General features: G+C 60.9%; 45 protein-coding genes. 31 read left to right on the top strand and 14 right to left on the bottom strand.

Annotation, left to right across the window (positions count from 1 at the left end; all coding sequences use genetic code 11):
• The 10 genes from ACIP8I_RS23645 to ACIP8I_RS23600 form a co-directional block, all read left to right on the top strand.
• The coding region (locus tag ACIP8I_RS23645) for an electron transfer flavoprotein subunit beta/FixA family protein (protein ID WP_400764347.1) at positions 1-524 on the top strand (524 nt) is incomplete at its 5' end.
• Positions 525-526: 2 nt separating this feature from the next.
• Complete coding sequence (locus tag ACIP8I_RS23640) at positions 527-1,456, top strand: FAD-binding protein (RefSeq protein WP_329696169.1); 930 nt, start codon at positions 527-529, stop codon at positions 1,454-1,456.
• An 80-nt stretch (positions 1,457-1,536) separates the two neighbouring features.
• On the top strand, positions 1,537-2,358 hold the full coding sequence (locus tag ACIP8I_RS23635) for a substrate-binding periplasmic protein (RefSeq protein ID WP_400764346.1): 822 nt from the start codon (positions 1,537-1,539) through the stop codon (positions 2,356-2,358).
• Positions 2,359-2,367: 9 nt separating this feature from the next.
• Positions 2,368-2,724: a DUF4398 domain-containing protein gene (locus ACIP8I_RS23630; protein ID WP_177325746.1), complete on the top strand. Its 357-nt coding sequence runs from the start codon at positions 2,368-2,370 to the stop codon at positions 2,722-2,724.
• Entirely contained in the window at positions 2,721-3,533 is an 813-nt protein-coding gene (locus tag ACIP8I_RS23625; protein WP_400764344.1) for an OmpA family protein, read from the top strand. The genes ACIP8I_RS23630 and ACIP8I_RS23625 overlap by 4 nt, the downstream gene beginning before the upstream one ends.
• Positions 3,534-3,734: 201 nt before the next feature.
• A complete protein-coding gene (locus ACIP8I_RS23620) occupies positions 3,735-5,174 on the top strand; it encodes a PLP-dependent aminotransferase family protein (protein ID WP_400764343.1) in 1,440 nt (479 codons plus the stop codon).
• Between the two features lie 78 nt (positions 5,175-5,252).
• Positions 5,253-5,744, top strand: coding sequence for a translation initiation factor 2 (locus ACIP8I_RS23615; RefSeq protein WP_400764342.1), 492 nt, complete (start codon positions 5,253-5,255; stop codon positions 5,742-5,744).
• A gap of 165 nt (positions 5,745-5,909) precedes the next feature.
• Positions 5,910-6,164: a YkgJ family cysteine cluster protein gene (locus tag ACIP8I_RS23610; protein ID WP_007965643.1), complete on the top strand. Its 255-nt coding sequence runs from the start codon at positions 5,910-5,912 to the stop codon at positions 6,162-6,164.
• 41 nt (positions 6,165-6,205) lie between these two features.
• Positions 6,206-6,811, top strand: coding sequence for an START domain-containing protein (locus tag ACIP8I_RS23605; RefSeq protein WP_367085336.1), 606 nt, complete (start codon positions 6,206-6,208; stop codon positions 6,809-6,811).
• Positions 6,812-7,122: 311 nt separating this feature from the next.
• On the top strand, positions 7,123-9,216 hold the full coding sequence (locus ACIP8I_RS23600) for an LTA synthase family protein (RefSeq protein ID WP_400764338.1): 2,094 nt from the start codon (positions 7,123-7,125) through the stop codon (positions 9,214-9,216).
• A 57-nt stretch (positions 9,217-9,273) separates the two neighbouring features.
• On the opposite strand, the gene ACIP8I_RS23595 is transcribed toward ACIP8I_RS23600, so the two are convergent.
• On the bottom strand, positions 9,274-9,432 hold the full coding sequence (locus ACIP8I_RS23595; protein ID WP_169432680.1) for a DUF3309 family protein: 159 nt from the start codon (positions 9,430-9,432) through the stop codon (positions 9,274-9,276).
• A 321-nt stretch (positions 9,433-9,753) separates the two neighbouring features.
• On the opposite strand from ACIP8I_RS23595, the gene ACIP8I_RS23590 reads away from it, so the two are divergent.
• From ACIP8I_RS23590 to csrA, 3 genes are all read left to right on the top strand, one after another.
• Entirely contained in the window at positions 9,754-10,569 is an 816-nt protein-coding gene (locus ACIP8I_RS23590; protein ID WP_007965649.1) for an SDR family oxidoreductase, read from the top strand.
• Between the two features lie 63 nt (positions 10,570-10,632).
• Positions 10,633-10,965 carry a YnfA family protein gene (locus ACIP8I_RS23585; RefSeq protein WP_007965651.1) on the top strand — a complete coding sequence of 111 codons (333 nt, stop codon included), beginning with the start codon at positions 10,633-10,635 and terminating at the stop codon, positions 10,963-10,965.
• 146 nt (positions 10,966-11,111) lie between these two features.
• A complete protein-coding gene (gene csrA, locus ACIP8I_RS23580) occupies positions 11,112-11,297 on the top strand; it encodes a carbon storage regulator CsrA (protein ID WP_258675603.1) in 186 nt (61 codons plus the stop codon).
• 4 nt (positions 11,298-11,301) lie between these two features.
• Here the strand turns inward: csrA and ACIP8I_RS23575 are convergent, their stop codons facing one another.
• The 5 genes from ACIP8I_RS23575 to mnmC all read right to left on the bottom strand — a co-directional run bounded on the left by ACIP8I_RS23575 (position 11,302) and on the right by mnmC (position 18,741).
• The gene (locus ACIP8I_RS23575; RefSeq protein WP_007965656.1) at positions 11,302-11,529 is read right to left on the bottom strand and encodes a YheU family protein; all 228 of its coding nucleotides are present in this window, start codon (positions 11,527-11,529) and stop codon (positions 11,302-11,304) included.
• Between the two features lie 202 nt (positions 11,530-11,731).
• On the bottom strand, positions 11,732-12,922 hold the full coding sequence (locus ACIP8I_RS23570; protein ID WP_400764333.1) for an osmoprotectant NAGGN system M42 family peptidase: 1,191 nt from the start codon (positions 12,920-12,922) through the stop codon (positions 11,732-11,734).
• Positions 12,923-13,087: 165 nt separating this feature from the next.
• On the bottom strand, positions 13,088-14,836 hold the full coding sequence (gene ngg, locus ACIP8I_RS23565; RefSeq protein WP_400764331.1) for an N-acetylglutaminylglutamine synthetase: 1,749 nt from the start codon (positions 14,834-14,836) through the stop codon (positions 13,088-13,090).
• 3 nt (positions 14,837-14,839) lie between these two features.
• On the bottom strand, positions 14,840-16,612 hold the full coding sequence (locus ACIP8I_RS23560; RefSeq protein WP_166496874.1) for an N-acetylglutaminylglutamine amidotransferase: 1,773 nt from the start codon (positions 16,610-16,612) through the stop codon (positions 14,840-14,842).
• Positions 16,613-16,761: 149 nt separating this feature from the next.
• The gene (gene mnmC / locus ACIP8I_RS23555; protein WP_400764328.1) at positions 16,762-18,741 is read right to left on the bottom strand and encodes a bifunctional tRNA (5-methylaminomethyl-2-thiouridine)(34)-methyltransferase MnmD/FAD-dependent 5-carboxymethylaminomethyl-2-thiouridine(34) oxidoreductase MnmC; all 1,980 of its coding nucleotides are present in this window, start codon (positions 18,739-18,741) and stop codon (positions 16,762-16,764) included.
• 355 nt (positions 18,742-19,096) lie between these two features.
• Here mnmC and pap point away from each other — a divergent pair, with 355 nt between their 5' ends.
• Positions 19,097-20,611 carry a polyphosphate:AMP phosphotransferase gene (gene pap / locus ACIP8I_RS23550; RefSeq protein WP_400764326.1) on the top strand — a complete coding sequence of 505 codons (1,515 nt, stop codon included), beginning with the start codon at positions 19,097-19,099 and terminating at the stop codon, positions 20,609-20,611.
• A gap of 102 nt (positions 20,612-20,713) precedes the next feature.
• Positions 20,714-21,898, top strand: coding sequence for a thiolase family protein (locus ACIP8I_RS23545; RefSeq protein WP_400764324.1), 1,185 nt, complete (start codon positions 20,714-20,716; stop codon positions 21,896-21,898).
• 132 nt (positions 21,899-22,030) lie between these two features.
• Here ACIP8I_RS23545 and ACIP8I_RS23540 read toward each other — a convergent pair whose 3' ends face one another.
• A complete protein-coding gene (locus ACIP8I_RS23540; RefSeq protein WP_007963596.1) occupies positions 22,031-22,219 on the bottom strand; it encodes a DUF6316 family protein in 189 nt (62 codons plus the stop codon).
• A 208-nt stretch (positions 22,220-22,427) separates the two neighbouring features.
• Between ACIP8I_RS23540 and ACIP8I_RS23535 the strand changes: the two genes are divergently transcribed.
• Positions 22,428-23,387, top strand: a complete 960-nt coding sequence (locus ACIP8I_RS23535) for a DMT family transporter (RefSeq protein WP_400764321.1) — start codon at positions 22,428-22,430, stop codon at positions 23,385-23,387.
• A gap of 113 nt (positions 23,388-23,500) precedes the next feature.
• On the opposite strand, the gene ACIP8I_RS23530 is transcribed toward ACIP8I_RS23535, so the two are convergent.
• Complete coding sequence (locus ACIP8I_RS23530; protein WP_139054911.1) at positions 23,501-24,895, bottom strand: class II fumarate hydratase; 1,395 nt, start codon at positions 24,893-24,895, stop codon at positions 23,501-23,503.
• Positions 24,896-25,088: 193 nt separating this feature from the next.
• Between ACIP8I_RS23530 and ACIP8I_RS23525 the strand changes: the two genes are divergently transcribed.
• The 5 genes from ACIP8I_RS23525 (at position 25,089) to ACIP8I_RS23505 (ending at position 29,548) form a co-directional block, all read left to right on the top strand.
• Positions 25,089-25,607: a DUF2059 domain-containing protein gene (locus tag ACIP8I_RS23525; protein ID WP_003226938.1), complete on the top strand. Its 519-nt coding sequence runs from the start codon at positions 25,089-25,091 to the stop codon at positions 25,605-25,607.
• 12 nt (positions 25,608-25,619) lie between these two features.
• Positions 25,620-25,919 carry a BolA family transcriptional regulator gene (locus ACIP8I_RS23520; RefSeq protein ID WP_007963599.1) on the top strand — a complete coding sequence of 100 codons (300 nt, stop codon included), beginning with the start codon at positions 25,620-25,622 and terminating at the stop codon, positions 25,917-25,919.
• Between the two features lie 239 nt (positions 25,920-26,158).
• Positions 26,159-27,100 carry a rhodanese-related sulfurtransferase gene (locus tag ACIP8I_RS23515; RefSeq protein WP_338802662.1) on the top strand — a complete coding sequence of 314 codons (942 nt, stop codon included), beginning with the start codon at positions 26,159-26,161 and terminating at the stop codon, positions 27,098-27,100.
• A 35-nt stretch (positions 27,101-27,135) separates the two neighbouring features.
• A complete protein-coding gene (locus ACIP8I_RS23510) occupies positions 27,136-27,738 on the top strand; it encodes a DsbA family protein (protein WP_174823774.1) in 603 nt (200 codons plus the stop codon).
• The gene (locus ACIP8I_RS23505; protein WP_367085325.1) at positions 27,731-29,548 is read left to right on the top strand and encodes an ABC transporter ATP-binding protein; all 1,818 of its coding nucleotides are present in this window, start codon (positions 27,731-27,733) and stop codon (positions 29,546-29,548) included. Before ACIP8I_RS23510 ends, ACIP8I_RS23505 begins: the two co-directional genes overlap by 8 nt.
• Here ACIP8I_RS23505 and ACIP8I_RS23500 read toward each other — a convergent pair whose 3' ends face one another.
• Positions 29,549-34,174 carry a deaminase domain-containing protein gene (locus tag ACIP8I_RS23500; RefSeq protein ID WP_400764315.1) on the bottom strand — a complete coding sequence of 1,542 codons (4,626 nt, stop codon included), beginning with the start codon at positions 34,172-34,174 and terminating at the stop codon, positions 29,549-29,551.
• A gap of 173 nt (positions 34,175-34,347) precedes the next feature.
• Here ACIP8I_RS23500 and ACIP8I_RS23495 point away from each other — a divergent pair, with 173 nt between their 5' ends.
• Both ACIP8I_RS23495 and ACIP8I_RS23490 read left to right on the top strand, forming a co-directional pair.
• A complete protein-coding gene (locus tag ACIP8I_RS23495; protein ID WP_400764313.1) occupies positions 34,348-36,807 on the top strand; it encodes an EAL domain-containing protein in 2,460 nt (819 codons plus the stop codon).
• 79 nt (positions 36,808-36,886) lie between these two features.
• Positions 36,887-37,675: a TenA family transcriptional regulator gene (locus tag ACIP8I_RS23490; protein ID WP_400764311.1), complete on the top strand. Its 789-nt coding sequence runs from the start codon at positions 36,887-36,889 to the stop codon at positions 37,673-37,675.
• Positions 37,676-37,785: 110 nt separating this feature from the next.
• On the opposite strand, the gene ACIP8I_RS23485 is transcribed toward ACIP8I_RS23490, so the two are convergent.
• From ACIP8I_RS23485 to ACIP8I_RS23465, 5 genes are all read right to left on the bottom strand, one after another.
• Positions 37,786-38,712, bottom strand: a complete 927-nt coding sequence (locus ACIP8I_RS23485) for a GGDEF domain-containing protein (protein ID WP_367085322.1) — start codon at positions 38,710-38,712, stop codon at positions 37,786-37,788.
• A gap of 362 nt (positions 38,713-39,074) precedes the next feature.
• Entirely contained in the window at positions 39,075-39,815 is a 741-nt protein-coding gene (locus ACIP8I_RS23480; protein ID WP_003226924.1) for a YciK family oxidoreductase, read from the bottom strand.
• Between the two features lie 180 nt (positions 39,816-39,995).
• Positions 39,996-40,667: an N-acetylmuramic acid 6-phosphate phosphatase MupP gene (gene mupP / locus ACIP8I_RS23475; RefSeq protein WP_108592505.1), complete on the bottom strand. Its 672-nt coding sequence runs from the start codon at positions 40,665-40,667 to the stop codon at positions 39,996-39,998.
• A 4-nt stretch (positions 40,668-40,671) separates the two neighbouring features.
• The gene (ubiG, locus tag ACIP8I_RS23470; protein WP_007963616.1) at positions 40,672-41,370 is read right to left on the bottom strand and encodes a bifunctional 2-polyprenyl-6-hydroxyphenol methylase/3-demethylubiquinol 3-O-methyltransferase UbiG; all 699 of its coding nucleotides are present in this window, start codon (positions 41,368-41,370) and stop codon (positions 40,672-40,674) included.
• A gap of 57 nt (positions 41,371-41,427) precedes the next feature.
• Positions 41,428-42,762 (bottom strand): TRZ/ATZ family hydrolase, encoded by a 1,335-nt coding sequence (locus ACIP8I_RS23465; RefSeq protein WP_400764306.1) that lies wholly within the window; start codon positions 42,760-42,762, stop codon positions 41,428-41,430.
• A gap of 108 nt (positions 42,763-42,870) precedes the next feature.
• Between ACIP8I_RS23465 and mtnA the strand changes: the two genes are divergently transcribed.
• The 8 genes from mtnA to ACIP8I_RS23425 all read left to right on the top strand — a co-directional run.
• Positions 42,871-43,947, top strand: a complete 1,077-nt coding sequence (gene mtnA, locus ACIP8I_RS23460; protein WP_400764304.1) for an S-methyl-5-thioribose-1-phosphate isomerase — start codon at positions 42,871-42,873, stop codon at positions 43,945-43,947.
• Positions 43,948-44,371: 424 nt separating this feature from the next.
• Complete coding sequence (gene gyrA, locus ACIP8I_RS23455) at positions 44,372-47,026, top strand: DNA gyrase subunit A (protein WP_400764303.1); 2,655 nt, start codon at positions 44,372-44,374, stop codon at positions 47,024-47,026.
• 234 nt (positions 47,027-47,260) lie between these two features.
• Positions 47,261-48,346 (top strand): 3-phosphoserine/phosphohydroxythreonine transaminase, encoded by a 1,086-nt coding sequence (gene serC, locus ACIP8I_RS23450; RefSeq protein WP_400764301.1) that lies wholly within the window; start codon positions 47,261-47,263, stop codon positions 48,344-48,346.
• Positions 48,346-49,440, top strand: a complete 1,095-nt coding sequence (gene pheA / locus ACIP8I_RS23445; protein WP_086794155.1) for a prephenate dehydratase — start codon at positions 48,346-48,348, stop codon at positions 49,438-49,440. The genes serC and pheA overlap by 1 nt, the downstream gene beginning before the upstream one ends.
• A gap of 13 nt (positions 49,441-49,453) precedes the next feature.
• On the top strand, positions 49,454-50,566 hold the full coding sequence (gene hisC / locus ACIP8I_RS23440; RefSeq protein ID WP_095137263.1) for a histidinol-phosphate transaminase: 1,113 nt from the start codon (positions 49,454-49,456) through the stop codon (positions 50,564-50,566).
• Between the two features lie 28 nt (positions 50,567-50,594).
• The gene (locus tag ACIP8I_RS23435; RefSeq protein ID WP_400764298.1) at positions 50,595-52,802 is read left to right on the top strand and encodes a bifunctional prephenate dehydrogenase/3-phosphoshikimate 1-carboxyvinyltransferase; all 2,208 of its coding nucleotides are present in this window, start codon (positions 50,595-50,597) and stop codon (positions 52,800-52,802) included.
• Positions 52,799-53,488 (top strand): (d)CMP kinase, encoded by a 690-nt coding sequence (gene cmk, locus ACIP8I_RS23430; protein WP_400764297.1) that lies wholly within the window; start codon positions 52,799-52,801, stop codon positions 53,486-53,488. Before ACIP8I_RS23435 ends, cmk begins: the two co-directional genes overlap by 4 nt.
• Positions 53,489-53,607: 119 nt before the next feature.
• A partial coding sequence (locus ACIP8I_RS23425) for a S1 RNA-binding domain-containing protein (protein WP_400764295.1) occupies positions 53,608-54,019 on the top strand: 412 nt, incomplete at its 3' end.

The following is a 54,019-nucleotide window of genomic DNA, read 5'->3' as shown; positions in this document are numbered from 1 at the left end:
TGGCTCTGGGTGCCGACCGCGCCATCCTCGTCGAAGCCGCTGAAGACCTGCCTTCGCGGGCCGTGGCCAAGCTGCTCAAGGCTGTGGTCGACAAGGAACAGCCTCAGCTGGTGATCCTGGGCAAACAGGCGATCGACAGCGACAACAACCAGACCGGCCAGATGCTCGCTGCACTGAGCGGATACGCTCAGGGCACTTTCGCCTCGAAAGTCGAAGTCTCCGGCGACAGCGTTGCCGTGACCCGCGAAATCGACGGCGGCGCGCAGACCGTTTCGCTGAAACTGCCGGCCATCGTCACCACCGACCTGCGTTTGAACGAGCCGCGCTACGCGTCCCTGCCAAACATCATGAAAGCCAAGAAGAAGCCTCTTGAAGTGCTGACTCCGGACGCTTTGGGCGTTTCCACCGCCTCCACCAACAAGACCCTGAAAGTCGAAGCGCCAGCTGCACGCAGCGCGGGTATCAAGGTCAAGTCGGTGGCTGAACTGGTCGAGAAACTGAAAAACGAAGCGAAGGTAATCTAAAAATGACTATCTTGGTAATCGCTGAACACGACAACAAAGTGCTGGCCCCGGCCACACTGAATACCGTGGCTGCTGCTGCCAAAATCGGCGGCGACATCCACGTTCTGGTTGCAGGCCAAGGCGCTGGCGCCGTGGCTGAAGCCGCTGCGAAAATCGCTGGCGTGAGCAAAGTCCTGAACGCTGACAATGCCGCTTACGCGCATCAGCTGCCGGAAAACGTTGCGCCGCTGGTTGCAGAGCTGGGCAAGGGCTACAGCCACATCCTGGCTGCCGCCACGTCCAACGGCAAAAATATCCTGCCGCGCGTTGCCGCTGCACTGGACGTTGACCAGATCTCCGAGATCATCTCGGTAGAAAGCGCCGACACCTTCAAGCGCCCGATCTACGCCGGTAACGCCATCGCTACCGTGCAGTCGACCGCCCCGGTCAAAGTGATCACCGTGCGCGCCACCGGTTTCGACCCGGTTGCCGCTGAAGGTGGTTCGGCGGCTGTTGAAGCGGTTGCTGCTGCGCACGACGCCGGCACTTCCAGCTTCGTCAGCGAAGAACTGGCCAAGTCCGATCGTCCTGAGCTGACCGCTGCCAAGATCGTCGTTTCCGGCGGCCGCGGCATGCAGAACGGTGACAACTTCAAACACCTGTACGCTCTGGCCGACAAGCTGGGCGCCGCCGTCGGTGCTTCGCGCGCCGCGGTCGACGCAGGTTTCGTCCCGAACGACATGCAGGTCGGTCAGACCGGCAAGATCGTTGCGCCACAGCTGTACATTGCCGTCGGTATCTCCGGCGCGATCCAGCACCTGGCCGGCATGAAAGACTCCAAAGTGATCGTTGCGATCAACAAGGACGAAGAAGCGCCGATCTTCCAGGTGGCCGATTACGGACTGGTGGCGGATCTGTTCGAAGCGGTACCTGAGCTGGAGAAGCTGGTCTAATCCGGCGGCTTCACTTATAAAGAGCCCGGCCTTGTGGTCGGGCTTTTTTTTGTCTCGAATTTGAGTGGGAGTGTTTTGCCATGGATCTGCGCCGCTGGCTGTTATCGGGATTGATCTTCTTGTCGGGCATGGCTGCGGCCGCCGGCAAATGCGAGCGCCTCGTCGTCACCGGCAGCCCGGATGCGCCGCCGTACCTGTGGCAGGATCCGCAGAATCCCAAGCAGTTGATCGGCGCCAGTGCCGACCTGTTGCAGCAAGTGGCCAAGGATCTGGGGATCAAGGTCGAGCTGCTCTACGCCGGCAAACGCTCGCAGGCCCTCGATGAAGTGCGCAGCGGGCGCATGGACATGCTGGCTGACACGCCGCTGATGTTCAATGAACTGGAAAACCTCGACTACATTTATCCGCCGTTGCTGGAAAACGACTATCTGGTGTGGACGCGCAAAGGCTCGGCGCTGGTCTACAGCGAAGCCAAAGACCTGCACGGGCACACCGGCGGGATGTCGGAAAAGTCTCGAATGACCCAGGCATTCGGCACTTTCGCCGAGCAGAATCTGACCCTGACGCGGACGGCAAACATCACCCAGGCCTTTCAGAAATTGCTGCTGGGTGAGGTGGAATATGTACTCGCCGGTCGCTACTCGGGCATGGCGGCTGCGCAGGCATTGGGCATGGCCAATGACCTGCTGGCCTTCGAGCAACCGATCGACCGCCCGGGTCTGTTCCTCGCGGTTTCGCACAACTCGGCCTGCAACGATCCGTGGTTGCGCGGACAGCTCGCTAAAAAGATGACAGAATTGCCCGCGTCCGGACTGACCGAAGCCGCGCTGCAACGCAACATCGAGCGCTGGAAGGTTCAGCAGCAACAGCCGCAGCCACCTGTCAGTGCCCCAAAACAGTAGGGATTCTTAGTGAGTATTCGACCTCTTTTCGCGGCCATGGCCGTTCTGGCCCTGGCCGGCTGCGCCAACGATCCTGCGCCCATTGAGCAAATGCGCCTGACCGAGCAGGCCATCACCCAGGCCAAGGCTGTCGGTGCGACCGCCGATGAAATGCCGGAAATGAAACTGGCCGAAGACAAGTTCAACCGGGCCAAGGGCAACATGACCGACGAGTCTTACAAGAACGCGCGCATGCGTTCCGAACAGGCCGAGCTGGATGCACGTCTGGCCGAAGCCAAGGTGCTGACGCAAAAGAGCGAAGAGCAACTGAACGTGCTCAACACCCGCATCATCCGTCTGCGCAAGCAACTGGGAGATGCCCAATGAGCCTCAAGTCCAAAGCCCTCGGCGGGTTGATTCTGGCCGGTTGCGCAAGCCTCTACGGTTGCGCCGGTCAACACAGCGAAGCCGCCTTGCAACAGGCCAGCAGCGACTTCCAGAAGGTCAAGGAAGATTCCAACGTGCTGCGTATCGCGCCCAAGGACGTGATCCGCGCCGGTGAATCGCTGGCCCGTGCCGATCGCCTGTCGACCTATTGGGGCAGCGGTTGGGACGTCGCGCATTACGCCTACCTGAGTCAGCGTTACAGCGAAATCGCCCGCGAACACACCAATCTGGTGCTCAACGAAGAGCGCGCGGCGAAGCTGGAGCTGGAGCGCCAGCGCCTGCAACTGGCCCTGCGCGAGTCCAAACTGCTGAGCGTGCAGCAGCAGGGCAAGTGGCTCGAAGAACAGATCGTTGCGCTGGCCACCACGCAAACCGATCGCGGCCTGGTCATGACCTTGGGTGACGTGCTGTTCGACACCGGCGAAGCGGAGCTGAAGAACTCGGCCAATCGCGTGGTGTTGAAGATCGTGCAGTTCCTGCAGCTCAACCCGAAACGCGTGGTGCGCATCGAGGGCTACACCGACAGCACCGGCGGTAAACAGGACAACCTCAAGCTGTCGCGTGATCGCGCCCAGGCCGTGGCCGATGTGCTGATGGACCTCGGGATTGAGGACAAGCGGATTCACGTCGAAGGTTACGGCGACGAGTACCCGGTGGACGCCAATGCTTCCGAGCGCGGGCGGGCACAGAATCGTCGGGTGGAAATTGTGTTCTCCGACGAAAAAGGCCAGCTCGGCGCCGCCCGCTGAGGGCTGCGTCTCTGGAAAGCCCGGCCTGTCATGCAGAGCCGGGCTTTTTTACGTCTGTCGATTGGCACGCAAATCCGTAGAGTTGTAGCTGACACTGCACTGTATGGTCGACTATGGTGGCAACTGTCCCAGTACACTTCTAAACTGTTCCGGTATTGTTTCACACAAGAATAAAATGCCCGTGAAATCGAGTGCTGCGTCATGACCAACCTCTTGCTCTATCAACGTATTGCTCAACAACTGGCGGAAGACATCCGGCGCGGTGTCTATCAGCCCGGGGAACGCGTGCCGTCGGTGCGCAAGATGAGTTCGCAGCTCAATGTCAGCCATGCAACGGTGCTGCAGGCCTACGCCAATCTCGAAGATCAGGGTTTGATCCGGGCGCGGCCGCAGTCCGGTTACTACGTGCACCAGACCCCGGCGCTGACAGCCCCGACCCCGGACATCGCCCGGGTCGAACGCCCAGGCCTGGTCACCCGCGCCAGTATCATTCAGCAAGTGTTGGTCGAATCCCGGCGCGAGGGGGTTTTCCCGTTGGGCGCCGCTGTACCTAGCGTTGACTATTTGCCGGTGCGCGCATTGCATCAGCAACTGGCCAAGGTCACTCGTTTCCATAGTCCTCGGGCATTCAGCTACATGTTCAGCCCCGGTTTCGAACCGCTGCGCCGGCAAGTGGCGATCCGCATGCGCGATGCTGGTGTGGTGGTCGATCCATCGGAAGTGGTGATTACCCACGGGTGTGTCGATGCCTTGCAGATGTCATTGCGCGTGCTGACCCGTCCGGGTGATCTGATCGCGGCCGAATCGCCAACCTATTACGGCTTGCTGCAACTGGCCGATCTGCTGGGCCTGAAAGTGATCGAAATCCCCAGCGATCCGGCCACCGGCATGAGCCTCGAAGCCCTGCAACTGGCGGCCAACCAATGGTCGATCAAGGCGCTGGTGCTGACCACCCGACTAAGCAATCCACTGGGCGGCACCATGCCCGAAGAGCGGCAGAAGCAACTGCTGCGCCTGGTCTCGGATTTTGATATCCAGATCGTCGAAGACGACATCTATGGCGAGTTGATGTTCGAACAGGGCCGCACCAAAGCCCTCAAGGCCTACGATCGACTGGATCGGGTGATCTACTGCTCGAGCTTTTCCAAGACGTTGTCGCCGGGCGTGCGTGTCGGCTGGATGATTGCCGGCAAGTATCAGCAGGAAATCCAGCGCCTGCAGACCTTCACCACGCATTCGGCGTGTAGCGTCACGCAGATGGCGATTGCCGCTTATCTGGAAAATGGCGGTTATGACCGGCATTTACGGTACATCCGCCAGGAATACCGAAAAAACCTCAGTGCGTTCCAGCTGGCGGTGCAGCAGTACTTCCCCGAAGGCACGCAAATGACCCGGCCTACGGGCGGTTTCATCCTCTGGGTGAGTCTGCCGGGCAGGGTCAATACCCAGGAATTGCACGTCCGCGCATTGCAGCAGGGCATCAGCATTGCGCCGGGGCTGATCTTCAGTAATACCGAGCAGTTCAATCACTGCATTCGCCTGAACTGCGGTACGCCGTGGAATCGCGAGGCGGAAAGGGCGCTGATGACCCTCGGTTTGCTGGCGACCCAACTGTGTCAGGAAACCGCTGGCGGTTTCTGAACGAGCGGCGCGTCGTGCTTGTCTTGTGACGCTCAACAAGCGAGCATATGGCCCTCTGCCGTTAGTGTTGTGGGGCTCATGAAAGCGATTTTGCCTGCTGCCTGGATTTTGCTTGGTGTGTTGACGATGGGCGATGCGCCCGGTGTCATGGCAGCCGCCGTTCAGGAAAAGCCTGCGGTGTCAGCTCCGGCGAGTAAAACCGCCAGCAGCAAAGCCGTTGCGGACAAGAAAGCTCAGGTTAAAAAAGCCCCGCAAAAGAAAGTCGCCCCGCTGAAGAAGCGGCCCCCGATTGCCTCCAAGTCGAAACCGGCCAGTGAAGTGGTGAAAACCAAACTGCCGCCGGCCAAGCTCGATCTGAGCCTGCCCAAGGACATGGTTCAGCAACTCAAACCCGCCGGCACCGTGTCGCTGCCCAAGCACGAGGCGATCCTGCCGCAGATGTTTGGCGAGAAGAACAGCGGCTTCCAGCTCAATGGCCGCCTGCTTAGCAACGAAATGCAGTTGCAGCTGCGCAACGAAGAGCGCCGCGAAGTCGAAGGCGCTGCGCTGGATTTCGAGTTCAAGCAATAAATTCAATCGATCCGTGACCCGCGAACCAGACGCTTTGTCGGAGACTGGTCAGTCACATTCAGTTATCGGTAAAAACCCCGGTTCAGGGAATTTGAAACAACCGTTTTAGCGGTTACTCTGTCCGTGTCTCTTTAACACATTGCCCGTCGCGAGGACTTGCTCGTCATGAAATGCCGTGAAGGCTGTGGCGCTTGCTGTATTGCCCCGTCCATCAGTTCTGCCATTCCGGGCATGCCCGACGGCAAACCTGCCGGCGAACGTTGCGTGCAGCTGTCGGTCGAAAACCTGTGCAACATTTTCGGCCAGCCGGAGCGCCCGGCGGTCTGTTCAGGATTTGCCGCCGATGTCGAAGTCTGTGGCAGCAGCTCGGAAGAGGCGATCAAACTGATCGGCTGGTGGGAGCAGATGACGGCGGCGTGATGTGTCAAACGAACGGAACTTCAACAATAAGGAATAAGACTATGGGTTCGCTGCATCGTATCGCTGTGTTGTGTGGTTTGACGGCTGTGCTGGTTACTTCGGTTGCTCAGGCTGAGGACTGGAAAGTCGCCAAGGAGCAGGACGGGATCAAGGTCTCGCTGGCCGAAGTGCCGGGTTCCGATTACAAGTCCTATCAGGGTGTTGCCTTGATGAAGACCACCGTTGCCAAACTGCGTGCCTTGCAGGAAGACGTGTCCGGAGCCTGCGCCTGGATTCACGAGTGCAAAACCCAGAAACTGCTCAAACACGAAGGCGATCAGAGCTGGACCTACACCCAGTTCAATACGCCGTGGCCAGTCACCCCACGCGATTCGGTGCTGCACGTCACCACCGTTGAAGGTGCCGATGGCAGCCTGACCCGCAACCTCGAAGGCGTGCCGAAGTACATTCCCGAAGAGAAAGGCTTTGTCCGTGTCGCTCAGGTCAAAGGCTTCTGGAAGTTCGTGCCCAAAGGTGATCAGGTTGAAGTGACCTATCAGGTGCACACTGAACCAGGCGGCAGCGTGCCAAGCATGATTGCCAACAAGTTCGTGGTCGATGCTCCCTTCAACACCCTTAAAGCCCTGAAAGAACGCGCTGAGAAGTAATCTTCGCGCTCACAGCAAAACGCCCCGACCGATTCGGGGCGTTTTTGTTTTGTCGTTATATTGTGTTTCCAGATATGCGTTGGACGAAATTTTCACAAAGTGTTCCAGACAATTCGCCCGCGCAGCCCCGCTTGTCCGTATCCGAATGCTTGCATGAAAGAGTCGGGCAGGGCGGCAGTAATCAATGGCAATGCTGCCGTTGATCGTGCAACATTTGCGCACCGCGCACGCCCCGGGGCCTGGAATGGCCAATAGAGGGCATGGCGCCGCTGTATTTTGCAACTTCAACTTCCAATGGGTCCTAAAACGACATGGCAAACCCGGACGCCCTGAATCAGCAGCGATCTTCCACTCGCCTGCTGCAACCGACCGTCAAATCGCATCTGGCCTACACACTGTTGTGTGCCCTGGTCATGATGGTGATGTTTTCCGTGCTGCGCCTCGCGCTGCTGGTCTACAACCGCGAGATGATCCTCGATACCCCGGCTTCGACCTTCCTCGAAGCCTTCGCCAACGGCCTGCGTTTCGACCTGCGCCTGGTGGGCTACGTCTGCGTTCCGCTGCTGCTGGCACTGTTCAGTGCGCGGGCGATGGCTGCGCGGGGCTTCTTCCGTCTGTGGCTGACCGTGGCGTCCAGCATCGCGCTGTTCCTCGGTCTGATGGAAATGGACTTCTACCGTGAGTTCCACCAGCGCCTCAATGGCCTGGTGTTCCAGTACGTAAAAGAAGACCCGAAAACCGTGATGAGCATGCTCTGGTACGGTTTCCCGGTGGTGCGCTACCTGCTGGCGTGGGTCATCGGCACCGTGATCCTGACCCTGGCGTTCAAGGGCGCCGACCGCGCGACCCGGCCACGTGGCCCGTTCAGCGGCGGCAACGTCGGCACCCGTCAGGTGGCGCCGTGGTACACCCGCCTGGCGGTGTTCGTGGTCTGCCTAATGATCTGCGTCGTGGCCGCTCGTGGCACCCTGCGCCAGGGCCCGCCGCTGCGCTGGGGTGACGTGTACACCACCGAATCGAACTTCGCCAACCAGCTCGGCCTCAACGGTACGCTGTCGCTGATCGCCGCTGCCAAAGACCGCATGGGCGAGGATCGCAACAACATCTGGAAAGCCACCCTGCCGCAGGAACAGGCGCAGAAAGTGGTGCGCGAGATGCTGGTGATGCCGGACGACAAACTGGTCGACGCCGACATCGCCGCCGTGCGTCGTGACTACACGCCACCGGCCGACAAGACCCTGCCGATCAAGAACGTAGTCGTGATCCTGATGGAAAGCATGGCCGGGCACTCGGTCGGCGCTTTGGGCGCACCGGGCAACATCACGCCGTACCTCGACAAACTGTCGAAGGAAGGCCTGCTGTTCGACCGCTTCTTCTCCAACGGTACGCACACCCATCAGGGCATGTTTGCGACCATGGCGTGCTTCCCGAACCTGCCGGGCTTCGAATACCTGATGCAGACTCCGGAAGGCAGCCACAAGCTCTCCGGCCTGCCGCAACTGCTCAGTGCGCGCAAGTATGACGACGTGTATGTCTACAACGGCGACTTTGCCTGGGATAACCAGTCGGGCTTCTTCAGCAACCAAGGCATGACCAACTTCGTGGGTCGTAATGACTTCGTCAACCCGGTGTTCTCCGATCCGACCTGGGGCGTGTCCGACCAGGACATGTTCGACCGTGGTCTGGTGGAATTGAAGGCGCGGGAAAACGGCAAGCCGTTCTATGCGCTGCTGCAGACCCTGTCCAACCACACGCCGTATGCGTTGCCGACACCTTTGCCGGTGGAGCGCGTGACTGATCGCGGCAGCCTCAACGAACACCTGACCGCCATGCGTTACGCCGACTGGGCACTGGGTCAGTTCTTCGAGAAGGCGCGCAAAGAGCCGTACTTCAAGGAAACCCTGTTCGTGATCGTCGGTGACCACGGTTTCGGCAACGAGCGCCAGATCACTGAAATGGACCTGGGCCGCTTCAACGTGCCGATGCTGATGATCGCCCCGGGCATTCAGGAGAAGTTCGGTACCCGTGACCACACCGTGGGTACGCAGATCGACATCGTGCCGACCATCATGGGCCGTCTGGGCGGCGAAGTGCGTCACCAGTGCTGGGGCCGCGACCTGCTGAACCTGCCGGAAGGCGATACCGGTTTCGGTGTGATCAAGCCGTCGGGCAGCGAGCAGACCACCGCCATCGTCACCGCCGACCAGATCCTGGTGCTGCCGAAAGAGAAGGAAATGGCGCCGAAGATCTACCAGTACCAACTGGGCGCGAACCCTTCTGCCGAGATCATTCCGGACGCACCGCGTACCGCCGAACTGAAGCTCAAGCTTGAAGCGTTCCTGCAAACGGCGACCAAGAGTCTGATGGACAACACCGCCGGTGTGATCAACGGCAAGCCAGACTGATAAAACCGCTGCATAAAAAAAGAGGCCCCTGAAGGCCTCTTTTTTTGTCTTGGGGTTTTATATCCTGCCAAGTAACAGCAAGACCAACAGCACCACCAACACCACGCCGATAATGCCCGAAGGACCGTAACCCCAACTTCTGGAGTGCGGGAAGACCGGCAGACCACCGATCAGCAACAGGATCAGGATGATGATAAGAATTGTGCCCATGTCGATTTCCTTGTTGATAGTGTTCGAGAAGTCTTGGTGTTCAAGGGCGACTGGAGGCTAACTAATTCCAGACGGCTTACAAATTCCGACCGGTGCGCGTGAAAGAAAATTCAATGTTTTTTTAATGTATTTGGTCCGCAGGCTTATTTCCTTTAAGCGCAAGATCAAAAGATCGCAGCCTTCGGCAGCTCCTACAGGAATCGGTGTAGGATCTGCCGAAGGCTGCGATCTTTTGATCCTCCATTCAGCAACTTGATGGAGAGTGGGCGCACGCACAACCTTCGCTACACTTCGCGCAACTCCTACAGAACAACAAGGCTGTCTGCTATGCAAAATCGCATGATGATCACCGGTGCGGGCTCAGGTCTAGGTCGCGAAATCGCGCTGCGCTGGGCGCGTGAAGGCTGGCAGCTGGCCTTGTCCGACGTCAGCGAAGCCGGCCTGCAGGAAACCCTGAAACTGGTGCGCGAGGCTGGTGGCGACGGTTTCACCCAACGTTGCGACGTGCGTGATTACAGCCAGCTCACCGCGTTTGCTCAGGCTTGCGAAGTGAAGCTCGGCGGCATCGATGTCATCGTCAACAACGCCGGTGTGGCGTCCGGCGGATTCTTCAGCGAACTGTCGCTGGAGGATTGGGACTGGCAGATCGCGATCAACCTGATGGGCGTGGTCAAGGGCTGCAAAGCGTTTCTGCCGCTGCTCGAACAGAGCAAAGGCAAGATCATCAACATCGCCTCGATGGCGGCGTTGATGCAAGGCCCGGCCATGAGCAACTACAACGTGGCCAAGGCCGGTGTAGTGGCGTTGTCGGAAAGTTTGCTGATCGAACTGGCGCAGCAGGAAGTCAGCGTACATGTGGTCTGCCCGTCGTTCTTCCAGACCAACTTGCTCGACTCGTTCCGTGGCCCGACGCCGGCCATGAAAGCCCAGGTCGGCAAGTTGCTGGAAAGTTCGCCGATCACGGCTGCCGACATTGCTGACTATATCTACCAGCAAGTGGCCGCCGGCGAGTTCATGATCCTGCCGCACGAGCAGGGGCGCATGGCATGGGCGATCAAACAGAAGAACCCGCAACTGATCTACAACGAAATGACCACCATGGCCGATAAAATGCGCGCCAAGGCCAGACAAACCAACGGCTGAACTTGCCCGAAGGGTGTCGCGTCGTTAGGGTGGCCGCAATGGTCACCCTGTCGAGACACATCAATGCTCAATTATCTGTGGTTCTTCCTTGCGGCGCTGTTTGAAATCGCCGGTTGTTTCGCCTTTTTCATGTGGCTGCGTCAGGGCAAGAGTGCCTTGTGGGTGATCCCGGCGCTGCTCAGCCTGACCCTGTTCGCCCTGTTGCTGACTCGCGTGGAAGCGGCTTACGCCGGGCGCGCCTATGCCGCGTATGGCGGGATCTACATCGTCGCGTCGATCGGCTGGCTGGCGGTGGTCGAGCGGGTGCGCCCGCTGGGTTCGGACTGGATCGGCGTGGCGCTGTGCGTGATCGGCGCCAGCGTGATCCTGTTCGGACCGCGATTTACTGCCGCTTGAGGCGAGACTGTTTAGCCATTTGCAGGAAATGTCTGAAGGGCGTAGCGACTCAGGATGTAGGGCAAGACTGAATTGCGCGCGACCCATTGTAGAGCGCGTGCCCACCGCGCATCTTCAGGGCTGGCTAACCCTGAAGGACGAACTCCATGCTTGTACTCAGCCGTGTTGTGGGCGAGTTGATTTCCATCGGTGACGACATTTCCGTACGGGTGTTGTCAGTCAACGGTTCCAGTGTGCGCTTTGGTGTCGAGGCGCCACAGAAGGTCAATGTGCACCGCTCTGAAGTCTACGAGCGGATCCAGCGCAAACAGATCAGGGAAAAGGTTCGCTGAGGTTTCACTCGAACAGGTGCTTGGGCACGTCGTGCTTGAGCATCAGTTGGCATTGTTCGCTTTCCGGGTCGAACACGATCAGTGCCTGACCTTTGGTCAGCGCCTGGCGTACGCGCAGCACGCGGGTTTCCAGTGGGGTGTCATCACCGTTGTCGGTACCGTCGCGGGTGACGAAATCCTCGATCAGACGGGTGAGGGTGTCGACTTCAAGAGCGTCGTAGGGAATCAGCATGGGCACCTCGGCTAAATCAATGACGGGATGCTACGGCGATTGGTGGCTGGCTGCCAGTTTTGTGTGGGCAGTATCGGCCCTATCGCTGGCAAGCCAGCTCCCACAGGGTTTGATGGTGTACACAGACAAGTGATCCACCCCGAAAACTGTGGGAGCTGGCTTGCCAGCGATGGGGCCAGGCCAGCCACCACAGAACCCCGGATTAACTGTCGGAACGCTGCCCCACCAGACTGTCCACCGACGGCACCCGCGTATCGCTCTCCATCTGCGTGTCATGCTCGATCTGATGACTGAAGCGATCCAGCGAAGCATTGGCCGGCGCCGCATCGCTGGCGAACACCGGCGGACTCAGAATATACGCCCCGAGCAAGCGACTGAGCGCCGCCAGACTGTCGATGTGCGTACGTTCATAACCATGCGTCGCATCGCAGCCGAAGGCCAGCAGGGCAGTACGGATGTCGTGCCCGGCAGTGACTGCCGAATGCGCATCGCTGAAGTAATAGCGAAACAGGTCACGGCGCACCGGCAGATCGTTTTCACCGGCCAGACGCAGCAAATGCCGCGACAGGTGGTAGTCGTAAGGCCCGCCGGAATCCTGCATCGCCACGCTCACCGCGTGTTCGCTGGAATGCTGGCCGGGCGCGACCGGCGCGATGTCGATGCCGACGAATTCGCTGACATCCCACGGCAATGCCGCCGCCGCACCGCTGCCGGTTTCTTCGGTGATGGTGAACAGCGGGTGACAGTCGATCATCAACTCCTGACCGCTGTCGACGATGGCTTTGAGCGAGGCCAGCAACGCGGCGACGCCAGCCTTGTCATCGAGGTGTCGGGCGCTGATGTGGCCGCTCTCGGTGAATTCCGGCAGCGGGTCGAACGCCACCACGTCGCCGACGCTGATGCCCAGCGAGTCGCAATCGGCCTTGGTCGCGCAGTAGGCATCCAGACGCAATTCGACGTGATCCCAGCTGATCGGCATCTCGTCAACGGCAGTGTTAAACGCGTGCCCGGAGGCCATCAGCGGCAACACGCTGCCGCGAATCACGCCGTTGTCGGTGAACAGGCTGACCCGGCTGCCCTCGGCAAACCGGCTCGACCAGCAACCGACCGGGGCCAGGGTCAGGCGGCCGTTGTCTTTCACCGCACGCACGGCGGCGCCGATGGTGTCGAGGTGCGCGGAGACGGCGCGGTCGGGGCTGTTTTTCTTGCCCTTGAGCGTGGCGCGAATGGTGCCGCGACGGGTCATTTCGAAAGGGATGCCAAGTTCTTCCAGACGCTCGGCGACGTAACGCACGATGGTGTCGGTGAACCCGGTAGGGCTGGGAATGGCGAGCATTTCCAGCAGGACTTTCTGCAGGTAGTTCAGATCCGGTTCGGGGATGTGTGTGGTCATGGAAACTCCTGATGAGTAAAGGCGCATCGATGGTTTCGATGAGGGAATTTGTGTTGCCTGTCAGGGCCTCATCGCTTGCAAGCCAGCTCCCACAGTGATTGGGTACACCGGTAAACCTGTGGGAGCTGGCTTGCCAGCGATGGGGCCGGTTCAGGCTCTACATGATCAAGAAACAGCCGGCTGACTGTGCGGAAACAACAAATCGACAAACCGCTCTGCCGTCGGCTGCGGCTCGTGATTGGCCAGTCCGGCGCGTTCGTTGGCTTCGATAAACACGTACTCCGGCTGATCCGCCGCCGGCACCATCAGGTCGAGGCCAACCATCGGAATGTCCAGCGCCCGCGCCGCGCGCACCGCTGCATCAACCAGCGTCGGGTGCAGAATCGCCGTGACATCCTCCAGCGTGCCACCGGTGTGCAGATTGGCCGTGCGGCGCACGAACAGATGCTCGCCGGCCGGCAGAATGCTGCTGTAGTCATAACCGGCGGCGTGCAAGGTGCGCTGGGTTTCGTGATCCAGCGGGATCTTGCTCTCGCCGCTGGTGGCCGCTTGCCGCCGGCGACTTTGAGCTTCGATCAACGCACCGACCGAATGGTGCCCGTCGCCGACTACTTCGGCGGGACGACGAATCGCTGCCGCCACCACCTCAAAACCGATCACCAGAATCCGCAGGTCGAGGCCTTCGTGGAAGCTTTCCAGCAGCACGCGGCTGTCGAAACGCTTGGCGGCTTCGATGGCCTGCTGCACCTCTTCGATGCTCTGCAGATCCACCGCCACCCCTTGGCCCTGTTCACCGTCTAGTGGCTTGACCACCACGCGCTGGTGTTCATCGAGAAACGCCAGATTGTCGTCGGCATTACCCGCCAGTTGCTGCGAGGGCAGCTTCAGGCCGGCGCCTTTCAACACTTTGTGGGTCAGGCTTTTGTCCTGACACAGACTCATGCTGATCGCGCTGGTCAGGTCGCTCAGCGATTCGCGGCAACGCACCCGACGGCCGCCGTGGCTGAGGGTGAACAGCCCGGCTTCGGCATCGTCCACTTGCACATCGATGCCACGGCGATGCGCTTCCTCGACAATGATCCGCGCATACGGGTTGAAGTTGGCTTCCGGCCCGGGCCCGAGGAACAACGTCTGATTGATGCCGTTCTTGCGCTTGATGGCGAAGGTCGAGAGATTGCGAAAACCGAGCTTGGCGTAAAGATTCTTGGCCTGACGGTTGTCATGCAGCACCGACAAATCCAGATAACTCAAGCCGCGACTCATGAAGTGCTCGACCAAGTGCCGCACCAGCACTTCACCGACACCAGGCCGCGAGCACTGCGGATCCACCGCCAGGCACCACAGGCTGCTGCCATGTTCCGGATCGTTGAAGGCTTTCTGGTGATTGAGGCCCATGACGCTGCCGATCACCGCGCCGCTGTCTTCATCTTCGGCGAGCCAATACACCGGGCCGCCCTGATGATGCGGGGTCAGGCGCGTGGCATCGATCGGCAACATGCCGCGTGCTTGATACAGCAGGTTGATCGCCTGCCAGTCCGCTTCGCTTTGCGCACGGCGAATGCGGAAGCCGCGAAACACCCGCGTGGCCTGGCGGTAATCGCTGAACCACAGGCGCAAAGTATCGGACGGATCGAGAAACAGTTGCGTCGGTTCCAGTCCGAGAATCTGCTGCGGTGCGGCGACGTACAGGGCGATATCGCGCTCGCCGGGCTGCTCGTTGAGCAGTTCCTGCGCCAGCGTCGCCGGGTCAGGAAAGGTGTGGCCGATCAGCAACCGGCCCCAGCCGCAATGCACGGCAATGGGGTCGGCACCGAGTTCGCTGCCGTCTTCGGCCAGACGCGCCTGCAAGCGTTCATACGACGGTGTCTGACCGCGTAACAGGCGTTGGTTGATCGCCGTGGCGTGAGGTTTCATCAATCAGATTCCTTGTTCACTGAGCCACAGGTTCAGGGCCGCCAGTTGCCACAGTTTCGAGCCGCGCAATGGCGTCAGTTGGCCTTGCGGATCAGTCAGCAGTTTGTCGAGCATGGCCGGGTTGAACAGGCCGCGATCCTGACTCGGATCCAGCAGCAGTTCACGCACCCAGTTCAGGGTGTCGCCTTGCAAGTGCTTGAGGCCCGGCACCGGGAAATAGCCTTTCTTGCGGTCAATCACTTCACTCGGGATCACCAGCCGCGCCGCTTCTTTCAACACCTGTTTGCCGCCATCGGGCAGCTTGAACTGGCCGGGAATTCGCGCCGACAGTTCAACCAGTCGATAGTCGAGGAACGGCGTGCGCGCCTCCAGGCCCCAGGCCATGGTCATGTTGTCGACACGCTTGACCGGGTCATCCACCAGCATCACCGTGCTGTCCAGACGCAGCGCTTTATCGACCGCAGCCTCGGCGCCGGGTTGGGCGAAATGTTCCTTGACGAAGTCGCCAGCGGCGTCATTCGCGGTCAGCCATTTCGGTTGCACGGTGGCCGCGTAGTCGTCGTAGCTGCGGTCGAAAAACGCTGCGCGATAGGCCGCGTATGGATCCGCTGCGCCATCAACTTGCGGATACCAGTGATACCCGGCGAACAACTCGTCCGCGCCCTGGCCGCTTTGCACCACTTTGCAGTGCTTGGCCACTTCGCGGGACAGCAGGTAGAAGGCGATGCAGTCGTGGCTGACCATCGGCTCGCTCATCGCGCGGAACGCGGCGGGCAGTTGCTCGATGATCTCTTTTTCGTCGATGCGCAATTGATGGTGTTGCGTGCCGTAGTGTTTGGCGATCAGATCGGAATACTGAAATTCATCACCGCGCTCGCCGCCGGCATCCTGGAAACCGATGGAAAAGGTCGACAGGTTCTCAACGCCGACTTCACGCAACAGGCCGACGAGCATGCTCGAATCGACACCGCCGGAGAGCAGCACGCCGACATCCACGGCCGCACGCTGACGGATTGCCACCGCTTCACGGGTGCTGTCGAGCACGCGGTCGCGCCAGTCTTCGAGGGTCAGGTTTTTTTCGTCGTCGTGTGGGCCGTAGGGCAGGGTCCACCAGGTTTTCTGCTCGGTGCGGCCATCGGCTTCGACGCGCATCCAGGTCGCTGGCGGCAGCTTTTCGATGCCGGCGAGCAAGGTGCGTGGAGCGGGCACCACCGCGTGGAAATTCAGATAATGATTGAGCGCCACCGGATCGAGGATCGGGTTGATGTCGCCGCCCTTGAGCAGCGCCGGCAGGGCCGAGGCAAAGCGCAAACGCTGACCGGTACGCGACAGGTACAGCGGCTTGACGCCGAGACGGTCACGGGCGATGAACAGACGCTGGGCATCGCGCTCCCAGATGGCGAACGCGAACATGCCATTGAGTTTTGGCAGCAGCGCTTCACCCCAGGCGTGGTAGCCCTTGAGCAGCACTTCGGTGTCGCCACCGGAATAGAAGGCGTAGCCGAGCGCTTCGAGCTCGGCGCGCAGTTCCGGAAAGTTGTAGATCGCGCCGTTGAAGGCCAGAGACAAGCCCAATTGGCTGTCGATCATCGGCTGCGCCGAGCCGTCCGACAGGTCCATGATTTTCAGGCGACGATGGCCCAGGGCAATCGGCCCTTGGGCATGGAAGCCCCACGCGTCGGGGCCGCGAGGGGCCAGGTGATGGGTGATTCGCTCTACCGCTGCAAGGTCTGCAGGTTGATGATCAAAACGTAACTCGCCAGCTAATCCGCACATAAAGTCCTTACCGGTTTTTCCGTTGGGGAGGGGTCATTCAAGTCTGGCCAAAATGGCCGGTACTCAGAAACTGACCCGCTGCAGATGTGGGAGTTTTAGAACGATGAGTTATAAGAGGGGGCGACTGACCAGCGGCCAATCGCGAATTCTCATTTGCCGCGAATCAACGTACGCAAGGCGAAACGATTGGGATGGCAGGCCTCGGCAACGCTTCGGGGTAGCGGCAGCGGCTCGTTGTCCAGCCACGCCGCAAGCAGTTCGCCAGACAGCGGCGCGGTGATCAACCCGCGCGAGCCGTGGCCACTGTTGACGTACAGGCCGTCGAGCCATGGGCAGGCGATGTCCGGCACTTGTCGCGCATCCTTGCTCAACACGGCGTAGGCCTGAGCGAAGGCTTCGCGGTCGGCCAGCGGGCCGACGATCGGCAGATAATCGGGACTGGTGCAGCGGAATGCGGCGCGTCCCTCCAGAGTTTCCGTGGGCAGTTGATTGATGTGTAGGCGCGTCACCAGATCGCTGGAGATCTCTTCGAGCATGGCCAGATTGCCCAGGTGTTCGGCGGTGGTCGGGGTCAGGTCGTCGCTGTTGAAGTCGAAGCTGGCGCCGAGAGTGTGTTCGCCCAGGCGCGCCGGGGCGACATATCCTTCGGCGCAGACCACGCTGCGCAGCGCTTGGCTCTCGGCGGTTTGTGGCAGGCGGGTGATCTGTCCGCGAATGCGTTTGAGCGGCAGCTCGGCACTTTGCGCGAAGCGTTTGATCTCCGCCGCGCCGGCCAACACCACCACCGGTGCGCTGGCGAGCACGCGGTCACCGTCGAGGGCTTGCCATTGCCCGTCGACCTTGCGCAGCTCCAGCGCGTGGTGATGCTTGAGCAGTTCGATGTTCGCTTGCTCGGCTTGCGCCTGACACAGCGCAGGCGGATGCACCCAGCCCCCTTCGGGGTAGAACAGCCCGCCATGAGCCACCGCAATCCCGGCCTGAGTTACGGCTTGCGGCTGATCGAGCCAGTGCACCAGATCTTCCGGAAACGCCGCGGCCAGTTGCGCCTGACGCTCGGCCTCCTTGGCATTGAACGCCAGTTGCAGCACGCCGCAATCGTCCCAGTCGGTGCCGCGTTGCAGGGTTTCCAGCAGACGACGGGTGTAGCCGAAGCCGCTGACGATCAGTTGCGACAACGCAGTGCCGTGGGCCGACAACTTCAGGTACAGCACGCCCTGTGGATTGCCCGACGCTTCCTGCGCCACCGCCTCGTGACGCTCCAGCAGACTGACTTGCCAACCGCGCGCGGCGAGACTGGCTGCAGTGGCGCAACCGGCCAGCCCGGCGCCGATCACCAGCGCCCGACGCTCGCCGGTCAGCGGGGCAGGGCGGGCGAACCACGGTTTGTCCGGCAGCGGTGGCGCGACATCCTGCGGCCAGCCGAGAAACTCGCCGCGCAGGATCTCCCACTTGTGGCCGATGCCCGGGGTGCGTTTCATCTTGAACCCGGCCGCGTTGAGCAGACGCCGCACCCAACCGGTGCTGGTGAAGGTGCTGATGGTCGAGCCCGGCGCCGCCAGTCGCGCCAGTTCGACGAACAGTTCAGCGGTCCACATGTCGGGGTTTTTCGCCGGGGCGAAACCGTCGAGAAACCATGCATCAATCCGCGCATCGAGTTGCGGCAGTTGCTCCAGCGCATCGCCGATCAGCAGCGTCAGCGTCACGCGGCCATTGCCGAGAATGATCCGCTGAAAGCCCTGATGGATCGCCACGTAATGCGTCAGCAGTTGATCGGCCAGTGGCTTGAGCTCCGGCCACAAGGCCAGCGCCCGTTGCAGATCGGCCGGGCTCAACGGGTATTTTTCGACGCTGACGAAATGCAGCCGCGCACCGGCCACCGCGTGCTGTTCGAACAACTGCCAGGCGCAAAGGAAATTCAGCCCGGTGCCGAAGCCGGTTTCGCCGATCACCAGCCGCCCGTGCGCCGGCAACGCAGCAAAACGCTCGGCCAGACGGTTCTGTTCGAGGAACACGTAACGGGTTTCATCCAGCCCCGACTGGTCGGAAAAATACACGTCATCGAACACCCGCGAGCGCGGACGTCCGAGGTCATCCCAGTCGAGTTGGGCGTGGGGCAATACAGGTTTCATGGCAGGCTCGGCAACGACAAGGCGGCCATTCTAGCCGATCGGGCGCGGGGTGCTTGATCCATGGCAAGGCCTGGCTGTGCAGCCTCGAAGACAATCTATGATTTGAGACGAAAGGCGGGTTTCTTTGTGGCGAGGGAGCTTGCTCCCGCTGGGTTGCGAAGCAGCCCCAAAACCCGCGACCGCTAATTGTCTGGAGGACCGAGGTTGCAGGTCTTGCGACTGCTGCGCAGCCGGACGGGAGCAAGCTCCCTCGCCACAGGTTTTCATTCATTTAACTTAATTTTGTGGGGGAATTTCTCCTCCATCGCCATGCCCAATCCGCTAGTCTTGCTGAATCCTGGAAGGAGCCGTTCCCATGTTTGAATCCGCCGAAATCGGCCATGCCATCGACAAAGAGACTTACGACGCCGCAGTGCCCGCACTGCGTGAAGCGCTGCTCGAGGCGCAGTTCGAGTTGCAGCAGCAGAAGCGTTTTCCGGTGATCGTCCTGATCAACGGCATCGAAGGCGCGGGCAAGGGCGAGACCGTTAAGTTGCTCAATGAGTGGATGGATCCGCGCCTGATCGAGGTGCGCACCTTCGATCAGCAGACCGATGAAGAACTGGCGCGGCCACCGGCCTGGCGTTACTGGCGGATGCTCCCGGCCAAGGGGCGGATGGGGATTTTCTTTGGCAACTGGTACAGCCAGATGCTCCAGGGGCGAGTTCACGGGCTATTCAAGGATCCACGGCTGGATCAGGCAATCAACGCCGCCGAGCGTCTGGAAAAGATGCTCTGCGATGAAGGCGCGCTGATCTTCAAGTTCTGGTTCCACCTGTCCAAGAAACAGATGAAAGCACGGCTCAAGGCGCTGGCCGACGACCCGCTGCACAGCTGGCGCATCAGCCCGCTGGACTGGCAGCAATCGCAGACCTACGACAAGTTCGTCAAATACGGCGAACGTGTGTTGCGCCGCACCAGCCGCGACTATGCGCCGTGGCACATCATCGAAGGCATGGACGCCAACTACCGCAGTCTGGCGGTCGGCAAGATCCTGCTGGAGGGCCTGCAGAATGCGCTCAAGCGTACGCAGGTAGAGACAGCCGAGGTCAACGCCGCACCGCTGGGCACGGCGGTCGATCAGCTAAATCTGCTCGACAGCCTCGACCTCAATCAGCGGCTGGAAAAGAAAGACTACGAAGAACAGTTGATTACCGAGCAGGCACGGTTGTCCGGGCTGATGCGCGATAAACGCATGCGCCGCCACGCCCTGGTGGCGGTGTTCGAAGGCAACGATGCGGCGGGCAAGGGCGGGGCGATTCGCCGGGTGGCGGCGGCGCTCGATCCACGTCAATACAATATAGTGCCGATTGCTGCGCCGACCGAGGAAGAACGTGCGCAACCGTATCTGTGGCGCTTCTGGCGACACCTGCCGGCGCGGGGCAAGTTCACCGTGTTCGACCGCTCCTGGTATGGCCGGGTACTGGTGGAGCGGGTCGAGGGCTTTTGCAGCCCGGCCGACTGGCTGCGGGCCTACAGCGAGATCAACGACTTCGAAGAGCAGATCGCCGACGCCGGGGTGATCGTCGTCAAGTTCTGGCTGGCCATCGACAAGGACACGCAGATGGAGCGTTTCCAGGCCCGCGAAGAGATCCCGTTCAAACGCTTCAAGATCACCGAGGACGACTGGCGCAACCGCGACAAGTGGGACGCCTATCGCACGGCGGTCGGCGACATGGTCGACCGCACCAGCACCGAGATTTCGCCCTGGACGCTGGTCGAGGCCAATGACAAGCGCTGGGCGCGGGTCAAGGTGCTGCGCACGATCAACCGCGCGCTCGAAGAAGCCTTCGAGAAATCCGACAAGCACGCGAAAAAACACAAGCACTGAGCCATGGACACGCATACGCGGGGTGAATGATTGTCGCGGTCGGCGGCGGGCTGGACTTATCCTCGGTTCACTCCCCTCCGACAACAACAATTGAGGTATGCCATGCGTGAAGTGGTGATCGTCGACAGCGTGCGGACCGGCCTGGCCAAGTCCTTTCGCGGCAAGTTCAATCAGACCCGTCCCGACGACATGGCGGCCCATTGCGTCAACGCGCTGCTATCGCGTAACGACATCGACCCGGCCAGCGTCGAAGACTGCATTGTCGGCGCCGGCTCCAACGAGGGCGCGCAGGGTTACAACATCGGTCGCAATGTGGCGGTGCTCTCGCGGCTGGGCACCAACGTGGCCGGCATGACTCTGAATCGCTTTTGCTCCTCGGGTTTGCAGGCGATTGCGATTGCCGCCAACCAGATCGCTTCCGGTTGCAGCGACATCATTGTTGCCGGTGGCGTCGAGTCGATCAGCCTGACCCTGAAAAGCGTCAACACCGATCACCTGATCAACCCGCTGCTCAAGCAGCAGGTGCCGGGCATCTACTACACCATGGGGCAGACTGCTGAAGTCGTGGCGCGTCGTTATGACGTGAGTCGCGAGGCGCAGGATCGTTACGCGCTGCAAAGTCAGCAGCGTACCGCCCAGGCGCAGGCAGCCGGGCTGTTCAATGATGAAATTGTGCCGATGGCGGTCAAGTACCGGGTCGAGGACAAAAACAGCGGTGCAGTGCAGATCCTCGACGGCATCGTCGATCACGACGACTGCAACCGCCCGGACACCACTTACGAAAGTCTCGCCGGACTGAAACCGGTGTTTGCCGAGGACGGTTCGGTGACCGCCGGCAACTCGTCGCAGCTGTCCGACGGTGCGTCGATGACGCTGGTGATGAGCCTGGAAAAAGCCCTGCAACTGGGGCTCAAGCCCAAAGCGTTTTTCCGTGGTTTCACCGTGGCCGGGTGCGAGCCGGATGAAATGGGCATCGGCCCGGTGTTCTCGGTGCCGAAACTGCTCAAGGCCAAGGGCCTGCAAGTGGCCGATATCGACCTGTGGGAGCTCAACGAGGCGTTTGCTTCGCAGTGCCTGTATGCCCGCGATCGGCTGGAGATCGACAACGAAAAATACAACGTCAACGGCGGCTCGATCTCCATCGGCCACCCGTTCGGCATGACCGGGTCGCGGCAGGTCGGGCATCTGGTGCGTGAGTTGCAGCGGCGCAATCTGCGTTACGGCATCGTGACCATGTGCGTGGGTGGCGGGATGGGGGCGACGGGGTTGTTTGAGGCTGTTCGCTGACGGGCCAACACAATCCTTGTGGTGAGGGAGCTTGCTCCCGCTGGGCTGCGGAGCAGACCTGAAATTTCCCGGTAAAGCCTGAAACGAGGGCCGCTGCGCGCCCCAGCGGGAGCAAGCTCCCTCGCCACAGGTCTACGCTGTCTGCGCCTGCATCCGCGCGATATACGCCTGAATTTCCTGCTCAGCCTTCTCCGGGGACTCAAACGGCCCTTCGAGGGTGTTCTCCCGCGTGCAGAAAAACAGTTCGCCATTGACCCGGCACAACCGGTCGCTGCGAAAGTGCGTGGCGGGGGCGGTGTCGTGGGCGCGCATTCCGTACATGATTGGCTCCTTGTGTGATCCATTGAAAGGATCCAATCAGCTTATGCCTGAAGCACTTGGCACGCCCGGTGAGCCGATCAACGGCAAAGCGTCAATTTAATACTGCGACCTGCACAGTTTCATTCGCGGCCTGGCCCGAACTGTCCCTGTGTTACGTCTGACGGCGCGCCTAGAATGACCGCTCTTGTCAGCAGGCATTGGGGTTCGCATGCACATTTCATCCGGTCGCTGGGTTTACGGTCTGTTCCTGGCGCTGCTGACGGCATTTTTGTGGGGCATCCTGCCGATCAAGCTCAAACAGGTGTTGCAGGTGATGGACCCGATCACCGTGACCTGGTTTCGCCTGTTGGTCTCCGGGGGATGCCTGTTCATTTATCTGGCTTCGGTCAGGCGCTTGCCCAGTCGCAAGGTGCTGGGGCCAAAGGGCGGCTGGCTGGTGTTGATGGCGGTACTCGGGCTGGTGGGCAACTACGTCTTGTACCTGATGGGCCTCAACCTGCTGAGCCCCGGCACTGCGCAACTGGTGGTGCAGATGGGGCCGATCATGTTGCTGATCGCCAGCCTGTTTGTGTTCAAGGAGCGCTTCAGCATCGGTCAGGGCATTGGTCTGGCGGTGCTGTTGATCGGCTTCGTGCTGTTCTTCAATCAGCGTCTGGCTGAACTGCTCACCTCATTGTCGGACTACACCGCCGGCGTGCTGCTGGTGCTGTTGGCCTCGACGGTCTGGACCTTCTATGCGCTGGGTCAGAAGCAGTTGCTCACGGTGTGGAATTCGCTGCAGGTGATGATGGTGATCTACCTGTTCTGCGCGCTGTTGCTGACGCCGTGGGTGCATCCGCTCGAAGCGCTGGAATTGAGTCCGTTGCAGGGCTGGCTGTTGCTGGCGTGCTGCATGAATACGCTGATTGCCTACGGCGCCTTTGCCGAGGCGCTGGCGCACTGGGAGGCCTCGCGGGTCAGTGCGACGCTGGCGATCACGCCGTTGGTGACCTTTGGCGCGGTGGCGATTGCCGCCGGGGTGTGGCCGGACTATGTGCACGCCGAGCAGATCAACGGGCTGGGTTATGGCGGGGCGGTGCTGGTGGTGCTGGGGTCGGCGCTGGTGGCGTTGGGGCCATCGTTGATTGCCGGGCTGAAGGCGCGGCGGATGAAGATGGCCGCCAGTTGAATCGCGTCAACCTCATTCGCGAGCAAGCTCGCTCCCACATTGTCACGGCGTACACCGATCAAAATGTGGGAGCGAGCTTGCTCGCGAAGGCTTACTTTCAGGCGCTGCACAAGCTAGCCCTTGGCGCCAGCCTCGATCATATTCTCCGGACGCACCCAGGCATCGAACTCTTCATCGGTCAGATACCCCAGCTGCAGCGCCGCCTCACGCAAGGTCAGGCCTTCGCCGTAAGCCTTCTTGGCGATTTCCGCTGATTTGTCGTAACCGATGTGCGGGTTCAGTGCGGTCACCAGCATCAGGCCACGTTCCAGGTGCTGGGCCATGACCTGCGCATCCGGCTCGAGCCCTGCAATGCAATGCTGCTGGAAGTTGCTGCACCCGTCAGCGAGCAGGCGAATCGATTGCAGCACATTGTGGATAATCACCGGTTTGTAGACGTTCAGTTGCAGGTGACCCTGACTCGCCGCGATGCCGATGGTGACGTCGTTGCCCAACACCTGGCAGGCCAGCATCGACAGCGCTTCGCACTGGGTCGGGTTGACCTTGCCGGGCATGATCGAGCTGCCCGGCTCGTTCGCCGGCAGCTTGACTTCGGCAAAGCCTGCGCGAGGGCCGGAGCCGAGCAGGCGCAGGTCGTTGGCGATTTTCATCAGCGCCACGGCCAGGGTCTTCAGAGCGCCGGACAGGCTGGTCAGCGGCTCATGCCCGGCCAGGGCAGCAAACTTGTTCGGCGCGGTAACGAACGGCAGGCCGGAGAGGGCGGCGAGTTCGGCGGCAATCGCTTCGCCAAAACCGTGCGGCGAATTCAGGCCGGTGCCGACCGCGGTACCACCCTGCGCCAGTTCACAAACCGCCGGTAGCGCGGCGCGGATCGCCCGTTCGGCGTAATCCAGCTGCGCTATAAAGCCCGATAGCTCCTGACCAAAGGTGATCGGCGTCGCGTCCATCATGTGCGTGCGGCCGGTCTTCACCAGTTTCATGTGCCGTGCGGCCAGTTCGGCCAGGCCGCCGGACAGCTCGGCGATCGCCGGCAGCAATTGCTCCTGCACGGCTTTGGCAGTGGCGATGCTCATGGCGGTAGGGAAGCAATCGTTGGAGCTTTGCGAGCGGTTGACGTGATCGTTGGGGTGCACCGGCGTCTTGCCGCCGCGCGGGTTGCCGGCCAGCTCGTTGGCGCGACCGGCGATCACTTCGTTGACGTTCATGTTGCTCTGGGTGCCGCTGCCGGTCTGCCAGACCACCAGCGGGAACTGGTCGTCGTGCTGGCCGTCGAGGACTTCGTCGGCGGCCTGTTCGATCAGGCGGGCGATGTCGGCGGGCAGGTCGCCGTTGCGGTCGTTGACCCGGGCGGCGGCTTTCTTGATCAGGGCCAGGGCGTGCAGTACCGGCAGCGGCATGCGTTCCTGACCAATGGCGAAGTTGATCAGCGAGCGTTGCGTCTGAGCACCCCAGTAGGCGTCGTCCGGGACTTCGATCTGGCCCAGGCTGTCGGTTTCGATACGGCTCATCGTGCACACTCCTGTTGGTCTGTTTGCGCAGTTTAGGCCCGGTCAGGCCCAGGTGGTTCCCTCGAACCGATTGTTGACCGGTAAAACCCGGCCAATCAAGCGCGGCAAGGCTCGGGGGTTGAGCCACGAGGTTTTTTAGGCGCAGAATGGTCGCCCTTGGGGTTTGACCTCGCCTAGCTGAAAAGGAAACTCGATGACTCGTCTTCGTGCCATCTGCACCGCGGTTGCACTGGTTTGCGCCAGCGGCCAGGTGCTTGCCGATACCGCCAGCCACAACGCCAGTGCTGAAGCTTTCCTGACCCTGGCGCACGCTGACAAGCTGGGCACTCCGGTGTACATGCAAGTGCAGCAAATGTTCGCTCAGCGTTTTGAACAGACCAAAGCGCCGGAATCCAAGAAAGCCGTACTGGAAACCTACCAGGCCAAGGCCAACGCCGCCCTGGACCAGGCCATCGGCTGGAACAAGCTCAAGCCTGACATGGTCAAGCTCTACACCAGCAACTTCAGCGAATCCGAGTTGAAAGACCTGGTCGCGTTCTACCAGTCGCCACTGGGCAAGAAAGTCCTGGAAAAAATGCCGCAGCTGACCCAGCAATCGGCCCAGATGACCCAGGCCAAGCTGGAAAGCGCCGTGCCTGTCGTCAACAAGTTGCTCGACGACATGACCAACGAGCTGGCACCGAAAGGCGCTGCGCCGGCCAAGAAGAAGTAAGCGGAGTTCGTGATGAGCATGCAACAACGCATCGAATCGACGCTGGGCCTGCTGCAGCCTGAGCATCTGCAAGTGCTGGACGAAAGCCACATGCACAGTCGCGGGTTACAGACGCACTTCAAGGCAGTGGTGGTCAGCGCGCAGTTCGAAGGCCTGAACCGGGTCAAGCGCCACCAGAAAGTCTACGGCACGCTCGGCGAGCTGATGGGCGAATTCCATGCGTTGGCGCTGCACACCTACACCCCGCAGGAATGGGCAGAAGTGGGCGCCGCCCCGGCGTCGCCGACCTGTGCCGGCGGTAGCAAACACTGAGGATTGCGAGGGCTGTTGTGGCGAGGGAGCTTGCTCCCGCTGGAGTGCGCAGCACTCCCAAGATCCGAGTTTTGCGACTGCTTCGCAGCCGAGCGGGAGCAAGCTCCCTCGCCACAGAGTTTTGACAGATCCTAAATCCACCGTGTTTTTGCTAGAATCCGCAACGCGCCGCTCACCCGGCGCGTTTTTTTTTGAATCCGGTTCACCCTTTGCGAGGGTAGCCACCTGGAGAAATACCCATGACACAACCGATTGTCGTGGCGGCACTGTATAAGTTCGTCACCCTCGAAGATTACGTTGACCTGCGCGAGCCCCTGCTGCAAGCGATGGTCGACAATGGCATCAAAGGCACCCTGCTGATCGCCGAAGAAGGCATCAACGGCACCGTGTCCGGCAGCCGCGAAGGCATCGACGGCCTGCTCGCCTGGCTGAAGAACGACCCGCGCATGATCGACATCGACCACAAAGAGTCGTACTGCGACGAGCAGCCGTTCTACCGCACCAAGGTCAAGCTGAAGAAAGAGATCGTCACCCTCGGCGTCGAAGGCGTGGACCCGAACAAAAAGGTCGGCACCTACGTCGAACCGCAGGACTGGAACGCGCTGATCAGCGACCCGGAAGTGCTGCTGATCGACACCCGCAACGATTACGAAGTGTCGATCGGCACCTTCGAAGGCGCCATCGATCCGAAAACCACCAGTTTTCGCGAATTCCCCGACTACATCAAAGAACACTTCGACCCGGCCGTGCACAAGAAAGTCGCGATGTTCTGCACCGGCGGCATTCGCTGCGAGAAAGCTTCCAGCTACATGCTGGGTGAGGGTTTCGAAGAGGTTTACCACCTCAAGGGCGGCATCCTGAAGTACCTCGAAGAGGTGCCGCAGGAAGAGACCAAGTGGCAGGGCGACTGCTTTGTGTTCGACAACCGCGTGACCGTGCGTCACGACCTCAGCGAAGGCGACTACGATCAATGTCATGCCTGCCGCACACCGGTCAGCGTTGAAGATCGCGCCTCCGAGCACTACGTGGCCGGCATCAGCTGCCCGCATTGCTGGGACAAGCTGAGTGAGAAAACCCGCCGCAGCGCCATCGATCGGCAGAAGCAGATCGAACTGGCCAAGGCGCGCAACATGCCGCACCCGATCGGCTACAACTATAAACAAGCATCCACCGAGGCCTGATCATGACTGCGCGCCTGCTCTATGTGATGGATCCGATGTGTTCCTGGTGCTGGGGGTTCGCTCCGGTCGCCAAGGCCTTGGTCGAGCAGGCGCAGGCAGCCGGAGTGGAGCTGCACCTGGTGGTCGGCGGCTTGCGCACCGGCAGCGGTGCGGCGCTGGAGCCGACCACCCGACGCTATATCCTTGAGCATTGGCAGGCGGTCACCGAGGCTACCGGTCAGCCGTTCAAGTTCGACGGTGCGCTGCCTGACGGTTTCGTCTACGACACCGAGCCGGCCTGCCGCGCGATCGTCACCGCGCGCAGTCTGGCTCCGGATTGCGCATGGAAACTGGTCGGCCTGATCCAGCAGGCGTTTTACGCTGAAGGCCGCGATGTCACCCAGGCCAGTGTGTTGGTCGAGCTGGCCGAGCAGGCCGGCGTGCCGCGTATCGAGTTTGCCGCGCTATTCGATCATGCCGATCAGCACAAGGCGACTCAGGCTGATTTCAGCTGGGTGCAGGATCTGGGCATCGCCGGATTCCCGACCCTGCTCGCCGAGCGCAACGGCCAATTGGCGCTGTTGACCAACGGCTATCAACCGCTCAGCGAGCTGTCGCCGTTGCTCGGACGCTGGCTGGAGCGCGCAGCCTGTGCCTGACCGGGCCGATGACACGCCAGCCGTAAAGCGTGTCGACCGGCTGAGCTGGGCAGAAGTCCGGCGTCTGGCACTGCATCACAAAAAATCCCTGTGGATCGCCAACGGCGTGGCCGTACTGGCGACGCTGTGCAGCGTGCCGATTCCGTTGCTGTTGCCGTTGCTGGTGGACGAGGTCCTGCTCGGGCATGGCGACGCCGCGCTGAAAGTCATGAACCACGTGTTGCCGTCGATGTGGCAGCAAGCGGCGGGTTACATCGGCCTGATGCTGCTGGTCACCCTGACTCTGCGCTGCAGTGCCCTGTGTTTTGGTGTGTTGCAGGCGCGGCTGTTCGCCCGGCTGGCGAAAGACATCGTCTACCGCATTCGCGTGCGCCTGATCGAACGCCTGAAAAGGATTTCCCTCGGCGAATACGAAAGCCTCGGCAGCGGCACCGTGACCACGCACCTGGTCACTGATCTGGACACCCTCGACAAGTTCGTCGGCGAAACCCTCAGCCGGTTTCTGGTGGCGATGCTGACCCTGGTCGGCACCGCGAGCATCCTGATGTGGATGCACTGGAAACTGGCGCTGCTGATCCTGCTGTTCAACCCGTTGGTGATCTACGCCACGGTGCAATTGGGCAAACGGGTCAAGCACCTGAAGAAACTCGAGAACGACAGCACCTCGCGTTTCACTCAGGCCTTGAGTGAAACCCTCGATGCGATTCAGGAAGTGCGCGCCGGCAACCGTCAGGGCTTCTTCCTCGGGCGGCTTGGCTTGCGTGCGCAGGAAGTGCGCAATTACGCGGTGAACTCGCAGTGGAAGACCGACGCCTCGAACCGTGCCAGCGGTCTGCTGTTCCAGTTCGGCATCGACATCTTCCGCGCGGCGGCGATGCTCACCGTGCTGTTTTCCGACCTGTCGATCGGCCAGATGCTCGCGGTGTTCAGCTACCTGTGGTTCATGATTGGCCCGGTCGAGCAACTGCTCAATCTGCAATACGCCTATTACGCGGCGGGTGGCGCACTGTCGCGGATCAACGAACTGCTGGCGCGGGCTGATGAGCCGCAGTACCCCGGTGGTGTCGATCCGTTCAAGGGCCGGGAAACCGTGGGCATCGAGGTGCAGGGGCTGAGCTTCGGTTACGGCGACGAGTTGGTGGTGGATCAGATGAACCTGTCGATCGCCCCCGGGGAAAAAGTCGCGATTGTCGGTGCCAGTGGCGGCGGCAAAAGTACTCTGGTGCAGTTGCTGCTCGGGCTGTACACGCCGTCAGCGGGCACCATTCGTTTCGGCGGTTCGACCCAGCAGGAAATCGGTCTGGAGCTGATTCGTGAAAACGTCGCGGTGGTGTTGCAGCATCCGGCGCTGTTCAACGACACGGTACGGGCCAACCTGACCATGGGCCGCACCCGCAGTGACGAAGCCTGCTGGCAGGCGCTGGAAATCGCCCAGCTGGAGGCGACGATTCGGGCGCTGCCGGACGGTCTCGACAGTATCGTCGGACGTTCCGGCGTACGCCTGTCCGGCGGTCAGCGCCAGCGTCTGGCGATTGCGCGGATGATCCTCGCCGAGCCGAAAGTGGTGATCCTCGACGAGGCCACTTCGGCCCTCGATGCCGCCACCGAATACAACCTGCATCAGGCCATGGCGCGGTTTCTCAGCGGTCGCACCACGCTGATCATTGCCCATCGCCTGTCGGCGGTGAAGCAAGCGGATCGGGTGCTGGTGTTCGATGGCGGGCAAGTAGCCGAAGATGGCGACCACCAGCAACTGATCGCCGATGGCGGCCTCTACGCCAAGCTCTACGGCCATCTCCAGCGCCTCTGATCAGCCCCAGAGCACCTGCAACGCCGCCTCTCCGCCGTCATGGGCGAACTGCTTCATCACCACCGAACAGGATTCGCACGGGCGCATGGTCGTCGCGATGTCGACCGCGCGGATCTCTGTCGGGTCGGGATATTTCTCGCGCAGCACGCTGATCAGTTTGCTTTCGCTGTCCAGCGAGGTCGGCCGACTGGTCTGCGTCGGTTGATAGCTTTTCAGGTCCTTGATGGTCAGCGGCACGGCCAGCAATTGCCCTTGCTCGGTGACCTCCAGCGAGGTGCGCGGGAAGGCCGGGTTGTAGTCGATGTTGATGTAAGTGGTGTCGCCGATCCGCACGTGATTGGCGCCCATGTGGCGAAACAGCGGCAGACGCTGGGTACTGCCTTGAGCGCCGGACACGCTGACGTAAATTTCCCGTTTGCCGCTGACCGTGGTGACTTCGGCATAGGCAATGTTGCGTGCGTTGACCGGCCGCTCCCGCATGGGCAACAGGTTGTGCAGTTTCTGCATGGTACTGTCGATGCGCAGTGCTGCGTTGGTGTTGGCCGGATTGATCGTCGGTGACAGAAACAGCGTGTCGAAAATCTCTGCGGTTTTCTGCCGAAAGGCTTCCGGCGCCTCTTTGCTGCGCGCCCAGGTGGCGGCGCCTTCGGGCAGGCGGGTGACGATCATCCGTGTCGAGTGATCGAACATCAGTGCTTCGCCCGGGCTGGTGTCGACCTTCAGCCATTTCATGTTGTTTGCAGGAATGGCTGTGGTGCCGATGGGGATCGCGATCTGTTCCATGGTGCGCATCGCGCGCTCGACTGATTCAAGGCCATGGAGGCGCACCATGTTGTTGGCATGCAGCGAGCCGGTGTAGACGGTCAGCAGTTCCGCACCGAGGGTGCCGTCGGCCAGTTCGGCGGGGGCCAGGCGCTTGAACGTCAGTTGCTTGCCGGGGATTTCGCCTTTGGCGAAGGTTGCCAGGTAATACTCTTGGATGTTGACCCGGAAAAACACATGGGTGGCCGAGCCGTCGATGGCCGGCATCAGCACGGCGCCGACCTGATGTGAATCGTTGATTCCGTCATAGGTACCGCCGGTTTTTATCCGCGCATAAATGCCTTTGCGAAACTGCAGCGTGGCTTGAATCTGCTGCCTCGGCACCAGTTTGCCTTGATTGATGCCCAGCCGACGCAGGTCGCCGGTGAACAGCCGCGGGCGGTTATCCACGATCTGATAAAGCTTGGCATCGACCGCCAGCAACGGTGTGTCTTGCCGGGGCAGGGTGGCCGGCTCCGAAACCCGTTCGCCGAACCACGGGGCGTAACCTTTTTCCTTGTCGATCGTGCCGAGCGCGGGGGTCGGGGCGGGGTCTGCGGTGATGTAGCTGACGCGGCAGTCGCCCGCGCCCGGTGCGCGACGTATCCGGCACGGCAGCAGCGTCCAGTGCTGACTGTCATCGAGCAGATCGACCCGGCGCAGTTCATCGCCGTCAAGTCGATAGGGCACATCATCGATCAACACCGTGGTGCGTCCGCCAGCCTCGGGCATGAGTTCGACGCGCCTGTCGGGCATCAGCTCGATATCGATCTTGTCGTCGGTTTTATTCACCGTGCTGTAGTGCGAACGCCCCAGCGAAAAGTCATGTTCGTGTGCGAGCAACCGGGGCCCGTAAGGGCGGTCGGACAGCGGATCGAGCACGTGATACCGCGAGCCGCCGATGTTGCGCACCGGCACATCGTCAATGCCCCTGACCACGGCCAGATGATCGGCAGGCTTCAGCGCTTTCCAGCGTCCGGCATCCAGCGCCTGAGGCAGGCTGTGCAGCAGGTCATAGTCAGCGCTTCTGCCGGCGAGCCTTTTCAGACGCGCCACGGCACGGTGTTCCAGATGCGCTACGGCCCGCACCGCGCCGATTGCGCCTCGGCCACCGAGCTTGAGCAAGAGGGGTACAGCGGCCAGCGGGTTGACGTTTTTCAAGGTCGAAACCAGCAGGTTTTCCGACAGTCGCGCCATGCGGGGCAGGGCGACGCGAATCGACATTTTTCCTGCCACTGCGGCGAGGCGGATGCTGCCGGCGACGAACTTGCCCAAGGGAATTGCGAACGAGACGATATCGAGGAACAGGCCGAGCACGCCCAGTGCGCGTTTCCACAGTTTGTCCGATTGCAGGTCTTCGAGGCTGCCCCAGAACGGGATAAAGCCCCTGATGGCATGAATCCAGTGTTTTTTGCTGGTGTCGCGTTCGAAGCGGGTTCTTCCCCAGGCTTCACTGCGCAGCGCCTGCTCATCGACATAGAACAACTGGTTCGCGATGAGCGAGGCTATTTGCGTAGTGCGTGGCGAGGTGAAGGTCAGGTTCGGTGAGTTGTCGTGATGGGCCGCCGGGATCATCGAAGCCGGGAGGGGGCCGCCCAGTGGTTCGAGAATGGCAACGCACTTGGCGTCGGGAGCGGGTATCGAACCGTTCCAGTGTGCTTCTCGATCGAATGGCAGGCGGCGGGCGACGATGCGAGAGATGCTCTGGGCCTTGGTCCGTCCAGGTCTGGGTGATAGTGGTGGCAACGTAAGCCCACCGATATGGATCCGCGTCAAGTCGGGGCGTTTGCGAATGATACCGGCGCGCGGCAGGCACTCGTAGAAGCGCGGTTTGCTTTGATCATTCACGTGCAGTACGAAACCCATGCGTGCCCTGTGCGGCAGGGTGTCTTTCGGTGTCTCCAGGTGAGCCTCGATATGCCGTGTCGGATCCCTGAGGCCGAGAATCCTCACTTCGCCGTGCTCCAGTGCCAGGCGATCAGCCCACGGCAGCGTGACCAGCAGCGACTTGATCAGATACTCGTAGGCTTTGCGGGTCTTGCTCAGATAGCCGTCATAGCCGTCGAACTGCTGGTCGAACAAGGTCTTGATGTCGGGCAGAGTGCGGTTGCTCGGGAACCGGGAGAGGGGGCGGCCAGGTTGGTTGGTATTGACGAAGCCGCTTTGCAGTTTGCCTGCTGCATCGAGGCTGATCCACTCGCTGGCGTTGCGGCCATCATGACTGACGTACCAGCGCGAGTCGGTGCTCAGCCCGCCAGAGGCATAGACCTCAAGCAGCGGCCAGGTGGGCAATGCCACATCCGGGGTATCGATAATGCTGCGTCGGCTACGGTTGGGCGTTGAAGGATGGTGGCGTTTGAGGCGAATCGTCGTGTGATCGTACAGATCGTTGGCCAGCGCCTTGTCCAGTTGCTGTTTTGCCAGGGCGAGCCGCCGTGGCGGTTCGATGTCCAGTTGCAGGATCGCTGCGTTCAATTTTGTCTTGTGGTCTTCCAGCGCTTGCAGGGCAGCGTCATCGCCGGATGTCTCGTTCGCTGCGGGCTGGGCACCGGTGGCCAGTGTCCAGGTCTGAGCGGCGGCCGCTCGGGTCATGGCGATCAGGGTCTGCAGTTCGGGGCTGGCGTTTTCGCTTTTGTGCAGCGGCAGATCGACCAGTTGCTGAAAGCTCAGATGCTCCAGCAACTGTGGATCAAGGGCATGGGCGAGGTGTACGCCATGCACGAAATTGACCCAGACTACCGAGCTGGCATACGGCAGGTCGTCAGGGATGTCTTGCACTTGAAAATCCAGTCCGAACTGCGCCAGGCATGCCCATCCCAGCAGATGTTTTTCGCTGGTGGTCGAGGTTCGGTGCGTCTCCTCCAGATGCCGTAAAAAGTCCCGGCGAATGGTGGCGTAGCTGGCGCCGTGGTGAGCGCGTTGTTCCAGCGCAAAACCCGCCACTTCGGTCGGGTTGCTGTCGCCGGGCAGCTCGTACCACAGACACAACGCTTCGAGCAGTAAACGCAGGCCGATGTCCGGGACGGTCGGCTCATCGGGCCGGGCGCCGTACCATTGCAGTTTCTGCAGCAAGCGCTGGCCCAGGTCGCGCGCCTTGGGGGTGTCGAGCAGGCGTTCCAGGCACGCGGCGGGCTGCTGTTCCAATTGCTGGCGGGTGAAGGGAGGCGTTACTTCAGCGGCCAGACTGTCGATCGCCGACAAGGTTTTGCCAGTGAGCCAGTCGCCAATCAGGTCGTGTACCGCGGCTTTGTCATCGTCGTTCATCAGTACCGTCAGCGCCGGGTGATGTCGCAGATTCAGCCGGTGGCTGGCGCGCCGTTCTTCGACCTTGGCGATCAGCCGGGCCAGTGCCGTGGCGTCCTGTACGTCCGCAAATGTGAACCCCGACTCACGCAGCAGTTGTGACAACGGCAGCAGCCTGTCGGAACGCAGGTGTGCGCCTATACTCAGCAACGCTCGCTGAAACTCTTGAATGCGGCTGGAGGCCCGGCTGACATCCTCGATGGCGTAACGGGCGACACTGCCATCGGGACGGTTGAAGGAGAAGCTGCAGTGACCGGCTGTGGCGTCGACTTGCAGCAGTGATCCTCTGGACGCTTGCAGGTGAGCCGCCAACAGGGGTTCGGCGCTGTCTTCGAACAGAGCTTGCAGAAGGTTTTGCGCCTGATCGTGTGCAGCACCCAGGCGTGAATGTGTCTGGGGCGTGAGGTAGCAGGTCTCCACTGACGTCGAAGCGTCAAGGACGGCGCGCAGGGCGGTGATCATTGCGCGGTATTCGCTCTGTTGGGCAGTATGGCGTTGCAGCGTGGCGGAAGGTGACTGCATGGAAAACGACTCTGGAATGATTGAAAGCCGTCAGTGTCGAAGCATGGCGAACAGCGAGTGCGGTACATACGTATCGCCGGTTGAAAATGTCCTGGCTTGCTGGAAGGGGTCGCTCCCTGGTCTGGCTCTGGCGGTCTCCCCTTGAAGATGACAGTGCGTGCGCAAAGGACCTCATGAAGCAAAAAAGGACTCTCGGAACGCCACGGTTGTTGGGCATCGTCTGGCCATTTATCGCCGTCGTGTTATTTCAGGCGTTATTGGGGGGCGTGAGTCTTTACGTCCTCTCGGCCGTGCGCGGCTATGTTGCTGGCGAGAGTCTCTGGTCCAAGGGCCAGAAGGACGCCATCTATTACCTGAACCTGTATGCCGACAGCCGCGACGAGGCGATCTTTCTCAAATACAAGGAAGCGATCGCCGTGCCCCAGGGCGGTCACCAGTTGCGTCTGGCGCTGGATCGTCAGCCGCCGGATCTGCAGGCGGCACGGGAGGGGATTCTCAAGGGCGGCAACCATCCCGATGATGTGTCGAGCCTGATCTGGCTGTACCTCAATTTTCGTCATTTCAGTTATCTGGAAACCGCGATCGACCGCTGGACCATCGGCGACGCCTATCTGGTGCAACTGGACAATGTCGCGCGCGAGATGCATCAGCGCATCAGCGAAAACATCGCGACGCCGGCTGACATTCAGCACTGGAAAGCGCAGATCTTTGCCATCAACGACGGTGTGACGCCAGCGGCCAAGGCGTTCAGCGATGCCTTGGGTGAAGGTTCGCGGATGATCCTGCGCCTGCTGCTGTTCACCAACCTGGCCACGGCGCTGGGGTTGATCGTGCTGGCACTGTTGCGCACCCACAAACTGCTCAAGCAGCGGCATGCCTTTGCTCAGGCGTTGCAGCTGGAGAAGGATCGGGCACACATCACCCTGCAATCGATTGGCGACGGGGTGATCACTACCGACGTCAACGGCGCGATCGATTACATGAACCCGGCGGCGGAGGCCATGACGCACTGGAAGTCCGAGCACGCGGCGGGTCTTCCGTTGGCGGCGTTGTTCAATCTCTTGGATGACAACGCCCAGGCCGAAGGGCTGACGCTGATCGAGCATATTCTCAGTGGGCAACTGGTCGGTGGCAGCGAACACTCCAAGCTGATCCAGCGTCTGGATGGCAGCACGGTCTCGGTGACGCTGGTAGGAGCGCCGATCCGCAATGCCGACGAGGTCATTGGGACGGTGCTGGTGCTGCATGACATGACTCAGGAACGGCAATACATCGCCAATCTGTCGTGGCAGGCGACCCACGATGCCCTGACCGGTCTGGCCAATCGCCGCGAATTCGAATATCGCCTGGAGCAGGCGTTGCACAACCTGACGCGTCAGCCCGGTCGGCATGCGCTGATGTTTCTCGATCTGGATCAGTTCAAACTGGTCAACGATACCTGCGGTCACGCCGCCGGTGATGAGTTGCTGCGGCACATCTGCACGCTGTTGCAATCGGGCTTGCGCGAGAGCGACACCCTGGCGCGGCTGGGCGGTGACGAGTTCGGCATTCTGCTGGAGAACTGCGCCCCGGATGCCGCCGAGAAAATCGCCGAGAGCCTGCGCCAGACCGTGCAGAACCTGCATTTCGTGTGGAAGGGGCGGCCGTTCCTGACAACTGTGAGCATCGGCCTGGTGCACATCGCCCAGACCCCGACCACCCTCGAAGCCTCATTGCGCGCCGCCGACATGGCCTGCTACATGGCCAAGGAAAAGGGCCGCAACCGGGTCCAGGTCTACCATGCCGACGACTCCGAACTGTCGCTGCGTTTCGGCGAAATGGCCTGGGTGCAGCGCCTGCACATGGCGCTGGAAGAAAACCGCTTTTGCCTCTATGCCCAGGAAATTGCTCCGCTGGGCGCTACAGCCCATGGCGGCGGGCACATCGAAATACTCTTGCGTCTGCATGACGAAGCCGGACGGATGATCCTGCCGGACAGTTTCATTCCGGCGGCAGAACGTTATGGCCTGATGAGTCAACTGGATCGTTGGGTGGTCGAGAATGTTTTTAAAGTGATTGCCCAATGCATCGCCGAACAACATGAAGGTCCGTTGGCAATGTGTGCGATTAATCTTTCAGGCATTACTATCGGAGATGACGCGTTCTTGCACTTTCTGCGTGAACAGTTTGTTAGTTACGCTATACCCCCTGAAATGATTTGTTTTGAAATTACTGAAACCAGTGCTATTGCCAATCTGGGCAGCGCGATTCGATTTATTAATGAACTCAAAGGCTTAGGTTGTTACTTCTCACTTGATGACTTTTGTGCCGGAATGTCTTCATTCGCTTATTTGAAACATTTGCCTGTAGACTTCCTGAAGATCGACGGGAGTTTCGTAAAGGATATGCTGGACGACCCGATTAACCGCGCTATGGTCGAGGTGATCAATCACATCGGGCATGTCATGGGTAAGCAGACAATTGCCGAGTTTGTAGAAACAACTCAGATCGAGCAGGCATTGCTTGAAATCGGGGTGGATTACGCTCAGGGTTATGTCATCGAACGCCCGCAGTTGTTTACCTGCGACAGTTTGCAAAGTCGGCCCGCCAGACCGCAGCCGCTGTTGTTCAAGGCGCCTGGCACGTTCCGTTGAAAGCTCTTGCCGATCCTTACAATCACAAATCAAAAGGAGCCGAACAGTGATCGACACATTCAACCGAACCGGACCACTCATGGAAGCTGCAAGTTATCCTGCCTGGGCACAACAGCTCATAACGGATTGCAGCGAGAGCAAGCGCCGGGTTGTCGAACATGAACTGTATATGCGCATGCGTGATAACAAGCTCAGCGCCAAAACCATGCGTCAGTACCTGATCGGGGGCTGGCCAGTGGTTGAACAGTTTGCGTTGTATATGGCGCAGAACCTGACCAAGACCAAGTTCGCCCGCCATCCTGGGGAGGATATGGCGCGCCGCTGGTTGATGCGCAACATCCGCGTCGAACTCAATCACGCCGACTACTGGCTGAACTGGAGCCGCGCGCATGGCGTCAGCCTGGAGGATCTGCAGGCCCAGCAAGTACCGCCGGAACTGCATGCGCTGAGTCACTGGTGCTGGCATACGAGTTCGGCGGATTCGCTGATCGTCGCCATCGCTGCGACCAACTACGCTATCGAGGGGGCGACCGGGGAGTGGTCGGCGCTGGTCTGCTCAACTGGCGTGTACGCGGCGGCGTTCCCGGAAGAAGAGCGCAAGCGCGCGATGAAGTGGCTGAAGATGCATGCCCAATACGACGACGCCCATCCGTGGGAAGCGCTGGAAATCATCTGCACGCTGGCAGGCATGAACCCGAGCAAGGCGTTGCAGACGGAACTGCGCCAGGCGGTGTGCAAGAGCTACGACTACATGTACCTGTTCCTGGAGCGCTGTATGCAGCTGGAAACCGCCGAGCGTGCGTTGCACGGGCGTGAACGTCGGGCACTTTGTAGAGAGCTGATAGCCAATAACGCCGCAAAAATGTAGGAGTGAGCCTGCTCGCGATCACGGTGTGTCAGTCAACATCGACGGTGACTGACACACCGTGATCGCGAGCAGGCTCACTCCTACAGTGGTTTTTGGGTGTCTGGAAGAATTCAGCCAGCCATCGCCAACCGATTGCGCCCCTCGCGCTTGGCCACGTACAGCGCACTGTCGGCCCGGCGCAGCAGACTGTCCGCTGATTCACCTGGCAGCAGAGTCGAGCAGCCAAGGCTCACAGTCAGGTCGATCAACTGCCCGTCCGCGAAATATTCCGCTGCCTGCGCGGCATGCCGCAGACGCTCGCCGACCATCGCCGCCGCTTCCCGGCCGGTGTTGCACAGCAAGATCAGAAACTCTTCCCCGCCATAGCGAAACACCATGTCGACGTTGCGCAGCTGGCCCTTGATCGAAGCCGCCACGGCCTTGAGCACGTCATCCCCGGCGCTGTGGCCGTGGCTGTCGTTGACCCGTTTGAAGTGGTCGATGTCGAGCATCAGCACCGACAGCGGTTGCAGATGCCGGCGGGACATGTCGATTTCGCGTTGCAGGGTCTGCTCCATGGCGATCCGGTTGCCGGTTCCGGTCAGCGGGTCGCGCAGTGCGCTTTGCGTTGCTGCGCGGTAGAGCAGGGCGTTGCGCATCGGGAATAACAGAGACGACAGCAGTGACTCAAGGTTGCCCTGATCCTGCTCGCTGAAGCGCTGGTTGCGGCGGAAAACCAGTTCGCCCAAGTGTTCGCCTTCGTGGCTGAGGCTGTAGCTGACCGAATGGTGACCGCGCGCGCCGAACTCCAGGCGCAGGTCGCTGCCCGTATGCACGTAGCTCAAGGCATCCAGCGGCACCAGGCGCTGAACTTCACGGAAAAACAGACCAAGGATTCGTTGCGGCTCAAGACTGGTTTGCAGTTGCAGGCTCATTTGCTGGCGCAGTTGCGCCAGGCTGGCCGGGCGTTCCAGAAGCGGAGGCAGCTGACCAAAGCCCAGGCGTTGCAATTTGGCACTGTCAAAGTCAATTGCATTGGTCTGGGAGGGTGATTTCATATGGCGTGAGCCCCTAAGCAGTAAGTCTGTCTTACAGGCTGGGTGAGAGCGGCTATGGGCTGCGCGTCATACTGATCCATCAGTCCCGTAGGACATTTGGCGTAAGTTTAGTCTGCCTGATGACGATTAGTCAGCTATCGAAATCGGCCTTGCCCCAGTGCCTTCACACGGCATGCTTTGAGGAAAATTAGAGCGAAAGTCGTGCCATTCAGTTCAGGTTTATTAAAACCTTTATGAATCAACAGGATGGCTTTTTGCTTTGAGGGCGGGTGGCGGATATTTGACTGAAGTGTGACAGTGGGAAGCGGCAATTGTGTGCCGCGACGGTAATCCGCCACGGCAACAAAAGCGACGTATGGCAGTTATTGCGCGTTGAATGCCTGGCCATTGATGCCCGTGCTGTCCGGGCCCATCAGGTACAGGTACACCGGCATGATCTCTTCCGGAGTCGGATTGTTCAGCGGGTTTTCCCCCGGATAGGCCTGTGCACGCATGCTGGTACGCGTGCCGCCCGGGTTGATGCTGTTGGAGCGCACGGGTGCCACGCCATCGACCTCGTCGGCCAGCGTTTGCATCAGGCCTTCGGTGGCGAACTTCGACACCCCGTAGGCGCCCCAATAGGCGCGGCCCTTGCGCCCGACGCTGCTGGAGGTGAACACCACCGAGGCATCCTGCGACAGCTTGAGCAGCGGCAGCAGGGTGCTGGTCAGCATGAACATGGCGTTGACGTTGACCTGCATGACACGCATGAAGTTTTCGCCCGACAGCTGTTCGATCGGCGTGCGCGGCCCGATGATCGAGGCGTTGTGCAGCAGGCCGTCGAGGTGGCCGAACTCGGTTTCGATCATCGCCGCCAGCTCATCGTATTGATGGGGCAGGGCAGTCTCGAGGTTGAACGGGATCACTGCCGGTTGCGGATGGCCCGCGGCCTCGATCTCGTCGTAGACCTGGGTCAGATTGGCTTCGGTCTTACCCAGCAGCAGCACGGTGGCGCCGTGGGCGGCATAGGTTTTCGCGGCAGCCGCACCGATGCCACGACCGGCACCGGTGACCAGAATGACCCGATCCTTGAGCAATTCGGGACGGGCGGTGTAATCAAACATAAAAACCTCTCCATAAGGCGAATGCTGAACTTTGTGGCGAGGGAGCTTGCTCCCGCTCGGCTGCAAAGCAGTCGTAACGCTAGCCAGTGCGGTGTGCCTGAGAAAATGCGCACTCAGGAAAAAAGGGGCCGCTGCGCGACCCAGCGGGAGCAAGCTCCCTCGCCACAGGAGTGTGTCGGGTCAGCAGCTGCAAAGCGCGCTATCGAGCACCTTGCGCAACTCCAGCGGATGATCCACCACCACATCCGCGCCCCAGTGCCGCGGGTTGTCGTCCGGGTGAATGTAGCCATAGGTTACGGCGCAGGTCTTGGTGCCGGCATCGCGGCCCGACTCGATATCACGCAGATCATCGCCTACAAACAAAACGGTCGATGGATCCAGATCAAGCATCTTGCACGCGAGGATCAGCGGCTCCGGGTCCGGTTTGCTGTTTTTCACGTGATCCGGGCAGATCAGCAGCGCCGAACGCTCGGCCAGCCCCAGCTGTTGCATGATCGGTTCGGCGAAGCGCACCGGCTTGTTGGTGACCACACCCCAGATCAGGTTGGCCTTTTCGATATCGGCCAACAGTTCGCCCATGCCGTCGAACAGCTTGCTGTGCACCGCGCATCCAGCCAGATAACGCTCGAGGAATTCCTGACGCAGCTCCTCGAAACCCGGCGATTCCGGGTCCATCGAGAACGTCACAGCGACCATCGCTTTGGCGCCGCCGGAGATCTCGTCGCGGATGTGCTTGTCGTTCATCGGCGGCAAGCCACGATCCGCGCGCATCGCCTGACAAATGGCGATGAAGTCCGGCGCGGTGTCGAGCAGGGTGCCGTCCATGTCGAAAAGGACTGCTCTGATGGCCATCGGCTTACTCCTCGCGCAGGGTCTGGATCATGTAGTTGACGTCAACGTCGTTGGCCAGCTTGTAGTGCTTGGTCAGCGGGTTGTAGGTCAGGCCGATGATGTCCTTGACGGTCAAGCCGGCAATGCGGCTCCAGGCGCCCAGCTCGGACGGGCGGATGAATTTCTTGAAGTCATGGGTGCCGCGCGGCAGCAGCTTCATGATGTATTCGGCGCCGATGATGGCGAACAGGTACGCCTTCGGGTTGCGGTTGATGGTCGAGAAGAACACCTGGCCGCCCGGCTTGACCATGCGGTAGCAGGCACGGATCACCGACGACGGGTCCGGTACGTGCTCGAGCATTTCCAGGCAGGTTACGACGTCGAACTGCTCGGGCATTTCCTCGGCCAGGGCTTCGGCGGTGATCTGCCGGTATTCGACGTTGACCCCGGATTCCAGCTGATGCAGTTGCGCAACCGCCAGCGGCGCTTCGCCCATGTCGATGCCCGTCACGGTTGCACCGCGCTGAGCCATGGCTTCGCTGAGGATGCCGCCGCCGCAACCGACGTCGAGGACTTTCTTGCCGGCCAGATTGACCCGCTCGTCAATCCAGTTGACGCGCAGCGGGTTGATGTCGTGCAGCGGTTTGAATTCGCTTTCACGGTCCCACCAGCGATGGGCCAGGGCTTCGAATTTGGCGATTTCGGCGTGGTCGACGTTGCTCATATCTATTCCTCGAAAAACTTGAAAAGGGTTGTAGCCGCGGAATCTGCTCCGCGGTGTTTACGATTCGGTGTGGCCGTTGATGCGCTGGCCCCAGGCCCGGGCGGTGGCGCCCAGTTGTTGTTCGTCCAGACGGGTCAGGCGCCGGTCGTCGAGTAATTGTTTGCCGGCGACCCACAGGTGTTTCACGCAGTCGCGGCCGGTGGCATAGATAAGTTGCGACACCGGGTCATAGACCGGTTGCTGGGCCAGGCCGGACAGGTCGAACGCGACGATGTCCGCGGCCTTGCCGATCTCCAGCGAACCGACCTGCGCCTCGATGCCCAAGGCCCGTGCGCCGTTGAGCGTGGCCATGCGTAGCGCACGATGGGCGTCCAGCGCAGTGGCCGAGCCGGCGACGGCTTTGGCCAGCAGCGCGGCGGTGCGGGTTTCGCCGAGCAGGTCGAGATCGTTGTTGCTCGCCGCGCCATCGGTACCGACGGCGACGTTCACGCCAGCCTGCCACAAGCGCTCCACCGGGCAGAAACCGCTGGCCAGCTTCAGGTTCGATTCCGGGCAGTGGATCACGCTGGTGTTGCTTTCTACCAGTAATGCCAGATCGTCATCGCTGATCTGGGTCATGTGCACCGCCTGGAAGCGCGGGCCGAGCAGGCCGAGGCGACCGAGGCGGGCCAGTGGTCGCTCGCCGCGATGTTCCAGCGATTGCTGGACTTCGAAGGCGGTTTCGTGGACGTGCATGTGGATCGACGCGTCCAGCTCTTCAGCGATCACGCGGATTTTTTCCAGGTTCTCGTCGCCCACGGTGTAGGGTGCATGGGGGCCGAAGGTGATTTTGATCCGTTCGTGATGCTTCAGATCGCCGAACAGCTCGACGCCCTGACGAATCGCCTCATCGGCGCTGCTGGCGCCGGGGATCGGGAAATCGAGGATCGGAATCGCGATCTGCGCGCGAATGCCACTGTTGTGCACGCGCTCACTGGCGACCTTCGGGAAGAAGTACATGTCCGAGAAACAGCTGATGCCACCCTTGATCTGCTCGGCAATCGCCAGATCAGTACCATCACGGACAAACTCTTCATCGACCCATTTGGCTTCGGCCGGCCAGATGTGTTTTTCCAGCCAGGTCATCAGCGGCAGATCGTCGGCCAGGCCACGGAACAGGGTCATCGCCGCATGCCCGTGAGCGTTGATCAGGCCCGGGGCGAGCAGCACGTCCGGCAATTCGCGGACTTCAGTGGCGTTACACTTCAATGCTTCGGCGCGCGGGCCGATAAACACGATGCGACCGTCGCGAATGCCCAGGCCATGCTCCTTGAGCACCACGCCTGCAGGTTCGACGGGTACCAGCCAGGTCGGCAGCAATAATAAGTCGAGCGCAATGGCAGGTTTCGGCATCGAGGGTCGGTTCCAGTGCTTTTGTAAAGGATGGCGAAGTATACCCGCTCGTCTTCGCGGGGGGATCGCTATAATCGGCGGCTTTTGTTCATGAGTGCGGGGTGAGGGATGCGCGATCGACTGTTGGCTGCGGAGAAAGTAAAGGCCATCGATTGGCGAGATGGCGCGCTCCACCTGCTGGATCAGCGTATTTTGCCGTTCGAGGAAACCTGGATTGCCTACACCAGCGCTGCCGGTGTGGCTGAGGCGATTCGTTCGATGGTGGTGCGTGGCGCACCGGCCATCGGCATCAGTGCGGCCTATGGCATTGTGCTGTCGGCCCGCGCCCGGGTGGCTGAAGGCGGCGACTGGTATGCGGCGCTGGAAGAGGATTTCGCCCTGCTGGCGGATTCCCGCCCGACCGCAGTCAATCTGTTCTGGGCGCTGAATCGCATGCACGACCGTCTGGATCGGCTGAAAGAAAACGCCGATCCGCTGGCGGCGCTGGAAGCTGAAGCCATCGCCATTCATGAAAGTGATCGCGAAGCCAACCTGACCATGGCCCAGCTCGGCGTCGATCTGATCCGCAAGCATCAGGGCAATGCCCAGGCGATTCTCACCCATTGCAACACCGGCGCCTTGGCCACCGGCGGTTTCGGTACGGCGTTGGGGGTGATTCGTGCGGCGTACCTGGAAGGCATGGTCGAGCGGGTGTATGCCGATGAAACCCGGCCGTGGCTGCAAGGTTCGCGCCTGACGGCCTGGGAGCTGGCGAACGAAGGCATTCCGGTGACGCTGAATGCCGACTCGGCGGCCGCGCACATCATGAAAACCAAAGGCGTGACCTGGGTGATCGTTGGTGCTGACCGCATCACCGCCAATGGCGATGTGGCAAACAAGATCGGCACCTACCAACTGGCGGTCAACGCCATGCACCATGGCGTGCGTTTCATGGTGGTGGCGCCGAGTTCGACCATCGACATGACTCTCGCGAGCGGCGACGACATCCCGATCGAGGAACGTGACGGCGCCGAACTGCTGGAAGTCGGTGGCAAGCGCGTGGGGGCGGACGTCGAGGCGTTCAACCCGGTGTTTGATGTGACGCCGGCGGATCTGATCGATGCGATCGTCACTGAAAAAGGCATCGTCGAGCGCCCGGATACGGCGAAAATGGCCCAGTTGATGTGCCGCAAGCGCCTGCATTGACTGGCTTTGGCGTCTGCAAGGACGCCTTCGCTGGCAAGCCAGCTCCCACAGGTTTTGTGCTCGCTGCTGACCCTGTGGGAGCTGGCTTGCCAGCGATGGGGCCCTAAAAGTCAATAAACATCGCAAAACCTGACCTCAAATCTGCATTCAAAGAAGCTCTGAGCCTCTCTCGTCCCCTTTACGCCTGTCATCGGTCAACTAACTATGCTCCATGCGCATCTGGGGGATAGGTGCGTGGCGGCTCTTGTGATAACATCCGGCGTTTTCCGAGGCAGCTTCACGGAGCTGTCTTTACTGCGCAAATCACGGTCCGACTTGTTGATTTGTCGTAAGTCGGCGCACGGCACTCAGCCTGCCCCGACGAGCTTCGTACATCCCATATGGATATGACGAAGTTTCACCAGAAAAAGGAATCAGGCTTCTCATGGGCGAACTGGCCAAAGAAATCCTCCCGGTCAATATCGAAGACGAGCTGAAACAGTCCTACCTCGACTACGCGATGAGCGTAATCGTCGGCCGTGCACTGCCGGATGCGCGCGATGGCCTCAAGCCCGTGCACCGTCGCGTACTGTTCGCGATGAGCGAGCTGGGCAACGACTTCAACAAGCCGTACAAGAAATCTGCCCGTGTTGTCGGTGACGTGATCGGTAAGTATCACCCGCACGGTGATACCGCGGTGTACGGCACCATCGTCCGCATGGCCCAGCCTTTCTCCCTGCGCTACCTGCTGGTTGACGGTCAGGGCAACTTCGGTTCGGTGGACGGCGACAACGCCGCGGCCATGCGATACACCGAAGTGCGCATGACCAAGCTGGCGCACGAGCTGCTGGCCGACCTGCACAAGGAAACCGTGGACTGGGTGCCGAACTACGACGGCACCGAAATGATCCCGGCGGTGATGCCGACGCGCATCCCGAACCTGCTGGTCAACGGTTCCAGCGGTATCGCCGTGGGCATGGCGACCAACATTCCGCCGCACAACCTCGGTGAAGTCATCGACGGTTGCCTGGCCCTCATCGACAACCCCGAGCTGACCGTCGATGAGCTGATGCAATACATCCCCGGTCCGGACTTCCCGACGGCCGCGATCATCAACGGTCGTGCCGGCATCATCGAAGCCTACCGCACCGGTCGCGGCCGCATTTACATGCGTGCGCGCTCGATCATCGAAGACATCGACAAGGTCGGTGGTCGTCAGCAGATCGTCATCACCGAACTCCCGTATCAGCTGAACAAGGCGCGTCTGATCGAGAAGATCGCCGAGCTGGTCAAAGAGAAGAAGCTCGAAGGCATCACCGAGCTGCGCGACGAGTCCGACAAGGACGGTATGCGCGTCGAGAACGAACTGCGTCGCGGCGAAGTGCCTGAGGTGATCCTCAACAACCTCTACGCCCAGACCCAGCTGCAATCGGTATTCGGCATCAACATCGTCGCGCTGATCGACGGCCGTCCGCGCATCCTCAACCTCAAGGATCTGCTGGAAGCCTTCGTTCGTCACCGTCGCGAAGTGGTTACCCGTCGTACCGTGTTCGAACTGCGCAAGGCTCGCGAGCGTGGTCACATCCTCGAAGGCCAGGCCGTTGCCCTGTCGAACATCGACCCGGTAATCGCCCTGATCAAGGCTTCGCCGACCCCGTCGGAAGCGAAAGAAGCGCTGGTCAGCACCCCTTGGGAGTCCTCGGCGGTGGTGGCAATGGTGGAACGTGCCGGCGCCGATTCGTGCCGTCCGGAAAACCTCGATCCGCAATACGGTCTGCGTGAAGGCAAGTACTTCCTGTCGCCAGAGCAGGCGCAAGCCATTCTCGAACTGCGTCTGCACCGTCTGACCGGTCTGGAGCACGAGAAGCTGCTGGCCGAGTACCAGGAGATCCTCAACCAGATCGGCGAGCTGATCCGTATCCTCAACAGCGCCGTGCGCCTGATGGAAGTGATCCGCGAAGAGCTGGAAGTGATCCGTGCCGAATACGGCGACGTGCGTCGCACCGAGATCCTCGATGCGCGTCTCGACCTGACCCTGGGTGACATGATCCCGGAAGAAGAGCGCGTCGTGACCATCTCCCACGGTGGCTACGCCAAGACCCAGCCGCTGGCTGCGTACCAGGCTCAGCGTCGTGGCGGCAAAGGCAAATCGGCGACCGGCGTCAAGGATGAGGACTACATCGCTCACCTGCTGGTTGCCAACAGCCACACCACGCTGCTGCTGTTCTCCAGCAAGGGCAAGGTTTACTGGCTGAAGACTTACGAAATTCCGGAAGCGTCCCGTGCCGCCCGTGGTCGTCCGCTGGTCAACCTGCTGCCGCTGGATGACGGTGAATACATCACCACCATGCTGCCGGTCGAGGAATACACCGAAGGTCACTACATCTTCATGGCGACCGCCAACGGCACCGTGAAGAAGACTCCGCTGGAATCCTTCAGCCGTCAGCGCAGCGTCGGTCTGATCGCGCTGGAGCTGGACGAAGGCGACGTGCTGATCTCCGCGGCCATCACCGATGGCGAGCGTGAAGTGATGCTGTTCTCCGACGGCGGCAAGGTAACGCGCTTCAAGGAGTCCGATGTGCGTGCCATGGGCCGTACTGCTCGCGGCGTACGCGGCATGCGTCTGCCGGAAGGGCAAAAGCTGATTTCGATGCTGATCCCGGAAGAAGGCAGCCAGATCCTCACCGCTTCCGAGCGTGGTTATGGCAAGCGCACCGCGATCACCGAGTTCCCTGAGTACAAGCGCGGCGGCCAGGGCGTGATCGCCATGGTCAGCAACGAGCGTAACGGTCGTCTGGTCGGTGCGGTTCAGGTGCTCGACGGCGAAGAAATCATGCTGATTTCCGATCAGGGCACGCTGGTGCGCACGCGGGTCGACGAAGTGTCGAGCCTGGGTCGTAACACCCAGGGCGTGACCCTGATCAAACTGGCCAAGGATGAAACCCTGGTCGGTCTGGAGCGGGTTCAGGAGCCGTCGGAAGTCGAAGGCGAAGAGCTTGAAGGTGAAGAGGGTGCCGAGTTCGAGGGGGATGTCGTGATCGACGACGTTGCCGAGGACCAGCAACTCGACGCCGCAGCTGACGAAGAGCCGCAGGAATAAGCGGACAAGCGAGGGGGCGGATGAAAATTCGCCCCCTTGTTATTTGTCGGCCATGAAACATGATCCCTGTAGGAGCTGCCGGAGGCTGCGATCTTTTGATCCTGCTTTGTCCAGTCAAGATCAAAAGATCGCAGCCTTCGGCAGCTCCTACATGGGGTCGGTGTACAGATTCGATGTGCAGAATCACCGATTTACAGATTTTTTGTGTATCACCAAGTCAGAGCGAGATTGGATGTGAGCAAGCGAGCCTATAACTTCTGTGCCGGTCCTGCGGCGCTTCCTGAAGCTGTCCTGCAACGTGCCCAGGGTGAACTCCTTGATTGGCATGGCAAGGGTCTGTCGGTCATGGAAATGAGTCATCGCAGTGATGAGTTCGTGTCTATTGCCACCCAGGCCGAGCAGGACCTGCGTGACCTGCTGAATATCCCGTCGAACTATAAAGTGCTGTTTCTGCAAGGTGGCGCCAGCCAGCAATTCGCGCAGATCCCGCTGAATCTGTTGCCGGAAAACGGCTCTGCCGACTACGTCGACACCGGTATCTGGTCGCAGAAAGCCATCGAAGAAGCCTCGCGCTACGGCCACGTCAACGTTGCCGCCACCGCCAAGCCTTACGACTATTTCGCCATTCCGGGGCAGAACGAGTGGAACCTGTCGAAAGACGCCGCTTACGTTCACTACGCGCCGAACGAAACCATCGGCGGTCTGGAATTCCAGTGGATCCCGGAAACCGGTGATGTGCCGCTGGTCGCCGACATGTCTTCGGACATCCTCTCGCGCCCGGTCGACATCTCGCGTTTCGGCATGATCTACGCCGGCGCACAGAAGAACATCGGCCCGAGCGGCATCGTCGTCAACATCATCCGCGAAGACTTGCTGGGCAAGGCGCGTGCACTGTGCCCGACCATGCTCGACTACAAGGTCGCGGCCGACAACGGCTCGATGTACAACACGCCGCCGACCCTGGCCTGGTACCTCTCCGGTCTGGTGTTCCAGTGGCTGAAAGAGCAGGGCGGCGTCGAAGCGATCGCCAAACTGAATGACGTCAAGCAGCGCACGCTGTACGACTTCATCGATGCAAGCGGTCTCTACAGCAACCCGATCAACAAGTCGGACCGCTCGTGGATGAACGTGCCATTCCGTCTGGCTGATGATCGCCTGGACAAGCCGTTCCTCGCCGGTGCCGATGCGCGCGGCCTGCTCAACCTCAAGGGCCACCGCTCCGTGGGCGGGATGCGCGCCTCCATCTACAACGCCGTCGACATCAACGCCGTCAACGCGCTGGTGGCGTACATGGCTGAATTCGAGAAGGAACACGGCTGATGTCCGAGCAAGAACTCAAGGCACTGCGCGTTCGCATCGACGCTCTGGACAGTAAAGTCCTCGAGCTGATCAGCGAGCGTGCCCGCTGCGCCCAGGAAGTTGCGCGAGTAAAGATGGCCTCGCTGGCCGAAGGCGAAGTGCCGGTGTTCTATCGTCCCGAGCGTGAAGCTCAGGTGCTCAAGCGCGTGATGGAGCGCAATCAGGGGCCATTGGGCAACGAAGAGATGGCGCGGTTGTTCCGCGAAATCATGTCCTCGTGCCTGGCGCTCGAGCAGCCACTGAAAGTGGCTTACCTCGGCCCTGAAGGCACCTTCACCCAGGCGGCGGCCATGAAACACTTCGGCCACGCGGTGATCAGCAAGCCGATGGCGGCGATCGACGAAGTGTTCCGTGAAGTCGCGGCGGGTGCGGTGAACTTTGGCGTGGTGCCGGTGGAAAACTCCACCGAAGGCGCGGTCAACCACACCCTCGACAGCTTCCTCGAACACGACATGGTGATCTGCGGCGAAGTCGAGTTGCGCATCCACCATCACTTGCTGGTCGGGGAAAATACCAAGACCGACAGCATCAGCCGCATCTACTCCCACGCGCAGTCGCTGGCCCAGTGCCGCAAGTGGCTGGACGCGCACTATCCGAATGTCGAGCGCGTGGCGGTGGCGAGCAACGCCGAAGCGGCGAAGCGGGTCAAGGGTGAGTGGAATTCGGCGGCGATTGCCGGCGACATGGCTGCAGGTCTGTATGGCCTGACGCGCCTGGCCGAGAAGATTGAAGACCGACCGGACAACTCGACGCGCTTCCTGATGATCGGTAACCAGGAAGTGCCGCCGACCGGCGACGACAAGACCTCGATCATCGTCTCGATGAGCAACAAACCTGGCGCGCTCCACGAGCTGCTGGTGCCGTTTCATGACAACGGGATTGACCTGACCCGGATCGAAACCCGTCCGTCGCGCAGCGGCAAATGGACCTATGTGTTCTTCATCGACTTTGTCGGCCATCACCGTGATCCGCTGATCAAAGGTGTACTGGAAAAGATCAGTCAGGAAGCAGTAGCACTCAAAGTGCTGGGTTCCTACCCGAAAGCAGTTCTCTAAGGGGCGGTAGCAAATGAGTGGCAACTTCCTCGCTCTGGCGCAGCCGGGCGTGCAACAACTTTCGCCGTACGTTCCGGGCAAGCCTGTGGACGAGCTGGCGCGCGAGCTGGATCTGGATCCGGCGAAAATCGTCAAACTGGCAAGCAACGAAAATCCGCTGGGTGCCAGTCCGAAAGCGCTGGCGGCGATCCGCGAAGAGCTGGCCGAGCTGACCCGTTATCCGGACGGCAACGGCTTTGCGCTGAAATCGCTGCTGGCCGAACAGTGCCGCGTCGAGCTGAACCAGGTGACCCTGGGCAACGGCTCCAACGACATTCTCGAGCTGGTGGCGCGCGCCTATCTGGCGCCGGGCCTGAACGCAGTGTTCAGTGAGCACGCGTTCGCTGTCTACCCGATCGCCACCCAGGCGGTCGGTGCGCAGGCCAAAGTGGTTCCGGCCAAGGACTGGGGCCACGACTTGCCTGCGATGCTCGCGGCCATAGACGCCAATACCCGCGTGGTATTCATCGCCAATCCGAACAACCCGACCGGCACCTGGTTCGGCGCCGAAGCGCTGGACGAGTTCCTGCAGGACGTGCCGGAGCACGTGCTGGTGGTGCTGGACGAGGCGTACATCGAATACGCCGAAGGCAGTGATCTGCCGGATGGTCTGGATTTCCTCGCGGCGTACCCGAATCTGCTGGTATCGCGCACGTTCTCCAAGGCCTATGGCCTGGCAGCGCTGCGCGTCGGTTATGGCCTGTCCACTGCGGTGGTGGCGGACGTGCTGAACCGTGTGCGCCAGCCATTCAATGTCAACAGCCTGGCGCTGGCCGCGGCCTGTGCGGCGCTGAAAGACGAGGAGTATCTGGCGCAAAGCCGTCAGCTCAACGAATCCGGCATGCAGCAGTTGCAGGCAGGGTTTCGTGAATTGGGTCTGAGCTGGATCGAGTCCAAAGGCAACTTCATCTGCGTCGATCTCGGTCAGGTTGCTGCGCCGATTTTCCAGGGGCTGCTGCGTGAAGGCGTGATCGTGCGTCCGGTGGCCAATTACGGCATGCCGAACCACCTGCGGGTGACCATCGGTCTGCCGGCGGAAAACAGCCGCTTCCTCGAAGCGCTGCGCAAGGTTCTGGCTCGTGGGTGATGTCACTGCTCTGCAATCTGCTGCACCTATGATCGGTCGCCTTGTGGTGGTCGGTCTGGGCTTGATCGGTGGTTCGTTTGCCAAAGGTTTGCGCGAAAGCGGTCTCTGCCGCGAAGTGGTCGGGGTCGATCTCGACCCGCAATCGCGCAAGCTGGCGGTCGAGTTGGGTGTGGTGGATCGCTGTCAAGACGATCTGATCGCTGCGTGTCAGGGCGCTGACGTGATTCAACTGGCGGTGCCGATCCTGGCGATGGAGAAAGTGCTGGCCCGTCTGGCGAGCGTCGATCTGGGCCAGGCGATCCTGACCGATGTCGGCAGCGCCAAAGGCAATGTAGTGCGCGCGGCGACCGAGGCATTCGGCGGCATGCCGGCGCGTTTCGTGCCGGGTCATCCGATTGCCGGGTCCGAGCAGAGCGGGGTGGAAGCTTCCAACTCTGAGCTGTTCCGTCGGCACAAGGTGATCCTCACGCCGCTGGAGCAAACCGACCCGGCCGCACTGGCAGTGGTTGATCGCTTGTGGCGCGAGCTGGGCGCCGACGTCGAGCACATGCAGGTCGAGCGCCACGATGAAGTGTTGGCCGCGACCAGTCATCTGCCGCACCTGCTGGCCTTTGGTCTGGTCGACTCGTTGGCCAAACGCAATGAAAACCTTGAGATCTTCCGTTACGCTGCGGGCGGTTTCCGCGATTTCACAAGAATCGCCGGAAGCGACCCGGTGATGTGGCACGACATCTTCCTCGCCAATCGCGAGGCTGTCCTGCGCACACTCGATACATTTCGCAGCGACCTCGACGCCTTGCGCGACGCGGTCGATGCAGGGGATGGGCACCAATTGTTGGGCGTCTTCACGCGCGCCCGGGTTGCCCGCGAGCATTTCAGTAAAATCCTGGCCCGCAGGGCCTATGTGGACGCTATGAATTCCAACGATCTGATTTTCCTGGCTCAACCTGGTGGCCGCCTGTCCGGTCGGATTCGCGTACCAGGTGACAAATCGATTTCCCACCGCTCGATCATGCTTGGCTCGCTGGCCGAAGGCGTGACCGAGGTTGAAGGTTTCCTCGAGGGCGAAGATGCCCTGGCGACCTTGCAGGCATTTCGCGACATGGGCGTGGTCATCGAAGGCCCGCACCACGGTCGTGTGACCATTCATGGCGTCGGTCTGCATGGCTTGAAGCCGGCACCTGGTCCGATCTATCTGGGTAATTCCGGCACGTCGATGCGTCTGCTGTCCGGCCTGCTGGCGGCGCAGAACTTCGACAGCACCCTGACCGGCGATGCGTCGCTGTCCAAGCGTCCGATGAACCGCGTGGCCAATCCGCTGCGGGAAATGGGCGCCGTGATCGAAACGGCTGCCGAAGGTCGTCCGCCGATGACCATTCGTGGCGGGCACAAGCTCAAGGGTCTGACCTACACCATGCCGATGGCCAGTGCTCAGGTGAAGTCCTGCCTGCTGCTGGCGGGTCTGTACGCGGAAGGCAAGACCACCGTGACCGAGCCGGCGCCGACCCGTGACCACACCGAACGCATGCTGCGTGGTTTCGGCTACGCGGTGAGCGTCGATGGCGCTACCGCGTCGGTCGAATCCGGCGGCAAGCTGACCGCGACCCACATTGAAGTACCGGGCGACATCTCGTCGTCGGCGTTCTTCCTGGTGGCGGCCTCGATCGCTGAAGGTTCGGAGCTGGTGCTGGAGCACGTGGGCATCAACCCGACCCGTACCGGTGTCATCGACATCCTGCGCCTGATGGGCGCCGATATCACTCTGGAAAACCAGCGTGAAGTCGGTGGCGAACCCGTAGCCGACTTGCGCGTGCGGGCAGCTAAACTGAAAGGTATCGAGATTCCGGAGGCGCTGGTGCCACTGGCCATCGACGAGTTCCCGGTGCTGTTCGTGGCGGCGGCCTGTGCCGAGGGTCGTACCGTGCTGACCGGCGCCGAAGAGCTGCGCGTCAAGGAATCGGATCGCATTCAAGTCATGGCGGACGGCTTGCTGGCGCTGGGCGTCAAGTGCCAGCCGACTCCGGACGGCATCATCATTGATGGCGGCCAGATCGGTGGCGGGGAAGTGCATGGTCACGGTGATCACCGTATCGCCATGGCGTTCAGTGTCGCTTCGCTGCGTGCCACTGCGCCGATCCGCATTCATGATTGCGCCAACGTCGCGACGTCGTTCCCGAACTTCCTCGCGCTGTGCGCGCAGGTCGGCATTCGTGTGGCTCAAGAGGCTCAGTCGTGAAAAACATTGCACCGGTCATCACCATCGATGGGCCAAGCGGTTCGGGCAAAGGCACGGTCGCCGGGATTCTGGCCAAGCGTCTGGGCTGGAATCTGCTGGATTCCGGTGCGCTGTATCGCCTGCTGGCGTTCGCTGCGCACAACCATGGTGTCGACCTGACCAATGAAGAGCTGCTGAAGAAACTGGCCGCTCATCTGGATGTGCAGTTCATTGCGGCGACCGAAGGTCAGCTGCAGCGCATCATTCTTGAGGGCGATGAAGTCAGCGATGTGATCCGTACCGAAAGTGTTGGTGCGGGAGCGTCCCAGGTGGCTGCGTTGCCGGCAGTGCGCGAGGCGCTGCTGCAGCGTCAGCGCGCCTTCCTGGAAGCGCCGGGTCTGGTGGCTGATGGTCGCGACATGGGCACAGTGGTGTTTCCCGATGCGCCGTTGAAGATTTTTCTGACTGCCAGTGCCGAGGAGCGGGCGCGTCGCCGATATTTGCAGTTGAAGGGCAAAGGCGAGGATGTTAGTCTGTCGAGTCTGCTAGATGAGATCCGTGCACGCGACGAGCGTGATACCCAGCGCGCAGTAGCCCCGCTCAAGCCGGCGGCTGATGCGATACAGCTGGATTCCACGGAGTTGTCCATCGATCAGGTGCTTGAACGCATCATGAGCGAGATCGCCATTCGCGATATCGCCGGGTGACCAAGAAGGCCGCAGGGGACCAGTCATAGTCCTGCAGCGCTTCTTTTAAATGAAACTAACCCACACCGTCTGGGGTGTGGAGATGGGCGTATTCTTCGCCCTCATCTACAGGAATTAAAATGAGCGAAAGCTTTGCGGAACTCTTTGAAGAAAGCCTAAAGACCCTGAACCTTCAGGCAGGCTCCATCATCACCGGTGTTATCGTTGATATCGATTACCAGGCTCGCTGGGTAACCGTTCACGCTGGCCTGAAGTCTGAAGCACTCATCCCGCTGGAACAGTTCTACAACGATGCTGGTGACCTGACTATCAATGTCGGTGACGAAGTTCACGTAGCTCTGGATTCGGTTGAAGACGGTTTCGGTGAAACCAAGCTGTCCCGTGAAAAAGCCAAGCGCGCTGAATGCTGGATCGTTCTGGAAGCAGCCTTCGCAGCCGAGGAAGTGGTCAAGGGCGTTATCCCCGGTAAGGTTAAAGGCGGCATTACTGTCGACGTTAACGGCATCCGTGCGTTCCTGCCAGGTTCCCGGG

The organism is Pseudomonas sp. NPDC088414 (assembly GCF_044753325.1).
GTDB lineage: Bacteria > Pseudomonadota > Gammaproteobacteria > Pseudomonadales > Pseudomonadaceae > Aquipseudomonas.
This window is presented reverse-complemented; position numbering and strand designations above follow the sequence as displayed.

Bases quoted from the DNA above. Each gene is read 5' to 3' on its own strand.
- mtnA (WP_400764304.1), top strand. From the start codon at position 42,871: ATGCGCGATCGACTGTTGGCTGCGGAGAAAGTAAAGGCCATCGATTGG.
- ACIP8I_RS23590 (WP_007965649.1), top strand. From the start codon at position 9,754: ATGCAAAATCGCATGATGATCACCGGTGCGGGCTCAGGTCTAGGTCGC.
- mnmC (WP_400764328.1), bottom strand. From the start codon at position 18,741: ATGAAACCTGTATTGCCCCACGCCCAACTCGACTGGGATGACCTCGGA.
- ACIP8I_RS23570 (WP_400764333.1), bottom strand. From the start codon at position 12,922: ATGACCACACACATCCCCGAACCGGATCTGAACTACCTGCAGAAAGTC.
- ACIP8I_RS23500 (WP_400764315.1), bottom strand. From the start codon at position 34,174: ATGCAGTCACCTTCCGCCACGCTGCAACGCCATACTGCCCAACAGAGC.
- ACIP8I_RS23510 (WP_174823774.1), top strand. From the start codon at position 27,136: ATGTGTTCCTGGTGCTGGGGGTTCGCTCCGGTCGCCAAGGCCTTGGTC.
- ACIP8I_RS23575 (WP_007965656.1), bottom strand. From the start codon at position 11,529: ATGCTGATTCCCTACGACGCTCTTGAAGTCGACACCCTCACCCGTCTG.
- pap (WP_400764326.1), top strand. From the start codon at position 19,097: ATGTTTGAATCCGCCGAAATCGGCCATGCCATCGACAAAGAGACTTAC.
- ngg (WP_400764331.1), bottom strand. From the start codon at position 14,836: ATGAAACCTCACGCCACGGCGATCAACCAACGCCTGTTACGCGGTCAG.
- ACIP8I_RS23635 (WP_400764346.1), top strand. From the start codon at position 1,537: ATGGATCTGCGCCGCTGGCTGTTATCGGGATTGATCTTCTTGTCGGGC.
- hisC (WP_095137263.1), top strand. From the start codon at position 49,454: ATGAGTGGCAACTTCCTCGCTCTGGCGCAGCCGGGCGTGCAACAACTT.
- ACIP8I_RS23560 (WP_166496874.1), bottom strand. From the start codon at position 16,612: ATGTGCGGATTAGCTGGCGAGTTACGTTTTGATCATCAACCTGCAGAC.
- csrA (WP_258675603.1), top strand. From the start codon at position 11,112: ATGCTTGTACTCAGCCGTGTTGTGGGCGAGTTGATTTCCATCGGTGAC.
- ACIP8I_RS23620 (WP_400764343.1), top strand. From the start codon at position 3,735: ATGACCAACCTCTTGCTCTATCAACGTATTGCTCAACAACTGGCGGAA.
- ACIP8I_RS23495 (WP_400764313.1), top strand. From the start codon at position 34,348: ATGAAGCAAAAAAGGACTCTCGGAACGCCACGGTTGTTGGGCATCGTC.
- ACIP8I_RS23540 (WP_007963596.1), bottom strand. From the start codon at position 22,219: ATGTACGGAATGCGCGCCCACGACACCGCCCCCGCCACGCACTTTCGC.
- ACIP8I_RS23610 (WP_007965643.1), top strand. From the start codon at position 5,910: ATGAAATGCCGTGAAGGCTGTGGCGCTTGCTGTATTGCCCCGTCCATC.
- ACIP8I_RS23605 (WP_367085336.1), top strand. From the start codon at position 6,206: ATGGGTTCGCTGCATCGTATCGCTGTGTTGTGTGGTTTGACGGCTGTG.
- gyrA (WP_400764303.1), top strand. From the start codon at position 44,372: ATGGGCGAACTGGCCAAAGAAATCCTCCCGGTCAATATCGAAGACGAG.
- ACIP8I_RS23600 (WP_400764338.1), top strand. From the start codon at position 7,123: ATGGCAAACCCGGACGCCCTGAATCAGCAGCGATCTTCCACTCGCCTG.
- ACIP8I_RS23640 (WP_329696169.1), top strand. From the start codon at position 527: ATGACTATCTTGGTAATCGCTGAACACGACAACAAAGTGCTGGCCCCG.
- ACIP8I_RS23435 (WP_400764298.1), top strand. From the start codon at position 50,595: ATGATCGGTCGCCTTGTGGTGGTCGGTCTGGGCTTGATCGGTGGTTCG.
- ACIP8I_RS23525 (WP_003226938.1), top strand. From the start codon at position 25,089: ATGACTCGTCTTCGTGCCATCTGCACCGCGGTTGCACTGGTTTGCGCC.
- pheA (WP_086794155.1), top strand. From the start codon at position 48,346: ATGTCCGAGCAAGAACTCAAGGCACTGCGCGTTCGCATCGACGCTCTG.
- ACIP8I_RS23545 (WP_400764324.1), top strand. From the start codon at position 20,714: ATGCGTGAAGTGGTGATCGTCGACAGCGTGCGGACCGGCCTGGCCAAG.
- ACIP8I_RS23480 (WP_003226924.1), bottom strand. From the start codon at position 39,815: ATGTTTGATTACACCGCCCGTCCCGAATTGCTCAAGGATCGGGTCATT.
- mupP (WP_108592505.1), bottom strand. From the start codon at position 40,667: ATGGCCATCAGAGCAGTCCTTTTCGACATGGACGGCACCCTGCTCGAC.
- ACIP8I_RS23625 (WP_400764344.1), top strand. From the start codon at position 2,721: ATGAGCCTCAAGTCCAAAGCCCTCGGCGGGTTGATTCTGGCCGGTTGC.
- ACIP8I_RS23490 (WP_400764311.1), top strand. From the start codon at position 36,887: ATGGAAGCTGCAAGTTATCCTGCCTGGGCACAACAGCTCATAACGGAT.
- ACIP8I_RS23465 (WP_400764306.1), bottom strand. From the start codon at position 42,762: ATGCCGAAACCTGCCATTGCGCTCGACTTATTATTGCTGCCGACCTGG.
- ACIP8I_RS23520 (WP_007963599.1), top strand. From the start codon at position 25,620: ATGAGCATGCAACAACGCATCGAATCGACGCTGGGCCTGCTGCAGCCT.
- ubiG (WP_007963616.1), bottom strand. From the start codon at position 41,370: ATGAGCAACGTCGACCACGCCGAAATCGCCAAATTCGAAGCCCTGGCC.
- ACIP8I_RS23530 (WP_139054911.1), bottom strand. From the start codon at position 24,895: ATGAGCCGTATCGAAACCGACAGCCTGGGCCAGATCGAAGTCCCGGAC.
- ACIP8I_RS23585 (WP_007965651.1), top strand. From the start codon at position 10,633: ATGCTCAATTATCTGTGGTTCTTCCTTGCGGCGCTGTTTGAAATCGCC.
- ACIP8I_RS23515 (WP_338802662.1), top strand. From the start codon at position 26,159: ATGACACAACCGATTGTCGTGGCGGCACTGTATAAGTTCGTCACCCTC.
- ACIP8I_RS23615 (WP_400764342.1), top strand. From the start codon at position 5,253: ATGAAAGCGATTTTGCCTGCTGCCTGGATTTTGCTTGGTGTGTTGACG.
- ACIP8I_RS23485 (WP_367085322.1), bottom strand. From the start codon at position 38,712: ATGAAATCACCCTCCCAGACCAATGCAATTGACTTTGACAGTGCCAAA.
- ACIP8I_RS23535 (WP_400764321.1), top strand. From the start codon at position 22,428: ATGCACATTTCATCCGGTCGCTGGGTTTACGGTCTGTTCCTGGCGCTG.